Source organism: Moraxella sp. CTOTU47579 (assembly GCF_032004885.1).
GTDB classification, from domain to species: Bacteria; Pseudomonadota; Gammaproteobacteria; order Pseudomonadales; family Moraxellaceae; genus Faucicola; species Faucicola tetraodonis.
In genome coordinates, this window is record NZ_DALZOJ010000002.1 from 114,940 (window position 1) to 172,610 (window position 57,671).

The window sequence follows — 57,671 nt, forward strand, 5'->3', positions numbered from 1 at the left end:
ACATAACGGCATTTGAAAACAGCCCATTAGTCCACCATTAAACGGGTATCGACTGATGGGTTTTTTTATGGCATTACTGTTAAAAGCTAAGGTTGAAAAACTAAGGCAGGGAAAGGAAGGTATGAGAATGTCGAGGGTGATTAAACTAGGGGTTGCTGCGACAGCTTTATTGTTGATACCTAGACGCAGTAGTCCACAGGCTGATAAAGTTACCAAGTCCCCTAAAAGTCTATCCGCTACAAATAAACTTGAGCCGCCTATCAATAAAAATACTGAGCAGGATAACCATAACTAAAACAATGGCTAAAGTTTTTATGTAAAGCTATGGGCAGATAACAAATAAAGGATAAATAGATGACGTGCGTGGGCTGCACCGCAATTGACGGTGCCTTACAGCGAGCTAAACGGCAATGTCAAACCACAGTATTTGAAATGATATGACTATGATAAATGATCCGACTTGCTCGTTTGATTTGCCATTACCATTACCATTAATTGATACGCATACCCATTTTGATGTGGATAGCTTCGATCATGACCGCGAGATCCAATCACAATTGGCATGGGATAATGGCGTTCATCATCTGGTTTTGATAGGCTTTTTAGCAAAGTATTTTGCACAAATGGTGGCGTGCCAACAGCAAATGCAAGGTTATGGGCAGCAAGGCAAAGCCACACCTTTGGCGCATTTAGCTTTTGGGTTGCATCCTTTTTATATCACGGAGCATAAAGACAACGATTTGCAGCGGCTAGAGCAGTTTATCCAGCAATATTCACCCATTGCGATTGGCGAAATCGGGCTTGATACTTTTACTGCACCGATGAAAACTGCGGAAAATTACGCTAGGCAGCAAGATTTTTTTGGTCAGCAACTTGAATTGGCAAAACACTACCAACTGCCTGCGCTGCTACATATTCGCCGCGCGCATGGCGATGTGATTAAGATGTTAAAAGCACAAAAATTCACCCAGGGCGGGATTGCCCATAGCTTTAGTGGCGGCATCCAAGAAGCCAAAGCGCTGGTCAATTTGGGCTTTAAAATCGGCATCACCGGGCAAGTGACCAATCCGAATGCCAAAAAACTGCGCCACACTCTTACAGAGCTTGTGAAAACCATTGGGCTCGATGCTATTGTGATTGAGACGGACTGCCCAGACTTTACACCGCTGCCCTGTCATGAGACGCACGGTAGGCGCAATGTACCTGCCAATCTGCCGTACGTGTTGACAGCGTTATCAGACTTATTGAAAAAAGATCAATCACGGCTCGCCGAGCAGCTGTGGCAAAATAGCTGCGCTGCACTACAAGTCACTTGGGATTATCCTATCCCAAACAAATTGAATATAAACCCTGACCAAGATTAAGATAAACCATGACAATGACAGCCGAAATGACGCCTGATATGACATTAACTGATGCCCAATACCAACGCCGTTTTGCGGGCACCCAAAAACTGTATGGTGCCGCGCAATTTAGTAAGTTTGAGAATCTGCATGCGTATATAGTGGGCGTGGGCGGGGTGGGCTCATGGGCAGCTGAGGGACTGGCTCGTACAGGTGTGGGCGAGATGACATTAATTGACATGGATGTGCTAGTAGCTTCCAATGTCAATCGACAATTACCCGCTACCGATAGCAATTTTGGTAAAAGCAAAATTGAAGCCATGGCAGCACGTATCAAAGAAATCAATCCCCATATCAAATTACATTTGATTGACGATTTTTTGAGCAAAGATAACGTACAATTGTTAATACCTAATCGTGCCTTGCAATCACAGCTTAAACAGTCAGGTAAACAGCTTGTGGTGTTAGACTGTGTCGACGATATGAATGCCAAGCTTGCGCTTGCGCTACATTGCCGATTCAATAAATTAAAGTTAATTATGGCGGGTGGGGCAGGTGGTAAGACGGACCCGACCCAAATTCAGGTGGCAGATCTTAAGGATACTTACCAAGATCCGTTACTGGCTAAAGTCAGACAGCGACTTCGTCAAGATTATGGTATCAATCGTACGATGAAAGAAAAATTCGGTATCCGTTGTGTGTTTTCATCACAGCCGCCGATTGTTGATAAGTCTTGTCAAGCAGGTGGTTTGCATTGTGGTGGTTATGGATCGGCCGTTGCCGTGACCTCAGTGGTGGGGATGATGTTGGTTGCTGAAGCGTTAAAATAACCTCAGCGTTTAAATTTTATCACGTAGTAGGACGGTGTTAACGAGATGATATCATATCCTATAGCAAGCAATGAAAAACAGCGTCTAGCGGTATTGGATGAGTACCATATCATCAAGACGAACAAAGAAGCCGAATTTGAGCGTATTAGCGCTTTGGCTAAGGCATTTTTTGGTACTAAGATTGTCGCCATTACTTTTTTGGATGCTGATATACAATTTTTTAAATCAAGAATTGGTCTAAAAGAACCTTCAACCAGCCGTGATGTTGCTTTTTGCAATTACACCATTACACAAAACGACACCTTTGTCACGCTCGATACTCACCAAGATACCCGATTTAAAAACAATCCTTTGGTTACCGGTTACCCTTATATTCGGTTTTATGCTGGTGCACCCATCCTGGTTCACGACAGTCAAGGTAGGGAATTTGCTTTGGGTGCGCTGTGTGTGATTGACGACCAGCCGCATCAAGATTTTGATGCCAATCAACAACACGTGCTAGCAGATTTGGCGGCGATGGTCAGTGATACCTTAAAATTACGTCAGCAGCGTTACAAAGCTGAGCGCGCCGATGAGGTAAAGACCGCATTTTTGGCCAATATGAGCCATGAAATTCGCACGCCGATGAATGGTATCATGGGCATACTTGAATTGCTTGAGCAGACACCGCTTGATACGCAGCAGCAACACTATATCAAATCGATTAAAACATCCAATGAGCATCTGCTTACCATCGTCAACGATATTTTAGATTTATCCAAAGTAGAATCAGGTAAGATACGTTTTGAGAGTATCCCCGTTGATTTAGCACAGCTATGCCAAGACGTGTATCAATGCTTTTTAGCCCCTGCAAAAGACAACAGCGTGGAACTAACCTTCGATTACCCTGATAACTTGCCCAAATATGTCAACACCGATCCGGTGCGCCTGCGACAGATTTTAATGAATCTAGTCAATAACGCCATCAAATTTACCGCAAAACAGGGTAAAGTGACCATTCAAGCCATGAATGACTGTGATAAGCACCAAATCAAATTTAATGTGATTGATACGGGCGTTGGCATCAAGCCTGAATCATTGGCAGTGATTTTTGATGCGTATAATCAAGCTGATAAGTTTACCCATCGTTTATATGGGGGTACAGGGCTAGGGCTATCTGTGTGCAAAGCGTTGGCAGAAGGGATGGGCGGCACGATTAAGGTAACCAGTGAAAAAAATAAAGGCTCGACCTTTACCCTATCTCTACCAATGATAGCAACTGATGAAATCAGCTATCAGCAGTGGCACCAAAGTCATGATGAAACCAAAATACAACCGCTAGAACGTCTGCCTGCCCATGTTCTGCTAGCAGAAGACAATGAGCTAAATGCCATGGTCGCGGTCAAAAGCCTAAAAAAATATGGCTATGAAGTCACCCGAGCCAAAGATGGGTTAGAAGCCGTCAATTTTTATAAAGCTGACCCTAGCAAATATCACATTATTTTGATGGATCATCAAATGCCCATCATGGATGGGGTGGAAGCCACCAAAATACTCAAACAGTCGTTCAATCAGTTGCCGCCCATCATTGCAGTGACGGCACACGCCATGCATGGGGACAAAGAAGTATATCTTAACGCGGGTATGCAAGATTACTGTACCAAGCCCTATAAGCCTGAAGCGCTTGATGTGATGATTCAGCGCTGGCTGCATCATGTCGCCAACACGGTTTAAGAGATATTAATCACAAAAATTGCTTGCATTTGCGCCAACAATTGCTTACGGTAAAACCCTACCACAGTTTGTGGTAGGGTTTTATTTTTGTTGAAGTATTTTTGCTTTGTCACGGCTAAAAATGGCTTTGGTGACAGTGTTTTATAGAATTAAGAGCTAAAAAAACGCCTATGGGAAATTTTATTTTTTTACAAATTTTTGCAGCCGTTTGTGCCTTGTCCATCATTACCACGCTATTTAACAAGCGGATTTTGGACTTTCCACAAGCCATTGGGGTGCCCATTGTGTCGGCGCTACTGGTTTTTATTTTGCAGTGGAGCGCAAGCCTGCTCAATGGCAACGAGTTTATTACCATCAATATCACCAGTATCCAAAATGCGGTGCGTGATATCGATCTTTACGATTTTTTAATCAATGGGGTGATTTGTTTTATTTTGACGTCATCGGCGCTGACGTTTAAGGTGTCCGATCTCAAAAACTATTGGAAACCGATTGGGATTTTGGCAAGTATCGCATTGGCACTGTGTGCGCTGTTTTTTGCAAGCCTTATGTTTGGCTTTCAGTGGCTCACAGGGGCAAATATCCCGTTTGCAGTATTGCTGTTATTGGGCGCGGCACTGGGTGCGACTGACCCGATTGGCATTAAAGGCGTGCTTAGCTCTATCAAAGCGCCGCGCCATTTGATGATTAAGCTAGAAGGTGAGTCGCTGTTCAATGATGCGGTGTGTATTGCGCTGTTTATGACTATTTTGCATGGTCTGCAAGGCAATGGCTTTAGCATCGTGACCACAGTAGAAGTGTTATTGTATGAAATCGTGGTCGCAGGGATTATTGGTTGGTTTTTTGGGCAAATGACGCTGCGTATCTTAAGCGGTAAACACGAGATGGAGTCACTGATTTTGACCACGGCATTTTTGGCGTGTGGGTCGTATTTGGTGGCATTATATGCCCATGCTTCCGCGCCGATTGCTTGTGTGGTCGGTGGCTTGATTGTCGGTAACCGTTGGCACCAGATTTTAGAAGAAGGTGAAATCACCTATGTGAATCACTTTTGGCACGCCATTGAGGGGATTATCAATTCATTTTTATTTACCCTTATCGGTCTGGAGCTGTTTATTTTAGAGCTAAATACCTCGTTGATTTTGGGCGGTGTGGTGGCATTTATTTGTCTGCATTTATCCCGTTTTTTGGCAAATTTTGCGTCATTTAGCCTGTTGTCTGATGTCCGAAAAACCAGTTATAACGGCAGTTTGACGATTTTATCGTGGGGTGGGGTACGCGGGGCGATTTCTTTGGCGTTGATTTTATCGGTTTCTAACGTCCCAGAATTGCAGCCTTATAGCAGCTTTTTGGTGGGTTATACCTTTATCGTGGTATTGATGTCCGGCGTGGTATGTGGTCTTGGGCTACCTGCAGTGATGAATGCGTTTTATCATAACCCTAACGAACCCACGACAGGTTTTGCAGGGTGGTATCAAAGGCTAGTTAAACGCTTTAATCGCAAAGGCTACCAGTATGTGCTCAGCGAAGATGAGCAGGGCAATGAAGTGATTACCCGTTACCAGCCGCCGCCTGTGGTGATTCAAGAGACGCCTAGTAGTGTCGGTATGGCATTGCCACTGCCAAAAGTGATTGATAAAGATGGGCATGATGAATTGGCAAATCCCAACGGGTTTTAACTGTTGCTACCACAAAAAAAGACCTAGCAAATGGCTAGGTCTTTTTTTATACCATTTTTTATATCATCAAATCGCTGCGCGCAAAATCCGCTCAGACACTGCCAAATCATTGCTACGATGTTCACCAAGTTTGACCATATTATGTTCTTCTAATTGGCTTAAAATTGGCGCAATTGCAGACGCATCAAGGTCGGCATCTGACAATCTCACCGGTAAGCCAAGCTCGCGGAAAAAGTTTTCGGTGTTGACAATCGCTTGTTCGATTTTATCCTCATCGCTACCTTCAGTGATATGCCAAACGTTTTTGGCGTACTGTAGCAGCTTGTCTTTTTTGCTATCTTTGAGCTCACGCATCACCCCAGGCAATACAATGGTCAAGGTGCGGGCGTGGTCAACACCGTGTAGGGACGTGAGTTCATGCCCAATCATATGGGTGGTCCAGTCTTGTGGTACGCCAGTGCCAATGAGACCATTGAGTGCCATTGTCGCTGTCCACATGATGTTCTTACGCGTTTCCATGTCGTTAGGGTTGGCTTTGACGGCACGGCCTTCTTCAATCAAGATTTTGAGCAGACTTTCAGAGAAACTATCTTGGACTTTGGCATTGACTGGGTAAGTTAGATACTGCTCCATCACATGCACAAACGCATCGCCCACGCCATTCATCACTTGACGCTCAGGTAGCGTTAAGGTTTTGGCAGGGTCAAGAATCGAAAACTGCGGGAATACTAGCGGGTTACCAAAAGGCAATTTGGCATGACGCTCGCTATGGTTGATAACGCCGCCTGAATTCATCTCTGAGCCTGTTGCAGGAATGGTGAGTACAGTGCCGAGCGGTAGCGCATTTTGAATATCACGGGTATATCCTTTTAATGCTTCCCACGCTTTTTCATGGTCTTTGTCGTCATCTAAGGTGGCAGTCAATGCAACAAATTTGGTGCCATCAAGTACTGAGCCACCACCGACAGCGAGCAAAAAGTCAATGTTATTGGCATGTACCATATCGACGGCTTTCATCAAGGTATTAAATTCTGGATTTGGCTCAATACCGCCAAATTCAAAGATTTCACGTTGTTTACCTTGTAGCGCGGTTTTGACCTCATCGAGTGTGCCGGTTTTTTTGGCAGAGCTGCCGCCATAGGTGATAAGTACACGGGCATTGTCAGGGACAAGATTGGCGAGTTCTTTGATTTGACCTTCGCCAAATACGATACGCACAGGGTTGTAATATTGGAAATTATTCATGCCGATCCTTAAGAATTTGTTATTGTTAATACATTGCCACTTGTAAAAATGCACCATGGCACTTATTAAGTAAACGTTACGCTCAAACACAGCGCTATCATAGAATAAAATAGTGAAAGCAATTGCAATAATTTGTCTAAAACTCGCAAAAGCTTTTTAAAAACAAATGATTTGTAAAACAAATGCTTGCTAAAACGTAGTCTTTGCTCAAGCTTCTAACAGCAGATTAACCTGTGAAAATTATGCTGTGACGACGTTTGCTAGCAACGTATATAAGTCTAAAATCCTTATAAACAAGGATGCTGCAGCAATTTTTTTATCAAGTTCGTTATAACTTGAAGCTAGCAGCGTCCAATAACTCAACGAAAGATGAATCAACAATCACGAGGAATGTATGTCTTACTCCGCTCTTCTATCACCGATTAACGTGGGCGCGATGCGCTTGCCAAACCGCGTCTTTATGGCGCCATTGACCCGTCTGCGTAGTGCTGATTTGCCAAATGGAACAAAAAATATTGGTGGCTTGCCAACGCCACTCATGGCAACCTATTATACCCAGCGCGCTAGCAGTGGTTTGATTATCACAGAAGCCACTGATATCTCAGCCGATGCCAAAGGCTACGCAGGTGCGCCCGGTGTTTTTAGTGACGCACAAATTGCAGGCTGGAAAATGATTGCTGATAGCGTACACCAAGCAGGCGGTCATATCGCTATGCAGCTATGGCACACGGGGCTAGTATCGCATTATAGCTTACGCCCACAAGGTCAGCCGCCTGTATCAGCATCGACCGTGGATTTGGGTGATGCGGTACGCACCTCGTTAAAAGATGACGAAGGCAAAGTATACCGTGTGACTGCCACGCCAGCGCGTGAGATGACCACCGCAGAAATCAAACAAACCGTCGATGATTTTGCCAGCGCCGCGCGTAATGCGATTGAAGCGGGCATGGATGTTATTGAAATCCACGGTGCACATGGGTATTTGATTCATCAATTCTTGTATGAGAGCGTCAACCAACGTAGCGATGAATACGGTGGTAGCTTAGAGAACCGTATGCGCTTTTTGAAAGAAATTTTGACCGCAGTCACTAACGCCATTGACAGTGACAAAGTAGGTATCCGTATCTCGCCACTGGGTCAATTTAATGGTGTGGATGCCGGTAGCGAAGACGATGCATTAGCAATCATCAAACTGATTGATAGCTTTAACCTAGCCTATTTACATATTTCTGAGCCAGACTGGGCAGGTGGAAAACCCTTTACCGCAGAATTCCGTCGCCAAATTCGTGATGCTTATCACGGCGTGCTTATCGGTGCAGGTGGCTATACGGCAGAAAAAGCAGACGCGCTAATTCGTGATGGCTTAATTGATGCGGTCGCTTTTGGTCGTAGTTATATTGCAAATCCAGATTTGGTTGAGCGTTTTCAGCAAAATGCGCCGCTTAATCAACCAAACCCAGCCACTTTTTATGGTGGCGATCAAGAGGGCTATACGGATTATCCTGCGTTAGCCCAATAATTGTACTAGCAAAAATAATCGTATTAGCGAATATGAAAACCCCGATTGTGTGACGACATGAGCGGGGTTTTTTATTGGGCTAATAACACAAACAAATGTTTTTTACTAAACTTATCTATCATGAAAGGTCTGCATTATGTGACCGTACGCAGCCCGTATGGCGACCAACAAGTTGAGTTTTGCGCGTATTGATTGTGTGATTAGCCAAAACTTGAAAATACCACCATTAACACCGGTGAGATGATATTGACCAAAAATCCAAAGCTCATGGCAAGCGGAACTACTTCATTCCCCCCTGAGCTTTGGATGACCGGCAAAGTAAAATCCATGGTGGTTACCCCGCCTAAACCCACCGCCGTGGTGGGGTATTTGCCAATCAGCATAGGGATAAACAGTAGCGCCGTGAACTCACGTAACAAATCATTGAGCAATGCCACACTTCCCCAAACTGCGCCATACGCATCAGTCATGATAATTCCCGACAACGAATACCAGCCATAGCCAGAGGATAGCGCTAAGCCTTGGGTGAAGGTCACATCAGGCATTATCAGTGCATACACTAAACCACCGACTGCCACACTGAGACAAAAAATCACACAGGCTTGTACGCCGCGTTTGTTGACCAATACCTGCCGCAACGTCATCCCCGAATGCGACAACTGAAAACCCACCAACAAAATCAGCAAAATCAACAAGCCCTTGATGATGCCATCAATCGGCAAATCCGTTATTGGCAATAATTTGCCTAGTACAAAACCCAATACCACACAGCCCAACTGAACGAGACTTCCGGTGATGCTAAAACCTGCTTGGCTATGCTCATGGGGGAGGGCACGTTGCCAAGGATGCAGCCTGTCAAATATCAGCAAACTGATAAAACCTGCCCCTAGGGTACAAATCGCCAATATCGCCACATTGGTGCCAATAAACCCAATCTGCGCCCATAAGTCAGGAATCTGCGACAACGAAAGACCAATAAAGGTTAAAATCACAAACACCAAGTTGGTCAGTAGCTTGTCTACCAGCGGCATGAATCGTTGCGGTAATGGCAGCAAAAACCCGACCACCAAGGGGGTAAGAATCAGAACAAGGGTGATAAAGTTTTCTAACATACCGCGACGCTTCCAAACAGGGTTTAAACACAGGCTAATCGCAATATTTTGCAGTTAGCACTTGGTTTAAAAAATTAAAAGTGGCTATTGTACCCATAAATGCATCAAGTTGGCGAATATTTGCCATAATGCGTGGTTTAAGCGTGCAATCAATTGTTTGGTAACACATTTGTAGTATGATTGAACAAATAGTTGTGTAAGATAGGCACATCCAATCATCTTACGCGTTAGATGACTTTATTAGCCGTTAATTTTTTCAATTTGTAGGATTGTTATGAGACATTTTTATTTTGATATTGTCTTTACCACGATTGCATTGGCAATTGCAGCGTGGTGGGGTTTTTCACATGGTGGTGTCAGTGCCATGCTTTCAGCGTTATTTATCACCTTGATTCTGGCAGTGATGGAAATCTCGCTGTCGTTTGACAATGCCGTGATTAACGCCTCGGTACTCAAAACCTGGGATAAGTTTTGGAAAATGATTTTCTTGACTGTGGGTATCCTTATCGCGGTATTTGGTATGCGTCTGGTATTCCCGATTGTCATCGTCGCGGTGACTGCCGATATGGGCATGATGGATGTCATCAACATGGCGCTCAACAACCCGAAAGAATACTCTGCCAAACTGATGGAGCATCATGCAGAGATTGCCGCATTTGGTGGGATGTTCTTGTTGCTCGTCTTTTTAAACTTCATCTTTGATGAAAAAGAAGTGATGTGGTTTGAATGGTTAGAGCGTAAATTGGCACGATTTGGCAAAGTCGATGCCATGAGCGTGTTTGTCGCCTTGGTACTACTAATGACCGCCTTATATTGGGTGGAAGACGCCAAAAAAGCAGTGGTGTTAACCGCAGGGGTATTTGGTATTTTGATTTATCTAGCCACCAATGTGTTATCAAGCCTTTTAGAAGGGGCGGGTCATGATGATGAATCAACCCCCGATGTGATTGAAGGCAAAGAAGTCGCGGGCGCGATTGCCAAAGGCGGTATCGCAGGTTTCTTGTATCTAGAAGTACTCGATGCGTCGTTTAGTTTTGATGGGGTGATTGGTGCGTTTGCCATTACCAATGACGTGATTATCATCATGCTCGGTTTGGCAATTGGTGCGATGTTTGTGCGATCCATGACCATTTTCTTGGTAGAAAAAGGCACGCTTGATGAGTTTGTTTATCTAGAGCATGGCGCGCATTATGCGATTGGCGCGTTGGCGGTCATCATGCTATTGGCAACTGTGCATATCGAAGTGCCAGAAATCGTGACGGGTTTGATTGGGATTGCCTTTATCGTATGGGCAGTGATTAACTCTATCAGTTACCGTAAACGCGAAGCAGCCTTGGCGAAACACTGAAAGACGCTAAAAGGCGCTAAACAGACTGAGGCTCATGCCTAAGAGTAGCGGTATTTAGGATGCTGGCTTGAGCTTAATATCCCTTAAGCTTTTGACACATAAATATAACAGCTTAATGTAGCCGAATGGTGGACAAATTCTACCACCAAAGGTATAGTTAAAACGTGAGTTTCGGCTCACGTTTTGTTTTTTTAGGCGATTTTTTACGGTGTTTGAGTCTTTTATTCTGGGCGCGCTTTTGTTCTAGGCACTTGTAGTCTGAGCGTGAAAGGCGCAGCGCATGACAACGGACATCGATTTTCTTATTTGATTTCAAAAATTTATTACAAAGGATAAAACAATGGCAATTAGCTTAACCAAAGGTGGTAATGTTAATTTATCAAAGGAAGCACCGAATTTAACCAACATGGCCGTTGGTCTTGGCTGGAACCCACGTGCCACTGACGGGCAAGCCTTTGACTTAGACGCGGTCGCGTTTTTGGTCAATGAATCGGGTAAAGTACGAACAGATGCAGATTTTATTTTCTTTAACAACCTAAAATCATCCGATGGCTCAGTAGAGCATACGGGTGATAACCGCACCGGTGAAGGCGATGGCGATGATGAAGTCATCAAAGTAGATTTGTCTAAAGTCCCAGCTGATGTAAGCAAAGTGGTATTTTGTGCGGTGATTTATGAGGGTCAAGCGCGTAACCAAAACTTTGGTCAAGTAGCAAACGCTTATATTCGCATCGTGAATACCCAAGGCGGCGCCGAAGTGGCTCGTTATGATTTGTCAGAAGACAGCAGCACCGAGACGGCGATGATTTTTGGTGAGCTTTATAAAAACAATGGCGAGTGGAAATTCCGCGCGGTTGGACAAGGTTTTGCTGGCGGTTTAGGGCCATTGGCTGCGTCATATGGCGTTGCTGTTTAGTTTTTTGGCTAAAAATTTTTAACATTTTTTTAACAATGGGGTGGCATCGGCTTGCCCCTTTTTTTCAGCATAACCATTTTTCTAGCCTGAGCGCTTTTTAAGCTTGAGCACTTTTTAAGCCTAAGTGCTTTTTTAAGTTCAGCTACTTTTATTATCATTTTTGCCACCTAGTCTATAAGGATACATTAACCTATGGCAGCGACGTTTAGTATGATTGGGACGATTGAGCCATTTTTGCATTGTAATCTCAAAAAAGGCGATTCGATTTATTGCGAATCCAATGCCATGGTTATGATGGAGTCAAATCTTGAGCTTAAAGGTCAAATGCGTGGCGGCATCATGCAAGCTTTGATGCGCCGATTTGCCAATGACGAGTCGATTTTTCAACAGCAAATTGAAGCGGTCAATGGTGAGGGTGACTGCTTACTCGCGCCCACACTTGATGGCGATATGCAAATCTTAGACGTCGGTGCCAATCAGTATACGCTTAGTGACGGTGCCTTTGTGGCAGCGACTAATGGCGTTGATTTGCGTGCCAATATACAGCGCAATTTAGGCGGCGCTGTATTTGGCGATACGGGGGGCTTTATGGTCATGCAAACGCAAGGTCAAGGTCAGCTCGTGGTATCGGGGTTTGGCTCTTTGTTTGAGATTGATGTCACGACTGATAAAGATGTGATTATTGATAATGGTCACGTGGTATGCTGGGATAGCCGACTGCAATATAGCCTATCAATGGCAACCAGCCAGAAAAAAGGCTTTTTGGGCAATATCATCAATTCAGTCACGAGCGGCGAAGGCATGGTACTAAAGTTCTCAGGTCAGGGCAAAGTAGTGATTTGCTCGCGCAACCGTGATACTTACCAAGGCTGGATTCAAAGTTTACTGGGGTCAAACTCAGGCGGACGCGGTGGCAATGAAGGTATTTTGGGCGGTTTGTTATAATCAATTTGTGCTAAACCGTTATTAACCTCTTAAAACATAGCTTAAAACATAGCTAGATAGAATAGTAAAAAAATAAAATAAGGAAACCAACATGGCAGTGAATTTATCGAAAGGTCAAAAAATCTCGTTAGAAAAAGAAGCAGGTGGCGCACTCAGTCAAATCAAAATGGGTCTGGGTTGGGATGTCGGTGCTGCGCCGCAAAAATCAGGTGGATTTTTGGGTGGCTTGTTCGGTGGTGGTGGCAGCGCAGGCGGCAGCATTGACTTGGATGCGTCGTGTATCATGCTTGATGCCAACAAACAAATGGTGGATGCGATTTGGTTTGGACAATTGCAGTCAAAAGACAGTAGCATACAACACACAGGCGATAATCGCACTGGTGCTGGTGATGGCGATGACGAAGTGATTAATGTTAATTTATCTCGTATCCCTGACCATGTGCAAGCCTTGGTTTTTACTGTCAATAGCTTTACGGGTCAAACTTTTGCCACGGTCAATAATGCGTTTTGTCGTTTGGTGAATGCTAGTAATAACAGTGAAGTTGCCCGTTATGATTTGTCAGCCCAAGGCAGTCATACAGCGCTGATTTTGGCAAAAATTTATCGTCATAACGGTGAGTGGAAAATGCATGCCATTGGTGAAACCGCGTCAGGTCGTACCTTTCATGATTTAATGCCTGCGATTTTACCGCACGTGTAACCGCGCTTTTTAATATGAAGCAATAATGTGAAGCCATAAAGTAAGCCCTGTGACAAGCAGGGTTTTTTATTTTGACCACTATTTTTGATAAGTTTGTGTGGATTTTGCGTTGGTGGGTTTTGCATACGGTGTGGGTTTGCTAAAATAGCGGCGATTTAGTTTTGCACTGTTAAATTTTACAGTCATTTTTTTAAAATCACTTTCTTAAAATCACTTTAGCGAAGCGAATCAAATAATTTTGTGACAATAAACCACCGCTACAAAGGAATCCAACACCATGCCATTTAATCGTTTACAGCCGATTTTGATAGCAAGCTTGCTGCCGCTGCTGGTTTTTACTTGGTTTAGCCGTGACTACATTGGGCAGATTGATTTTTGGTTGTTGTGGCTGGTGGCGATGACCTTGGTCGGGTTGCCATTGGTGTTTGCAGAAATTGGTTTGGCGCATCGTAGTGGTACGTCGCCGCTGGTCGGTTTGCCCATGCTGACCCGTGAAGCTGACGTGTCAACGGTTTGGCGCGGGTTTGGTTGGTTGACTATTGTGCTGTTGCTGGCGGTTGTGGGGCATTTACTGGCGAGTAGTGGCGAGATTATCCATCCGCTGGTGAGCAATATTGCTCTGCCTGCCTTGTTAGCCATCATGGTGCTGATAGTGATTGGTTTGAGTTTTATCAAGCATTTGGCAGGTTGGTTGGCGGTCGGTTTTGCCGTTGCCGCGTTGGTTGTCAATGTCATGCAGGGTGGGTTTGTGGCGTGGCAGGTGACAGCGACGTCCTTGACGGAGTGGGCAGGGGCGGTAGTGTTAGCGCTAGTCTGTGTGGGCGCAGGTACGGGATTATACTGGCATGCGCGCACCCACCAAATGCTCACGATGAGCAATACGGCTGCCGATGACGCACGCGAATCCGCGAGTCGTTATGTGTTACCTGTGTGGAGTTTTCAGTTATTAGTGGGTGCGCTGATTGCCATGACTTTATCGCCAAACAGCACGATGGCGGCAGTGCTGAATGCATTGGCAATGCTGGCAGGGGCGGCTTATTTACTGCATATCTTGACCCATCAAGTGTCATTACGTTGGCAACAACAGCAATTTAATTTTTTGGCATTGGTGGTATTGGCAGTGCTTAGTCTTGCGCTAGCCATGGTACCAACTGCTTGGCTCAATCAGCTGATTATCGTGATAAGTTTAGTCACGGCGGTATGGCTAGCCGTATTTGCAGGCTGGCAAATGAAAATCAGCCATTTGCGCAAATCATTGAATTTTAGCTCAGAAGGCTTATATAACCTTTGGCGCATTGCGGTGCGTATTATTGTGCCATTGGCGGTGATTTTGGCGATGGTGGGGTGGGTGCTAGGATTGGCAAAATGATTACTGTTGATATAGCCTTTGCGCCTGATAGCCAAACACAGTTGCGGTTAACCCTGCAACTTGCTGATGATAGCCGCGTGATTGATGCAGTCAATGCAACAGGCTGGCAACAGCAGTATCCGCAGATTTTTAGCTATAGTGTCGGTGTGTTTTCCCATAAACTAGACTGGCAAAGTGCGATCAACACAGGCGATAGAATCGAAATCTATCGCCCTTTAACCATCGACCCGCAAAACAAACGCAAATTACTGTCCAAAAAATCCAACCGATGAGGGTGTGAGCCGGTATTATTGTGTAGCGCACAAAAAAAGCCAATCACAGCATCACGGCAATGATTGGCTTTTTTTAGTCAGAAAAACTTACTGAGTCACCGCTGGGCGCTCGATACGGGTGACAATACCATTTTGGTCAAAATAAATTTTGGCGTATTGTTGGGCGTTATGAATCGCTGGCTTGTTGGCGCGTTTGGCGTTAGTACCTGGGGTAAAATCATACAGGTAATCCCAACGTACTGGATTTAGGGTGTCTCTAAAGGTTGGGCTACCTAGTATATACAGCACTTGATTGGCATTCATACCCACTTGCACTTGGCTTAATTTGTCTTCATGAATCGGCTTGCCTTGTGGGATATCGATTTTGTACACGCTAAACCATGAGCAACCTGGTAATACGCTGACGCTGCTAATTACGGCAACCAAAGGCAGGACTGCCAGTTTTTTTGATAGTGTTGTGATAGATGTCATTTGTCAAACCGCTTTGAGATGGTGAACGATAAAATTTACGACTTATCATACGTGATTTGGGTTTTTTTGCCTACCTATTGACCCCAAAATTTAAATTATTTTACATACAGTTAATGTTTGGGTGTAAAACGCCGCGGTGTTTTGGTATTTGGCGTTCTGGTGGTTGGCATACTTTGTCTATAGTCTGCATTCGCCCGTTATCTTTCAACGGGCGCTTTTGCCAGTGATGTCACGTTTTTTTACTGTGGGATTTTATCGAATTTGTTATTATAGTTATAATTTTCAGTTTATAAGCGACACCTGATAGGTGCGAGGATTTATATGTCGTCTTTTACCAACCAAGATTTGCGTCGTGCCGGTTTGAAAGTCACGTTACCGCGTTTGAAAATTTTAGAATTGCTAGAAAAAGCCGAATCCCATCACATGAGCGCGGAAGATGTGTATAAAGCCTTGATGGAGCACGGTGAAGACGTGGGGCTTGCGACTGTTTACCGCGTGTTAACCCAGTTTGAACAAGCGGGGATTGTCGAGCGTCACAATTTTGAAAACAACTTGTCGGTATTTGAAATCGCCAAAGATGAGCACCATGACCACTTGGTATGTGACCAATGCGGCAAAATCATTGAATTTCACAATGAAGAAATCGAAGCGCTGCAAGAAAAAGTCGCCAAAGACTTTGGCTTTACCCTATCAGGGCACTCGCTGGTACTATATGGAATTTGTGATAATAAAGACTGCCAAAATTCGATAAAGCGCTAATGTCTTGGTGGGTTGATGCCTGAATCGGTTAAAAAATTTACGTGCAAAGATCAGTCACAAAACTCAATTAAAAACTTCAGTTAAAAAAAGCGGCTAGATAAATTTTATTTAGCCGTTTTTTTGTCTGTTTTCCGTTGTCTATTGTTTATTGAACGCTATGATGCGGTCTTAGTTCTGATAGCCTAAAGCCAGCGATTAATAGCGCTGCGCCATACACCATAGCGCCCACCACACACAGCGCCAATAGTGCAACAATACGAATACCTTGATGCGCGGTAATCGGGAAAAAATGAATACCAGCGGCAAGTGCCAACCCCATCGCCCCATTTGCCATGGCAAAGATAACCGCTAATCGTCGCCAAGCCGCACCAAACCGATAAATACCTTGGGTATGTAAATAAAAATATAACAGCGCCGCATTGATAAAAGACGCCAGCGTATTGGCAAGCCCTAGCCCGGCATGGGGTGCGATTTGCCACTTTTTAAATAACCCAGCCAGTATTAGGCTTAACACGACATTGGCAATCACGCTAATCACACCGACTTTGACAGGGATGCGACTGTCATGACGGGCAAAAAAAGCCGGGGCAAATATTTTAATTAGCATAAATGCCAAAATCCCACCCGATAAGCACTGTAGCGCAAGCCCACTCATCATGGCATCTTGCCGTACAAATTCCCCATGTTCAAACAGGGATATCATAAGCACATTACTAATCATGCCAAGCGCGATGGATGCAGGCACGCCGACCAACACCGTCAGCCGCGTCGCCCAATCTAGGGTGTGTCTAAATTGTTGATGGTCATCGCTTGCGATACTTTTGGATAGACTGGGCAGAATCACCGTACCAATCGCCACCCCAATCAGCCCTAGCGGCAGCTCACTCATCCGCTCTGCGGTATAAAGCCAAGAGACCGAGCCATCAACCATGGTTGAAGCCAGTACCGTGTTGACCAGCATATTGATTTGGGTGACTGATACCCCAAACAGCGCAGGAAGCATGAGTTTTAAAATCCGTCGCACGCCAGGATGACGAAAGCTAACCTTTGGCATCACCAGCAGCTGATGGCTATGCAATTGCGGCAATTGAATCAATAGCTGCAGCACACCTGCCACCGCAACGGCATAACCGACTGCCAAAATTGGCTTGGCAAGCAGCGGCGCTACCCAAATCGCGCCCACAATCATACACACATTTAAAATCACCGGTGCAAAGGCAGGCAAGGCAAACCGCCCCACGCTTTGCAAAATACTACTAGCAAACGCGGTCATGGCGATAAATAACAAATAAGGAAAGGTGATACGAAGTAGCTCAACTGCGGTTGTAAATTTGCTAGGCTCATGCAGATACCCCACCGCAAACACAGCAATCACGGCGGGCGCGAAAATGACTATCACGGCGGTTAAGCCTGATAAAATCAACAATAACGTACCTGCCACCCGACTGATAAGAATTTGAATGCCGAGCAAGGCTTTTTTGCTATCGGCCATGTCGTTATCTTGGGCTTGGTGTTGATAATCGGATAGTACAGGGACAAAAGCTTGGGCAAAAGCGCCTTCAGCGAACAGCCGCCGCAAAAAATTGGGCAATTTGAAGGCCACCAAAAACGCATCCATCATGCCACCCGTACCAAACACGCTCATCAATACCATGTCGCGAATCATACCCAAGATACGTGAAAATAACGTAAAGAAACTAATAATAGCGGTGGATTTGATAAGTTTTGACATGAAAGAATCGCTGCAAGTTTTGCCGAGAAGTGGGTGTGATAATTGAATTTTGTAGTTTGATTTGGGCACTATTATCTTGCCAAATCGTTATCTTGCAAAAATGTTATCTTTCAAAATCGTTATCCTACAAAATTGCCATAGGATAAATTTTTGAAAGTCACCTAATGGAATCTAATGGCTGATTTCACTTTTATTGACCATTTTTCTTAGTTTCACCCAATCAAAATACAGCCCCGGGTCGGACTTGCGGCCGCGCGCGATATCGCTGTGACCGGCTAGATGATTGATGGTTTTGGGATAAGCTTGATAAATCGCGGCAATCACGCCACTTAAAGCTTGGTATTGCCTGTCATCAAACTCGCTATAATCATCACCCTCCAGCTCAATCCCAATCGAATAGTCATTGCAGTTTGGTACGCCCAAATAACTAGATTTGCCAGCATGCCAAGCACGCTCATCAAAGCTCACAAACTGTGTGACCCTACCATCGCGCTCAATAAACAAATGCGCGGAGACCTGCTGCTGATAAATGGTTGCAAAATACGGATGGGCATTGGGGTCTAACTGATTTTGAAAAAATGCACGAACAAAATGCTCGCCTTGGTCATTTTTTAGACCAAATTCACTGGGCGGCAAGCTGATGTTATGAATCACAATGAGGTGAATATCGTTAGGGTCGGGGCGTTGTCCAAAATTGGGTGACGCCACAAACTCGCATGGGCTTAACAAACCCTGCTCAATGCTAAATCTCGACATAACCATACCCCGCCCAATCATCAAAATGGTGTTTCAAATAGTTGGTAAAACGCTACTTAATCATGTGGCTAATTTAGCATAAAATGGGCTTATCATCACCTTAACCGAAAGACACAGTTAAAAAAAAGCAATTTTGCAAAAAAATGGTATGCTATCGCTAAGCTGATAACAAGGGTAGAGCATTTGATGGATACGATTATAGCGGCGTTGATACTGGCAGTCGTGGGGGCGCTTTATAAAATTTTTGCCCAACAAAAAGCAATTACCCGGCTTGAATCCAAGCTCGACAATCTGCAAAAACAACTCGCTGACGTCATGGCAACCGTGTATATCCTAAGCAGCGAGGCAAAGCCATCATCTAGCCAGCAATCGGCAAGCGATAGCCGCCAAAATCAGCCTGTCACTGACCCTATTACTGACCCCATTACGCAGCCCATCAGTCAAGCCACCGTCCCAACGCCCTCCCCAGCGCCCCTCTCAATAGTTGCCTCTTTGCCAATGGCGAACACGCTTGACGCTTCGGTTAGTTCAACTGCGCCAACGGCAACGCAGCCGTCCGTGAATGACGCAGCCCCACCGCATAAACCCACTTTGCCACAGTCATCATCTCCTTCTTCTCATTCTTTAAGAGATGATGAAAGCGCTACCAATATTGTGACATCGCTTTGGGCAAGTGCCACCCAATGGTTCTTTGGGGAAAACTTGGTGGTGCGTGTCGGTGCACTGGTGTTGCTAGTGGGCGTGGTGCTATTACTCAAACTTGCCAGCCAATATATTGAGGTATCGATGCCCGTGCGCATGGCGCTGGTAGCGTTAGGTGGCTTTGTGATAACAGTAGTCGGCTATCGCACCACTGCCAAAAAACGCAGTTACGGTTTAACCTTGCAAGGCGTCGGCTTTGCGGTGATTTATTTGACGGTGTTTGCGAGTTTTAAATTGTATGGACTACTACCATCAACCTTAACCTTCGGCGTGCTTGCATTACTGGCAGGGTTAACAGTGATGTTTTCGGTGTGGCAAAATGCGCTGCCGCTTGCGGTCTTGGCATTCGGTGGGGCGTTTTTTGCGCCGATACTGGTCAGCCGACCTGACGGTAGTGTGGTGATGTTATTTAGTTATTATTTATTACTCAATATAGCGGTTGCGGTGATTGCCCATTATCGCACTTGGAAATTGCTCAATGCGCTCAGCCTAGCAGTGACCTTTGGGCTTGCGTATGTGTGGGGATTTCGTGCATTTAGTGGCAATAGTGCAGGTGCAGGCTGGCTGTCATTACGCTGGCAACTGCTGGGGTTATTGGTTGGGCACATGGCGCTGTATTTGTTTATTGCAGTTAGATACTCTCAGCAGGTCGTGAGCTATAACCAAACGCTGCTACAAATGAACAGGGGGTTAGCCAAACGCCCGATTCTATCGATAGATTCAGGCTTGTTGTTTGGTACAGCGTTACTAGGGTTTGGGCTGATGGCAAGCTTGCTCAATGATTTGCCTTATCATCTGGCCTTTGCGAGCAGTGCGTTATCGGCTATTTATTTGAATTTAGGACTGTGGCTGCTCAAACATCATCGCCGTAGCATCGCAGGCGACCCACAAGCCAACAACCAATTTGATAACAGCTTTGAGCTACTTATTGAAGCCAGCCTTGCACTCGGCTGTGGGTTTTTGGCTTTGGTGATACCACTGGCGCTATCAGCCAAATGGATTAGTATCGGTTGGGCAGTGCAAGGTGCTGCATTGGTGTGGCTCGGTGCGCGTACCCAAAGACGCTGGACGGTATATTTTGGGTTGGCATTGCAAGCCTTTAGTATCGTGTTATTGGTGGGCTTTGATACCCTCATGCGGCATTGGTATGGGCTACTGGATCAATTATCTATTCCGCACCAAACATCTATAGTAGCGGCTTCATCCACTTTGCCACTGACCGTATTGACAGCGTGTGTGCTGCTGTCTGCTTTTATTTTGCGTCACGGTAGAGCCAATATCGCGGCAGCCACATCCCAAGCTAAAGGTCAGCCTCAAACTCAACCTGCGACAGTCAAAACGACGCATAAACGGGTTCAACAAATCGCTGATAATGCCAGTCACAGCTTTGTTGCCACCGCGCTTGTGGTTGTCGGGTTTGTGCTGTATCTGTCGGCAATTTTATCCGCTGACCCCTTTTGGAACAACGGTGGCAAAACCACCAGCATCAAACTTGCTATGGGTATGGCGGTATTTTTAATTGTGGGACAGCTGATGCATCAGCGTTTTGTTTGGCGCAGTATGCGTAAGGTGAGCCGCTTGATTTTACCGTTTGCGATGATGAGCTGGGTGCTAGTTTGTCTCACCCATGTTAAGGTCGAGACGGTTGTAGACTTAAACGATTATCACATCAAAGCATTTAGTGGGTTGGGGCGTTATTTGCTCGCTATGCTCGGCTGTTTAGCCATCGCAAAATTGCTAGGCGCGTGGCTGCTTAGTCGCTGGCACCGCGACCGACTCGATACAAGCGTTGACGCGCTCGTTTGGTTTTTGGTACTGATTGCTATGCTAACTTGGATGCTGCAACAAGTGCCATTTAACTATTGGCAGCATGCCCAAGAGCTTCGAGCCATTATCACTATTTTACCGACCGTGCTGGCTGTGCTGGGGCTGATGAGTTTGTTGTTGCTGCCAAAACTTCAGGCGATTGGTGGTCGTTTGCTTGGTTGGTTAGAGGTTGATTGGCTACTTAAACACAGTGCTTATATTTTGCTACCGATGACCTTTATTTGGAGTTTATCTGCCAATTTCTCGTTAGACGGTCAGCTATTGGGCATTTATCTGCCACTGCTCAATCCGCTGGATTTGACCTTAATCAGTATTTTACTGTACCAATCTTATGTGGCACTCAAAGTTGATAGCAACTATCGTACTATCGTTTTGGTGGCTTGCGGTTTAGGGGCATTTGTGACGGTCAGTAGTATGTTGGTGCGTGGGTTTGCCAGCGTTTGGGGCACGCCAACGTGGGAACGTGGCGCTTGGTCAGTCAGTATGGTACAGACGGGGCTGACTATCTTATGGACCATCATTGCGATGGTATTGATGTTCTTGGCAAACAAAAAAGTCATTCGCTTGGTATGGTTTGCCGGTATCGCATTATTGACCATGGTGGTTGCCAAGTTGCTATTGATTGATATGTCGAATACCAGTGCAGTACTGCGTGTGGTGTCTTTTATCGGGGCAGGCTTGTTGATGCTAGTCATTGGTTATCTTGCACCCTTACCCCCCAAAGTAGGTAAACCCAAATCAGATAAACTCAAATCAGACAAAAAGAATGCAGCCAAAAAAAGCTAAGTAAACCCCTGCTAAAGCTCGTGAATAACGTGGGTTATTTTGCGTATTTACGGCAGGCGGGATTAGCTAAATGCACAAAGACTTGCTGCCTAATTGTCTTTAAATTGTAACATCTGGCTAGTATTTATCCAAAATATGGGCTCTCTTGTTAGTGGTTTGTAGCACGGTATAGAAGTTTTGAGTGGGTATTGTTAATATCCTTATAGGGCAAAGTTTTATGTTAACCAAATTATAAATCTAATTACTATCAACAAGTTAGAATGCTATTTATTATTTTCTAACATAAAAATTTAAGGTTGATACTGTCTAATGATGCTAACCATGTGATGTTAGGATTTCCAAATTTTTAGATTAGTTATGACTGACGGCTTTATGTCGATAACCCAAAGACGGGCTACGCTGTTTTTTTGGTTAAGTTTAATTGGTCTGAGTTCTTGTCAATGTCCATCGCAATGGGTGAGCTTGTAAAGCCATATCAGTTATATAGGAGCTATAAATTCTATAGTAACTATAAATTAACAATGAAGTAAAAATGAAAAAAAATAAGCATTGTCACGTGAGATTAGCCAAACACCGCGCCTGTATTTTATCGGCAACTTTAGTTTCGCCGCTATTGTTAGTAGCTATCATTTACACGCAAGCAGATGCCCAAAACCCCACGCAAACGGCATCCATCACTGTTGCCTCGCAAAAGACCACCACGACCACGGTAGCGCCTGCCATCGTTGACAAGTCAGAGCAAGCGCATGACACTGACAATATCAGCTATGGCTTTGAGGCATTGCAAAATAGCTTTGTAATCGACATTGAGTTACCGGGAGAAAATCAAGCGGACAATCCCAACAGCGCCCAACTGGTAAAATTTTCGTCGTTAACGCCCAGTTTGTTAGCTTTAATCATGCAGCAAAATGGGGTGGATATTAATGATAAACAAAATTATCGCTTGATTGATGCCAAAGGTCATATTATGCCGATGGCGATTCGCCCTGTCAGCAAACAATCATCCGTCAATCAAGTATTGCAAGTAGTTAGCGTAGAGACCGATAACCCCAATGCGGTGGAAAAATTACGCCATGCGTTGACCGTACAGCTTGATAACCCAGACAACCAACAATCAATTAATATTGACCTTAGCAATTTACCTTCAAACCCAGTTGCCGCTGTTACCAATAACCCGGTCAGAACTTGGTGGTTAACCAATCCCAACTTTGCCAAAAACCAATCTAATTTATCAACCGAGCAAGCAGTCAATCTTTGGCTAAAATTTTTACCCGTGAATTCAGCCCAGCCCAGCAAGCGCCCACTGCAACTGCAAATTTATGGCAGTGATGACTTACAAAGCTGGCAGATGGTCAGCCAAACGGTGGTCAGCCCCTTTAGCCCTAGCCAACGTGGTCAACCTAGCCAGCCTGCCCAACATAGCCAAATGGTAGCGCCGCAAGCTGACGGTACTAATCAGCCGATAGCGACAGGCAATGCTATTGCCATCGAGCCGCAGCAAGCCAATTATCGGTATTGGCAAGTGGTGGCAAATCAGCCTATCAATCTTGAGGCAGCCAGTTTAAATCGCATGGTGAGTGAGGCAAGTTTCTTCTTGACCCGCGCCAGTTTTTCAAAAGTCAAAGATGACACCAACCAATGGCGGCTTAGCCTTGCTCAGCCTATGTTGACCACAGGGGTGAGTTTTTTTGTCCCCGAAAATCAGCTGTGGCAAGTGAGCATCAAGGTACCTGAGCAAGAAGCCAATCAATTGGCTAAAATCAACAAAACCGCTAATGTAAGTAATGATAAAATTTTAGCCAATTCACAAATTGATAAAAACCATACCACGGTCAGTTGGCAACCGACGTTGACCAAATCGCTGCAATTGGGCGGTCAAATGCAGCAAGATGATTTGCCGGTCAATCTGTTAACGCCCATGTATGAGATGTATTTTTTAGCACAAGGCACAGCGCCTTATCGACTGGTGATTAACGAGCCACGCGTATTACAACAACCCAATATCACGCTATCCAACCAACAACTTACCAGCCTCGGCAACACCGTTGAAGGACAAATGCAAAATATCGAGGCATTGAACAACCCCAACGCGTCGTTTGAACGCTACAAAACATGGGCACTATGGGGTGTACTCGCCGCAATTATAGCGGCTTTGGCGTTGATTGCCCTGCGTTTATATCAACAAACTACTACCCAAGCCCCCAAAGAATAGGCGATAATACAATCTAACATACTTCATCGAAAATGCCCCATCGACAATAAGGGATTATTTGCATGTCTGCTGCTAGCCCAACCATTAGTGACACCTCGGTCACCACCCCGCACATCAGCTCACTACTACGTATTGAAATCGCCAAACAAGTCGCACTTGCGCTGCAAGAAGACATCGCCACTGGGGATATTAATGCCCAATTAATACCCGAAACACAGCGCGATACGGCAACCATTATTTGTCGTGAACCGATGGTGGTCGCGGGTAAGGCATGGGTGGATGAAGTATTTCGCCAGCTTGACCCCAATATGCAGCTTGATTGGGCAGTCAAAGACGGTGACGCTGTGACAGCTAATCAAGTTTTGGTGACGCTCATCGGTAACACCCGGGCACTGCTGACGGGTGAACGTACCGCGCTCAATTTTTTACAGACTTTATCATCTACTGCCACTGTGGTTGCCAACCATGTGGCGGTCATCGCAGAACTACCGACCAAATTGTTAGACACCCGTAAAACCTTGCCAATGCTACGCCATGCGCAAAAATACGCCATGCTATGTGGCGGCGGTAATAATCACCGTATCGGGCTATACGATGCCTTTTTGATAAAAGAAAACCATATCATGGCGTGTGGCGGTATCGCCCAAGCAGTCAGTCAGGCGCGTCAGATTGCCAATAAGCCAGTGGAAGTTGAAGTAGAAAATTTTGATGAGTTGCATCAAGCCATCGCTGCCAATGCCGATATCGTGATGCTCGATAATTTTACCATTGAAGATACCCAAAAAGCGGTCGAGCTAGTTGCTAGTCTTGGCAAGCCTTGCCAGCTTGAAGCTTCAGGCGATATTAGTCTTACCCATCTACGCCAAGTGGCAGAAACCGGGGTGGATTTTATCTCAATGGGTGCATTGACGAAGCATATCAAAGCCATTGATTTATCGATGCGTTTTCAACAATAAATCGGTTAAAAATACATCAATTAAAAATAGTCAGCTTTTTTAATGCCATTCACGATAGGTCATAGCATGATGCAAACCATTTTAATGATTGGACTGGGCAAAATTGGTTTACCAGTTGCTAAGCAATTAGCGGCGCAGGGGCATTGCGTGATTGGTGTCAGCCGCTCCACGCCGACAGATTTGGCTTTCTGTGACGCCATGACAGCCAAGCTGCCACCCGATAATGATAATTTATATCAGGAAAATCTACATTTTGTTGCTGGTGATGCGAGCACGTTAGCCATTGCTCAGCTAAGTCAATGGACAAGCCAAATTAGCCAAATCTGCATTATTGTCAGTCCAGATACCCTGTCGCTAGAAGGTTACCGTGACAGTTATTATGCGATTGCCGAGCATGTGGTGCGATTGGGTGACCATCTGCCAAACCTCAAGCGTGTGATATTTATTTCTTCGACAGGCGTTTATGGCCAAAATGCAGGCGAAGTCATTGATATCAATACCCCTGTGTCAGCACCAACAAGCGCCACTTCTCAAGTGATTTTGCAGACTGAGCAGTTGTTGCAGCGGCATTTTGAAGATAAGAGCGTTATCATTCGTCCAAGTGGGATTTATGGGCAGTCACGACTGCGTCTACTGACTATGGCAAAACAGTTAGCAGCGCAGTCGGCAAATATGGCGAGCGATTATCCGAGTAATACATGGACTAATCGTATTATGGATACAGATTTAGTCAGCATCATTGTCACCGTCATCAATGCGGGTCAAACCGTGCCAGTTTACTTGGCGACAGATAACGCGCCAGTCCCGCTCTATACTGTGCTAAACTATTTGGCGACTGCACAGGGCTTGAGCTTATCGCTGCCCTGTATAGAGCCAACAACGGGCAAACGCATTATCACTAATTTGCCTGCTACTCGGTTCAACTACCCAGATTGGCAGTCAGGCTATCAGCATATTTTGTCGAGTTTAGGCGATTAGTTTAGTGATGGGTGGTAAGCTTCAACAAAAATTTTTCATCATTTACCTATCTGTGATTTTATAGCCGTGTATACCATGACGTATTCCAATACTGAGCGCCAAGCCGCAAAAAGCCAAGTGGTTAAAGACAGAGACCAGCTACGCCATCCCAATGTGATGACTGAGGCAGAAAGATTGGCTTTGCCCGATCCTTGTCGCCCGATTGATAAGCGCGTCATACCGGCGCGTCATACCATTGACGTCTATATGCAAAAACCGCTTTCATTGCCAGTGGCGGATACCAACAACCTCACCGCTAGTGTAAAAGAGGTTGCCAAGCCCTACCCAATGAAGGACAACACAACAAAAACCCTTAAAAAAAGTCCGCAAAGTCATCAATCTGACATGCTAGAGCAGTTACTATCTGAGCAAACCATTGAGATGCGGCACTTTATCCAGCAACAGCAACAGCACGCCAATAGCAGCCAAAGCAAACACCCGTCATTGCATTTACCGCTGTCTTTGTTGCCACAGCTCGTCAATGACAGCAGTGTTTCACTGATGAAAGAGGTGATGGGTCGATACCCACATTTAGCGATCATGAATACGCTTACAACATCCTTGTCACAGCAGACAGTGCAAAATCTCTGCGCACATCAAGCCAACGATGCCCCCAGCACACAGTCTGACGCCACCTATAACCAAGCGTTACTCAATATCGAAACCAAACTGTATCTGATGGGACAAATGTACCATCTTGTGCTTTGTGTATTTTTGCTATGCCAATGCAAATCACGCAAATCACTCAACCCACAAATCACCTTGCAAGACTTGGCTGATGCTATCAATCAATACATCGAGGCGCATCGCACCCAATTGCATTTTTTGACCCGGCATAACGATTTATATATCGAGCCGACGCATGTTGAGCTCGCTGCCCTTGCCATGGATTGGCAAGTGGGTAAGCAAACAGCCATCAGCAAACGTACTATCACCATTAGCTCGCAAAACCCCATAACAGGCGGCTAATAGTATTTTTTAACTTGTTCTTTTTTGGAGTCGCGTATGTCGCAATCATCTCAAGCCCAAGCATCTCAAACCCAATCAGCTCAAACCCAAACCGCTCACGCACCGCAGTTTATTCCCCAGCATTTTATTGAAGTGGCACTCAAAAACAATGTACTAAAATTTGGCGAATTTACCCTAAAATCAGGTCGTATAAGCCCGTATTTTTTTAATGCAGGTTTGTTATCAACAGGTGAGCTATTGTCGGTGTTGGCAAATGGGTATGCTGATGCGCTTGCCAAGCAGCTACAATCTACCGAAAGTAGCGATTTGGTGATTTTTGGGGCAGCATATAAAGGTATTCCGTTTGTGGCGGCGACCGCGCAAGCACTGTGGAACAATCACCAAATCAATGCCGATTGGGGCTACAACCGCAAAGAAGCCAAAGACCACGGGGAAGGCGGTATGCTGGTTGGCGCCGATCTCAAAGGCAAATCAGTTTGGGTGATTGATGATGTGATGACCGCGGGTACAGCGATGCGCGAAGTCGTTGCGCTATTAGAAAAATCAGAGGCCAAAGTCGCGGGGATTATCGTTGCGCTGGATCGCAAAGAAAAAGGTCAAAGCGAACAATCTGCTATTCAAGAATTGGCGCAAAGCCTCAATGTACCGGTACTTGCCTTGGTCACGATGGATGACATTACCGAGTATGTCGCCAAAAATGGCACGCAGGAGGAACTTGCCAAAATGCAAGCCTACCGCGAGCAATACGGCGTTTAATCAGCGGTTGCCATCATCCTGGGTGATGATGATTTCACAGATAGTTTTTTACATCATGTTATATAGAATCCATCACCCAACCCCGCTAACGATAGATTGTTTTTAAATTAACCATTGAAGAGGACGGCTATGTTGACAAAAGCCTTGCCCACCACACTAACAACGGCACACCTTTTGCGTGTTGGCACTGCACTTACCTTATCGGCAATATTATTTGCGCTTACCGGTTGCAGTAGTATCAATGAACTGATGGCAGAGGGTAGCAAACCGCCTGCGATTGTCAATGTGGCAACTGACCAACAGCCGTTTTATGATGCGTTAAATAGCCTTATCTTGCCGCCAAAATCACCGCAAGCTGCGCCACAAGGCATTGCCGATGGTCCTTATAATGGCGTAATGCCAGAAGGCGAGCAATTTACCACCTTTGTGAAGAACGGTTATTTTGATGAATTTTTGGTGGTGTACTACCCAAACTTTGTGACCCAGCTTCGCACTGATTTGGTTAACGGTTTATATCATGGTTGGGTGACGTATCGATTGTCCGATAGCCGTATCAAACAAAAAGTGCTGTTCCGTCAAGGTATGGTACAAGAAGCGATTGTTTACAGCCAAGCGGGAAACCCTGAATATCATTTTTGGTTTACCAATGAACAACCGACCAGCGGTATGCGCTATGATAATAATGGCAATGCGGTCGAATCGATGTTTTAATAGCAAAACGAATAATTGATAAAAATTGAACAAGGATCATAAATGAAACCACTGAATTTTCTGATCGTCATGGACGATATCCACATCATCAACTACAAAAAAGACACCACGCTCGCGATGCTGTGGGCGATTGCAGATCGTGGTCACACGGCGCATTATTGCCAAATTCACGATTTGTGGCTCGATAATGGCGCATTGCAAATTGATAGCCAATCGCTCAAAACGTTTAAAGACCCTGCACATTTTTATGAGCTGGGGGAAAAAACCACGCAGTCTGCTCGCGCATTTGACGTCATCTTGATGCGTAAAGACCCGCCGTTTGACATGCAGTTTTTGTATAGCCTGTACTTGCTAGAATATGCTCAGCGAGCAGGTGTATTGGTAGTCAATAACCCAGAAAGCGTACGTGACTGTAACGAAAAACTGTTTGCGACGCAATTCCCTGAGCTGATGACACCGACGATTGTGACCAACAAACAAACGCATATCCGTGATTTTATCAAAACCCATCAAGATGTCATCGTCAAACCGCTTGATGGCATGGGGGGAATGGGCATTTTTCGTCTGACCGCCGATAGCCCTAATATTGGCTCAACCCTTGAAATGCTAACCCAGCTTGAAAGCTTGCCTGTGATGGCGCAAAAATACTTGCCCGAAATCAAGGACGGCGATAAACGCATTTTAATTGTCGGTGGTAAGCCCGTGGATTATTGCTTGGCGCGTATCCCAAGCCAAGGCGAAACGCGCGGTAATCTAGCCGCAGGTGGTCGTGGTGTCGCCATGCCATTGTCAGCGCAAGAGCGCCAAGTTGCTGAGCAAGTGGCGCCTGTGCTAATGCAAAAAGGCTTGTACTTTGTGGGCTTGGATGTGATTGGTGGCAAAGTAACAGAGATTAACGTGACTAGCCCCACCTGCGTGCGTGAGATTGACGACCAATGCGGCACGCATATCGCAGAGGATTTTATTGCGTTTATTGAATCGCATATTGAAACCCATATTAAAACGCAAATTCACTAGCTGTCATTGTCAAAGCAAAATAAAAAACCCAGTCATAGACTGGGTTTTTTATATCATCGCTTGGCAGGGTATTAAGCTTTAAATGCCAAATAACCCACTGCAGCACTGTAGCCATCTTTGAAGTTTTGGTTAATGAGCGGGCGAACCACTGTCTCAACGGCGGGGACAAATGTCATATCACCTGGGTGTTGGAAGTTTGACATGATATAAGTATAGCCATTGACTTCATCGACCGCGTGTAGGCCGGTAGATTCAGCTCCTGCTGGTGTTGACAGGATACGCGCTAATTTTTTGGTATCAACATTGTATGCCCAAAGATAGTTGTTAACATGGTAGCCAGAGTCTTCACCGATAAATAAGGTACGCATTTTTTCAGAGAATTTTAGGTTATCGGGGCAAGAGATTTTATCAATGTTAGAGGTATTACCGAGCGCGTCTTTGGCAATGTCTTCCCCTGCTAAGCCTTCAGGTACATACATACGGGTAGAGACCCACTCAGAGTTAATCGCTTTACCATTGTTATCAACCTGACCACCTTTAAGCTCATGGGCATAGACTGCGCCTGATTTTAGCTGAGCCACTTTGACATCGTACTCGTCTGTGGTCATCGATTTTTCAATGCGCGACATGGCAGAGTAGGCGATTTTATCTTTGATATTGACCGTGGTGCCTTCCATTTTGGTGAATGCCATTGACGCACCTTGCAGCGCTGCATAGCGGTGGGTCTCTAAAAATGCCGCCGCTTGGGTGAGTTTGTCTGCCGGTAATTTGCTATTTGGCGCAAGTTTTACCCAGTTATTTGCCCCGTCATAGCCGATTTTTTTGTAAGAGGCATCATTCGGGTCAGTGTATTTGACATCCATGATATCGGTTGGTACTACTGTATTGGCTAAGGCTTCGATTTCAGCGCTGGTCGCATGTCCTAGATGAATCCATTTGATGCTAAAATCACTGGCAGCCGCAGGGCCACCTTTGGCTGACGTTTGGCTGATTTTGGCAACATAGAGGTTACCTGCAGATAGGTCAGCTGCTTTATCGGCAACAAACATAAATAAACCACTGTTAGTGAAGTCATCGCCCATCAACGCAGTACGTTGGTCAGGCATCACTTGAATCAGTTCGTGAGAGATACGACCTAGATTGAAATGTTTTTTCGCGATACCAGACCCATCAGCGTTGACTACGATTTCTGGTAAATGACCATAATGGTATGGGTTTGCTTTGGTTTCATCACCGTATAAGTTTTTACTAAATGCTTTAAATTGGTCGCTACTTTTAGCCATGAAAGCGTCTGGTTCATACTCTTCTGATGATAAATGCGTATTCCATGGTGAGAGGGATGCACCACAAGTAATCCATAACCCATACACTTTTGACATATCCACATTGTGGTATTTGACGACTTTGAGTTCGCCTGTTTGTGGGTTTTGGTCAAGTGTCACTACCGCAATGGGTGAAGGTAGTGTACCGTAAGTATTGCTGCCGGCTTGGTCTTTACTTGTATATTCAAATTGCACCACCGCAAATACGGTATTACCTGTTACACCCGCAACACGTGCGCCTTTAACTGTCAATAATGAAGAACCATCGGGACAATCAGAGAAAAACTGGCGCGTAGAGGCTAGCACTGAGCTATCCATGATAGGCTTGTTATAGATATCAAAATAGCCGCCTGCAATGATGTCATTACCCTTTAAGTCTTTTAATTTATCGCCTGTTTTAAAAAACGGTTGATACTGTAGCTTATAGTCAGTCGTGGTATTGTCATCAAAGGTTGCTTTTAGCTTTGAATCGACATACACCGTTGCCATATTGGCGGGATTTGATAAATTTGGTGCAGCCATACCAACAAACTCAGTGGATTTGATGGTTTTTCGTGTATTATTCAGTATGCCTGCTGTGCTATTACTATCACTATCACTCCCACAACCTGTCAATAAGGTGGCAACAGAGCCTGTGGCAAGTGGCAACGCAGGCACCCCTGCCAAAAAACGAATGACATTACGGCGGCTAATGGTTTGGTTTAATTGGTTAACTTCAGTCATGAGTGAATTCCTTGCTGATAGCAGTTAGCAGTTGGCTACGAAATAAATTTTTTTGAAATAATGCAGAAACAATTATGCTGAGTATGGTAAAGGGGATATGTGACAGTGGCTTGACTGATTCATGACAGAACGGTTACAACTAATCAGCCGCTTTGAATATAAAGCGATACGATGGTTGCAAAATCTTGGCGCTACTTAGCAATTCAAGTGATTTACTTTATTATTGGGTGAAATAATGCTATGATTTTGCCATTTTTATGGTGATTGTTTTTCCCGATAAACGGTCAGTCATACGGGGTTTTTTAATCCCCACCTCACCTAGATTGGATTGGTCAAGGATAATAAGATGAGTGAGCCAACGATGCAAAAACCGCGCGTGCTGATGATGGCAGCAGGCACGGGTGGGCATGTGTTTCCAGCGATTGCAGTGGCTCAAGCGTTACAACAATCAGGTGCCCAAGTGCATTGGCTCGGCACCCTAGTCGGTATGGAAAATGAGTTGCTACAACATTACGACTTTACCTACCATGCCATCAATATGCAGGGGTTACGCGGGAACGGTATCAAACGCTTATTTAAAGCCCCGTCAACCTTACTCAAAGCAACATTAGCCGCTATCAAAATCATCAAAACCAATAAAATCGGCATCGTGGTAGGGTTTGGTGGTTATGTGACCGCACCCGGCGGATTGGCTGCCAAATTTTGTAAAATACCCATTTTGATTCATGAACAAAATGCCATCGCAGGCATGAGTAATAACTATCTATCTAAGCTTGCTAATCAAGTGTTAGAAGCCTTCCCAAATACCTTCACCGAACTACCTTCTAATAAAGTGATGACAGTTGGCAACCCCGTACGTGAGGCTATCGTACAAGTACCGCCACCAAAAGCCCGTATCGATGTCAATGATACCAGCCCTTTAAAGCTATTGGTCATTGGCGGTTCTCTGGGTGCTCAGGCACTAAATAATCATATCGCGCCCACGCTAAAAAAATTAGAAAGTCTGCCAGACGCCAAGCCATGGCAAGTGCGGCATCAATGTGGTAAAAACAACCAAGAGGCTACCCAAGCGGTATATAGCGAAGCACAACTCCAATCAACCCAGTATGAGATTTTGCCATTTGTCAAAGATATGGCAGCAGCATACAGCTGGGCAGATGTGATTGTCTGCCGTGCTGGGGCGCTGACGGTCACAGAAGTTGCCACGGTTGGATTGCCTGCGGTGTTTGTGCCGCTGCCCCATGCAGTCGATGATCACCAAACGGCCAATGCCAAAACCCTATCAGAACATGGCGCCGCGTTTTTAATGCCGCAAAAAGAATTAACGGCAGAGAGTTTAAGTGCCATTTTAGCCAAGCTCGACCGTCATCAAATCTTAGCGATGGCAGAAAAAGCACGTGAATTTGCCAAACCCAATGCCACACAGCTGGCTGCCGATGCCATTTTATCCCAGTTAAAACCTTAATTATTTTTACAACTTATAAGTCATTTATCATTGAGCCTGTCTATGTCAAAATCAGCCAAAACTGCCACTGCCCAATCTACTGAAAAACCTGAAAAACCTGAAAAAACCAACCGTGTCACCAAAAAAATTGCCAAGCGCGTGGTCGAAATCCCAGAGATGCGCCGTATACGCCACGTGCATTTTGTCGGTATTGGTGGGGCAGGGATGTGCGGTATTGCCGAAGTCGTCCATAATCATGGCTATATGGTTAGCGGTTCAGACATCAAACAAAGCCCAGTGACCGACCGTTTGACCCAAATGGGCATTCAAGTGTTTATCGGGCATGATTCCAAAAACATCAGTGAAGCCGATGTGGTCGTGGTGTCATCAGCGATTGATCGTACCAACCCAGAAATCCAAGCTGCCTTGTCAGGACGTATTCCTGTGGTACGCCGCGCCGATATGTTAGGTGAGCTGATGCGTTACCGTCATGGTATTGCGGTAGCGGGTGCGCATGGCAAAACTACCACCACTAGCCTGCTTACCATGATTTTAACCGAAGCGGGTTTGGATCCTACTTATGTGATTGGTGGTAAACTTAACGCGTCAGGCAAAAACGCGTCATTGGGTCAAAGCCGTTATTTGGTGGCGGAAGCGGATGAGTCCGATGCGTCGTTTTTATCGCTGCGCCCGATGGCAGCGATTGTCACCAATATTGACCAAGACCATATGGAAACCTATGGCGGCAGTTTTGACAAACTAAAAGCGGCGTATGTGCAGTTTTTACAAAATATGCCGTTTTATGGGTTAGCAGTATTGTGCGGTGATGACAAAGAGTTGTACGGACTGATTGATAAAATCGCGCGCCCTGTGTTGACTTATGGGTTAGAAAAACATAACGATGTGCAAGCGATTGACGTGGTGGCAGACGGCACCAAAACCCATTTTACCGTACTGCGTAAAGACCGTGAGCCCCTGCCGATTACTTTGAACATTCCTGGTATTCATAATGTCTATAACGCCTTAGCGGCTATTACCATCTCCACCGATGAAGGTGTCAGTGATGAAGCCATTTGCCAAGCGGTCAAAAAATTTGCTGGCGTGGGCAGACGTTTTGAAAACAATGGTAACTACCCTGTAAAAGATGGCGCAGGCGATGTGCTATTGATTGACGACTATGGTCACCACCCAACCGAAGTGGCAATGACTATCAAAGCGGCTCGCCAAAGCTATCCCGATCGCCGCTTGGTGATGATTTTCCAGCCTCACCGTTTTACCCGTACCCGTGATTGCTTCGATGATTTTGTGGACGTATTGTCACAAGTCGATGTGTTGATGCTACTCGATGTGTATAGCGCAGGTGAAGCGGTGATTGAAGGCGCAGATAGTCGCAGCCTTGCCCGTACCATCCGCACCCGCGGACAAGTTGAGCCAATTATGCTAAACATCAATGACATGGATCAAATCCGTCAGGTGCTAGGTAGTATGTTAAAAGGCAATGATTTGCTGATTACCCAAGGGGCGGGTAACGTGGGTCAACTCTGTCTAGATTTGGCAAAAAACAATTTATTTTTAACTGAAAAATAACGGCTTGATTGAACAACCGCTTGATTGAAAAACCACGCGGCAAGCGGTTATGAAACTTAAGGTATTGAAAAGCTGTTGTAGCTTGCCCATACTGCCAGCAGGCGATTATTTTATGAGTGAGCTAAAATTGCAAGCCATACCTAAACCATAGCTAAGTCATAGCCAAGCGATAGTTTAAAAATTTGTGTGAAATAATTATAGCAATGAATTCGGTTAACAAAAAATTAGGAATCAATATGTCAGAGCTTATCGATGTCAAACAATTTGGTAAAGTGGCGGTTGTCTGTGGGGGCTGGAGTGCCGAGCGTGAAGTGTCACTCACGAGTGGTCAAGCTGTGCTTGATGCGCTACTCGCTAAAGGCGTGGATGCCCATCACTTTGACCCCAAAGAAACAGATATCTCAAAACTGCGCGACTATGACCGCGTATTTAATGTGCTGCATGGCACTTTTGGCGAAGATGGCAGCCTGCAAGGGGTGCTAGACGGTTTTAATATTCCGTATACCGGTTGTGGCGTGTTAGCCTCTGCGATTGCCATGGATAAGTTTCGCAACCGCTTAGTTTGGCAAGCGTTAGATTTACCAAACGTACCCTATGTCGTGCTTGACGACAATACTGATTTTACTGCTATCGAACAGCAGCTAGGTTTGCCGCTGTTTGTCAAACCCGCCGCTGAAGGCAGTAGTGTTGGCGTCTTTAAAATTAAAGAAGCGGGCGAGCTTGCCAAGACCTACCCACAGCTCAAACAATACCACGGCGCTATTTTGGCAGAAAAAGCCATTACAGGCGGTGAGTATGCTTGCTCAATCCTCGGTGATGAGGTGTTGCCCAGTATTCGCATCATCCCAACGACTGAGTTTTATGACTACGAAGCCAAATACAATCGTGATGATACCGTCTACCAATGCCCATCAGATTTGAGCGAGGCGCAAGAACAAACCATGCAACAAATCGCAAGAAAAGCGTTTGCCGCCATTGGGGGTAAAGGTTGGTCGCGTGTGGATTTTTTACGAGATGACGAAGGCACGCTATATCTACTTGAACTCAATACGGTGCCAGGTATGACCAGTCATAGTCTGGTGCCGATGGCAGCAAAAGCGCGTGGCATGGATTTTGCGACGCTATGTGTGCGTATCTTAGAACAAACGTTGAGCGAATAAGTCATTTTCGTTTATATTTGTTTACAAAAAAAGTACTTGAATTGTCTAGAAGCGTATTATCTATTTACCATTCATTTCATTGAATTTGCTATGATATGCTTCTAAGCATAAATCCTTGTAATATTTTTAGTTATTTTGATTTTTGTTGTTGAGATTTTAGTAATTAATAATTTTAGACCGAGTTATGATTGGTCAATATGGCAAATTCATTTGTGGCAACTGCTTCTCTAGATACTACGCTCCCCAATCGCTTTCATCAGCTGCTGCCAAAGTTGTTAATGCTTGGCGTTGTGTTATTGTTGCTGATATTAGCGGCTTTGGCGATTAATGTGTTCAATAAATTACCCAATGCAGCCATCAGTTTGCAGCATAAAGGGTTAAATACCCAGCAAACCCTGCAGCTTCAGCAATTATTGGGCGAAAAAGCAGACACAAATTTACTCAAGGCTGATTTGCAAAGCTATGTGGCAAAACTTGAGACAGTAGATTGGGTAGGGCAAGCCGATGTGCGCCGCGATTGGCAACAAGGTATTGTGGTCAATGTCGTACCGCGCCAAGCCGTTGCCAAGTTTGGTAGTGAGCGTTTAGTCGATGCCAATGGCATGGTATTTAAACCTGCCGATAGCAATGACCTAAATAATACCAGCCTAATGCAGCTACAAGGCGATAGCCAAAATGCCATTGTCATGATGCAGCAAATCAAGCAAGTCAGTGATTGGTTTATGCCACTGGGTATAAAAATTGAAGAAGTCATTGTAACGCCCAGAATGGCATGGCTATTTCGTTTTGATAACGGACTTCGGGTACTGGTTGATAATGACAATACCTCAGAAAAACTGTATCGACTGAGCATCATGTTACAAAATCAGCTTAAACCACAGCTTAAAACGCTGCAAACGGTGGATTTACGCTATAAAAATGGCATGGCAATTACCAAACGACCTATGATACAGCAAGCCAGTGATACAACTGTCGTTAATAAATCGGATGATACTAAACCGGTGACCGATGCCAACTCAACAACCGATTCAAAAACTGAAGCCTTAAAAACGCCAGCCTACCCCAGCCATTAGGTGAAATATAATTTTGTAGTGTTCTATGAAAAAGCCAGATCTGATCGTCGTCGTCCACCTAAGTGCTACTGCTATTCATACTGTGATTGGGCAAATCCACAGTGCGCAAGATATTCGTATTATCGGTTTATCTACTGTCAAAAATCATGATTTCTCGCAAGGTACCATTCGCCACCGCGAACGCCTAAAATCTGCCATCAAACAATCTATTCAAAACGCTGAAGACATGGCAAATTGCCGTGTCAACAGTGTTTGGCTTAGTTTTTCTACCCCAGATTTGCAAAGCGTCAATAGTGTGGGCGAAGTCAAAATCAAACACGATATCGTACAAGCCAAAGACGTGGTTGCCGCGCTAACCCAAGCCAAAACCAAACATCTCCAAGATGATTTGTATTTGATGCATTATGCCCAGCAAGGTATTGCCCTAGATGGCAATGCTGAGATGATTGATGATGCGATTGGGATGCAAGCGAGTGACTTGATGGTGCTCTATCATCTGATGATGATGCCGGTCAAAGGTCGCCAAAATTTGCAGCAACTGCTGCAAGAATGTGATGTTAGTATTGACCAAATGCTATTTGATGCGGTATCTACCGCCGAATACGGCTTATTACCCGAAGAAAAATACCATGGCGTATGTCTGATTGATATTGGGGCATCGACGACCAGTATCTGCGTTTACCGTGAAGATAAGCTGATTTATACCCATTGTTTTGCCGAAGGCGGACATCACGCGACACTGGATATCTCTATGCTGCTAGACGTCACCATTGCTGAAGCAGAGAATATGAAAAAATCCCAAGCCAATGTCGATCGTCATGGGATTGATTCAAGCCAATTTTTTACCATCAAGCGTTCACAGCATGACGATGAAAAAACCATTAATATGCTTGAGCTCCTTGAAGTCACGGAAGCCCGCTATATCAGTATTTTAGGTCATATTAAAAAAGAGCTGGATAAAGAAGGGCTAAGTGAGTTTTTACAACAAGGCTATGTGATCACGGGCGGTGGTGCTGAAATGCGTGGATTATTGCCATTAGCCAAAAAAATCTTTGCCAATAAAGTAAACAAGGTCAATCAACACTCAGCGATTTCTGCTTATACCCAATATGGTGATGATGACAAGCTTCGCACCATTGCGGCAATGATTGGTGAGCGTAAATACCAAACCGCGTTTGGCACACTGTTATATAGTCAAAGTGAGGCGTTTCATCATAGCGAGAAAAGCTCACCTGACTCTTTGCAAGTTAAGCCCATGCGAGAAAAACTCAAAACTGTGAATAAATTTTTTGGTAAATTTTTCTAAAAAAGAGATATTTAGTATTTTAAGAGTGCTCATGTTATGATTAACTCTAAAATCCACTAATTGTGTAATGATTTAATTGATATTTAATTTAATATGTTTGCTATTTATGCTGCTCAAGCCTACTTGACAGTATACGGAGATTTTCAATTATGGAAGCGAAGTTTAGTATTGTACAAGATCACACTGATACATTTGCCGATTCAGCCCGTTTAACCGTCATCGGTGTCGGTGGCGGCGGTGGCAATGCCGTTGAAACCATGGTACAAAATGGTGTAAAAGGCATTACCTTCGTCTGTGCCAATACCGATAGACAAGCGCTTGACCGCCTGTCAGCGCCCAATAAAATCCAGCTCGGTATCAAAAATAACAACCGCGGCTTGGGCGCAGGTGCCAACCCAGAAGTAGGGCGTGAAGCAGCCGAGAGCGATGAAGAACAAATTCGCCAATTGTTAGAAAATTCTGACATGGTATTTATTACCGCGGGTATGGGCGGTGGTACGGGTACAGGCGCTGCCCCAGTCATCGCCAGACTTGCCAAAGAGCTGGGCGTTTTGACCGTTGCGGTAGTGACCATGCCATTTACCTTTGAAGGTGGCAGACGTAATAAAGTGGCTAGAGAAGGTATTGAGCAGCTTTCTAACTTTGTCGACTCCATCATCACTATCCCCAACGATAAATTGATGACAGTGTATGGCAAAATCTCTATGAAAGACGCCTTCAAAAAAGCCGATGAAGTGTTACTTCAAGCGGTGCAAGGTATCTCTAATATGATTTCAAAAGATGGTTTTATTAATATCGACTTTAACGATATTCGCACGGCAATGACCTCACGGGGTCATGCGATGATGGGTATCGGTAAAGGCAGTGGGGAAGACCGCGCTGAGATCGCTGCTGAAAAAGCCATCAAAAGCCCATTGCTTGACAATTTATTACTTAAAAATGCCAAAGGTCTATTGGTCAACGTGGTGGCTAGCTCAGATTTCAATTTTGAAGAGCAAGAACGCATCACCCAAAAAGTGCATAGCTTGGTGGATATTGACGAAGCCAACATCTTCTACGGTGTGGTATTTGATGAAGACATGGGCGATGAAATCCAAGTGACCGTGGTGGCAACCGGTCTTACGCTAGATAATACCCCAAAGCACCCAGCTAGAGATTTTGTCTCAGATGCCTCTAGCACCCACAAAGTGGAAGCAGGCACGCATGAACCTGCGTATGCGGCACGCCGTGATATACCACAATCCATCCCTGCACCTCAGCCACCTGTACAGCAAGCTATCGAGCCTGCGCCAGCACAACCGCAATCCTCGCAGCCACAACGCACAGGCAACAGTATTCAAGACTATCTACGTCGCCAGCAAAATCGCTAAGATACCGTATAATTTTTCAAAAGCCTCACAGCTTAATTGTTGTGAGGTTTTTTTATCAATGGAGTCAATCATAAAGGTCGATAAAATCAATCAAGCATCACTATGATGTAGAAAGGGACAATGGTAGAATAGCCAAATGTAACAAATTATATCAACCTAGCTTTGGCTAAGGATGAATGCAATCTACTAGGGGGCATTATGCAGCAGCGTACTATTCAACAACCCATCAATCTTGAAGGCATCGGCTTACATAGTGGTAACCCTGTACACCTGCGCTTTTCTCCTGCACCCGTTGACTATGGGATTCAATTTTTACGTAGTGATGTGGCACAGGCAAAGCCCATTCCCGCTATCTATCATGCGGTAACCGATACCATGATGTCCTCAAATCTCACCAATGAGCTAGGTCAGCGCATTGGGACAGTCGAGCATTTGATGAGTGCAATTGCTGCGCTTCAAATTGATAATTTACAAATCGAAGTGTCCGCCCCTGAGATTCCAATCATGGATGGTAGTGCCATCGAATTTGTACAAGTATTGCAGCAAGCGGGTATTGCCGAGCAAACGTCTGCCAAACGCTATATTCAAGTGTTACAACCGATTGAGGTTCGCGTGGAGGATAAAGTCGCAGGATTTCGTCCCTACAATGGATTTGTGTTAGATTTCCAAATTGACTTTAATCACCCTGCGTTTAATGGCTCACATCAAAAGTTTAAATTGGATTTTAATGAAGGCAATTTTATCGAGCATATTGCCAAAGCGCGCACATTCGGCTTTTTAAAAGATATTGAGTACCTAAAAAGCAATAACCTAGGGCTGGGGGGCAGTATGCAGAACGCCATTGTTTTAGATGATAGCGGCGTACTTAATCCTGAAGGGTTACGCTTTGACGATGAATTTGTACGCCATAAAGTACTAGATGCGATTGGTGACTTATACCTTGCCGGGCACCAAATTTTGGGTGAATTTTACGCTTATAAATCAGGTCATGCGCTCAATAATAAATTGTTACAGGCTTTATTTAGCGATGAAAATAACTATAAAGTTGTAACAAATAATGACAATGTTAACTAGATTTATTTAAATTTATTAATTTTATTGTGCATTTTTACTAATCAAAAAATTTTGCCTATTGTTTGATTAGTAACATTTTTTCATCAAGAAGTTATCATTTTATTACACTAATTAAACCCAACCCCCCAATTCTATCATTTAATTTTTTGGATATCTTTTTTTAGCCACTAGCTACTATAAGCGCACTAAAAATAAAAAAAAAGATATCTTTATCTACGAGGATGATTGTAAATTTATTCCTATATCTTTACTTTCACTTGCATAAGCCATTAATCTATTGATAAATCTTGCGATATCAGCAACATAATTTACATAAAGTTACATTGTAACTTGGCTATTTTAGTCTTTTATCAGTTTTTGTAACGCCGTTCTAAGTGGCTCGTTATCCGTGACAAGGTCACATAGCTGTGTTATATTTCGCTTCGTAAATTCGCTTAGCTCACAATTCTTTACATTGCTAACATTATGATTACACTGTAAACCTGGCATTTGCGAGCCATGAATAGCTTTGACAATCACCACCCGAAAACGTAACTGATTAAATTGATGAAAATTGTTGTCGAACGCTTGCAGGGTTGATAGTAGGTGCTGCTGGTTGTAATTGAGGTGATTGGCAAGGGTATGACTGTTCGTACTCACCACAAGTCTAAACGATTCACAAGCAATCACTTGTAAGCTTGCTAAGACCTCTTGAGGCAACACGTTTTGCCAAGCGCTGCGAACATCGTTCGTCAATTGCTGTAACTGCTGCAGCTTTTTTTGAAACGGTAATTGATAGTTGGCAAGACGCTCAGTGCGGGAAGCAAGATGGTTGGTTGGTTTTTTCATAGTCAATGAGCAGTGTGGTGGGTAGTTAAGCGACAAAAATTTTGATTTAGTCTTAGTATTGGGTCTTAGTGTTAGTGTAGGTGATTTTAAGACCAAGTTATAGTGAATTAAATCTTGCCAATGCGTTCAAATGACATTGGCACAGGGTTTAATAGCATAAGGTTTAACAAAGGATAAAAGATGAAATTAGCTCTAATCGCATTGCCAGTTGTTGCTTTAACCACAATGAGTGTTGCACAAGCTCAAATTCTATCGATTACCAATGCCGGTAAAACCAGTCAAGTTATTGTTCGTGAAGATGATGGTGAAGATTATTATCTGCCTTCAGATGCCGTTAATGCCGCCATCAAAAATCTAAGCCAGCAAACCCAGCAAAAAGAAGACCGCCTCGCAAGTTTAGCACAAAAACTATCGACCCAGCCAACCACCATTATCAACATGCCTGCAATGGGCAGCTATGCGGGTAATGGCATGTTGGCGTTGCGCCCAATTACGTCATCTGCGCGCATGAGTTCAGGTTTCGGCTATCGTATCCACCCTGTCACTGGTAAATCACAGTTTCATAAAGGCATGGACTTTGCTGCTCCCATCGGCACCCCTATTTATGCCACAGGTAATGGTGTGGTGACTTTCTCAGGTTGGGGTACAGGGTATGGTCGTCATGTTGAAGTAGATCATGGCAACGGTACTGTCACGCGTTACGCACATACCTCTGCAAACTATGTTAACGTTGGCGATACGGTGTATGCAAACCAGCAAATCGCGGCGGTAGGCAACACGGGTCGTTCAACAGGCGCCCATCTACATTATGAAGTGCGCCAAAATGGTCAAGCTGTCAATCCGCAAACTTACTTAGCAATGGCGCCAGCGCGTTAATCGTGACAATATCTCGATATATAAAAAAACTGGCTTTAAGCCAGTTTTTTATTTTTCGCTGTGCTATGGTTTAAAACGGTTTAAAACCATCATAATTTAGGTGTTTATCCAGTGTGCCTTGTTATGAAAGTCCGCTGGGTGTGCATGCTGTATGGCCCAATAACTCATTTCATCGACTGTTGGAGCTAAGCTATTTGCTAATCCATTGTATGACGGTTGCTGAATCACACGCGTTGGATTTAGCGCATAATTACCATTTGCATCAACCAACTTGTCCAATGCTGATTTGGCAAATGTCATACCGACACGAAAAGTACTAACGCTAAACGCATATTGCTGTTCTACCGCTCGTACATGGGTGAGGAGTAATGAACTTGCAGAACACCAAAAAACAAGCGGAAGCTCGCTATCTTGTGTAACGGCTTGGCTAAAAAAATTGATATCCTCGCCATAAGTCAGCGCTGTGATAGGCAAGCGCCGAGGAGGTAATGCATTCGGTGTCCGATAGCTGTCAAAATAATAAAGATTAAACTCACCATTGGTCGCCAAATTGACCTCAAGATACGGGCTATCCGCTTGGCTATCTTTGGCAATAAAACACTCAAAGCAATCTGCTTGCCATAAATAATCTTGGCGCATCACGCGTTCAAGTACCAATGGGCTAAATGTCGGAAAATTTGCCCATAGACCAGCTTGTAGAGCGGTTTGACTATCATCAATCTTGGGATGGGTAGCATCAAATAAGAGCGTTAAAAATTTACTATCGGCGACCACATGTACTGAGAGCCGGTAGTCCAGTGTTGCCGATACGGTGAGTGGTTCAGCCGCGCTCGTCAGTGCGAATGTCACACCCTGTAATGCGTCCATTGTAGCCTTAGCCAAAACGTGCCAAGTTTGATAACTTAGGATTGGCGTCCAGATTGCGACGTAGTAATAACACCATACGACCGATACTGGTGACCAAAATCGCATCAGTGGCTTCAACAATCGCATTTGCCACAGCGTCACGATCTGCTTTGCTACCGGCTGGGATTTTTACTTTAATCAGCTCATGATCGGTCAGTGCGCGCCCAATTTCTTCAATAACGGTTGGGGTAACGCCTTGACCCCCAATCATTACCACAGGGTTCAGCTGGTGACCGATGCCTTTTAAATGTTTGATATCCGCATTTGATAAGCTTGAATTTGCCATAACTGTCAATTGACCTATAAAAAAATTAGCTAGCATTATACCATATTAATCATTTTGCCTAATAAATTATGGGCAATACATAGGCAAAAACACATAGGCAAAACGCTGCCATGACTTATCAATCTACAAAAATCACTGGATTAAAAAAAATCAATAGCCAATCCATGAGTTAACACAAGCTAACTGGGTGAAATATGCTAAAATAACAGCCTTAACCCTTGAGATTGTCAAAATTTACCAATGGTCATTCTAGGATGGCTTTGGGTTTTTTAGCCAAATCCCAAGTGAAGAATTTTTAAACTATATATAAAGGGTAGTTTGTAGAGAATTATGGCAACGCGTATTACCAACAAAAAATTGTCTAAAAGTAGCCGTGCGTGGATGAAAGAGCACATTGACGACCACTATGTCAAACTCGCCCAGCGCGATGGCTATCGGGCAAGAGCAGCTTACAAATTGCTAGAAATCAACGAAAAACTGCAGCTGATCAAAAAAGGCATGACGGTGGTCGATTTGGGTTCTGCTCCAGGCAGCTGGTCGCAAGTTGCTGGCAAACTAGTCGGTGACAATGGCAAGCTCATTGCCTCAGACATCTTGCCGATGGATACGCTAGAGAATGTGACCTTTATCCAAGGTGATTTTCGTGAGCAAGAAGTCTTTGACAAAATTATGGCAGAAGTCGCCGATAAAAAAGTGGAAGTGGTGCTATCTGATATGGCGCCCAATACCTCTGGTTTTACCGCAGTCGATCAGCCACGCATGATTTATTTGTGTGAGCTTGCCATGGACTTTGCCGAGCAAGTGCTCCCTGAAGGTGGTACCTTAGTGATTAAGGTATTCCAGGGCGAAGGCTCTGACGCCTTACGAAAAAATATGCAGCAGCGTTTTAGTAAAGTGCGTAGTATCAAGCCTGCAGCGTCACGCGCGCGCTCAAAAGAAATGTATTGGATTGCCACCAAATAAGCTAATTTGCTTTAGTCTATCCGTGAAGTTAACTGGATAAAAATTGGTAATATGTTTTTACTAGAAAATAACAGAGAATTCGCTTGATAATGTTAAGGTAAATCCATATATCATGCTATATTGAAAGATTAATGTAACGTCTATTTTTGGTGAAACATCTACCTATCTTTGGTAAACATTTTGATTTAACCCCACTTTTTTAATCAACCCCCTAACGCGAAGGATGAAAAACAACGTGAGCGACATGGTAAAAAATACCTTATTGTGGTTAGTTGTGATAGGGGTATTAGTGCTAGTCTTTAGCAATTTTGATACCCGCAATGAACCTGATAAGCTCAATTACTCCCAATTTGTTACTGCGGTGGCAACTGACCAGGTCAAAAGTGTCAAAATTGACGGTGAGCAAATTTCTGGCGAAAAGAAAAATGGCTCAACTTTTGAGACAGTGCGTCCTGCCGTCACTGACACTGAGCTAATGCCAAAGCTTATCAAGCATAATGTTGAAGTTCAAGGCGCCACCCCTGAACGTCAAGGCGTGATGATGCAATTACTGATTGCAAGCTTCCCAGTGCTATTGATTATTGGTTTATTATTGTTCATCATGCGTAACATGAGCGGTGGTGGTGCAGGTGGTGGTCGCGGTATGGGTCCGATGAGTTTTGGTAAATCTAAAGCCAAAATGTTATCAGAAGACCAAATCAAAGTGACATTTGCAGATGTGGCAGGGTGTGATGAAGCCAAGCAAGAGGTGACGGAAATTGTCGACTTCTTACGTGACCCAGAAAAATTTACTAAACTTGGCGCGACTATTCCACGTGGTGTGTTGATGGTAGGCCCGCCAGGGACAGGTAAAACCTTGCTTGCTAAAGCGATTGCAGGCGAAGCCAAAGTACCCTTCTTCTCAATTTCAGGTTCTGACTTTGTTGAGATGTTTGTGGGTGTCGGTGCAAGCCGTGTGCGTGATATGTTTGAGCAAGCCAAGAAAAATGCCCCTTGTATCATCTTTATTGACGAGATTGATGCTGTCGGTCGTCATCGTGGCGCAGGCATGGGCGGTGGTCATGACGAACGTGAACAGACTTTAAACCAGTTATTGGTTGAAATGGATGGTTTTGAAGGCAATGACGGGGTAATCGTGATTGCTGCAACCAACCGCGTCGATGTACTTGATAAAGCATTGTTACGCCCAGGTCGTTTTGATCGTCAAGTACAAGTTGGCTTGCCTGATATCAAAGGTCGTGAGCAAATTCTTCGTGTACACATGAAAAAATTGCCCTCAACAATTGGCGTCGATATTCGTTCATTGGCACGTGGTACCCCAGGCTTTAGTGGTGCGCAATTAGCGAATTTGGTGAATGAGGCAGCGTTATTTGCTGCACGTAACAACAAAGCGTCAGTCGATATGAACGACTTTGAAGAAGCCAAAGACAAGCTGTATATGGGTCCAGAACGTAAATCGATGGTACTGCGTGAAGAAGAGCGTCGTGCAACGGCATATCATGAAGCAGGGCATGCCTTAGTGGCTGAAATGCTACCGGGTACCGATCCTGTCCATAAGGTCACTATTATGCCGCGTGGTTGGGCATTAGGTGTTACTTGGCAATTGCCAGAGCATGATCAGACTAGCGTCTATAAATCAAAAATGCTAAATGATATTGCGATTTTGTTTGGTGGTCGTATCGCCGAAGAAGTGTTTATCAATCAGCAATCGACTGGCGCGTCAAATGATTTTGAACGTGCTACTAAAATGGCACGTGCCATGGTTACCAAATACGGTATGTCAGATGCCATGGGTGTGATGGTGTATGAAGAAGATGAAAACCAAGGTTACTTTGGTGCCTCATCTCGCACTATTGCAGAAGCGACCCAGCAGAAAGTGGACGACGAAGTTCGTCGTATCCTAGAAGCGCAGTATGATATCGCACGTGCATTAATTGAAGGTAATGCGGACAAAATGCATGCCATGGTCGACGCGTTAATGAAATGGGAAACTATCGACCGTGACCAATTGCAAGACATTATGGCAGGTATTCCACCACGCGAGCCTAAAGTTTATCAAGAGCCTGTTAGAGTAAATTTCGATAAACCAAGCAACCCACCGTCAAGTGGGTCGGGCTTAACCCCGCCGCCGTTACCTGCAATGTAAATTATCCATGATATGAGTTACTCAAAAACCGCTACCAACTTGATAGCGGTTTTTTTGTTTTTCACTTAAAATAGTAAAAAATTTTAGCCATCATTGCGGACATCATGCAGTTACAGCCCATTCCCAACTTTGCCATTCATTATCATAATCAAACGCTCGATTTATCTAATCCCCATATCATGGGTATTTTAAATGTCACCCCAGATTCATTTTCTGATGGTGGTCGATATAATCATATCGACCAAGGCTTGCGTCATACCGAGCAGATGATCAAAGACGGGGCGACGATTATCGATGTGGGTGGTGAATCTACTCGCCCAAATGCCAGCCCTGTGAGTGAGCAAGAAGAAGTTGACCGCGTCATCAAAGTGGTTGAAGCGATTAATCATAACTTTGGTGAGCAAGTGTGGGTGTCGGTCGATACCAGTAGCCCGACCGTGATGACACTCGCCAGTCAAGTCGGCGCCAAAATTTGGAATGATGTACGAGCCTTGACGCGCCCCGATGCCATTGCTACCGCTGCCAAACTCGATATCCCTGTCATGCTCATGCACATGCGCGGTGAGCCAACGACCATGAATCAGCTAGATAATTATCAAGATTTATATACCGATGTTATTAGCGAGTTACAGCAGCGCATTGATGAGGTTATGGCGGGTGGGGTCAGACGTGACAATCTTATCATTGACCCAGGGTTTGGCTTTGCCAAAAACGCCCAGCAAAATCTGGCATGGCTGAATGAATTTTATCGGTTGCATACGTTTAACTTACCTGTCATGGTGGCATTATCCCGTAAACGCTTTGTTGGGGAAGTCCTCAAGTCAGCCAATCTACCCCATGACCCTACCGATAGAGATGTTGCTAGTATGGTTGCAGGGCTATTTGCTGTGCAGCAAGGGGCGTGTATCTTGCGCACCCATAATGTAGCAGCGACTAAAGCAGGGCTTGCGATGTGGCAAGCGACGCAACAGGCAAAAGCTTAATAACAGGTAAAAAAATACATGAATTTAACGCGCAACGACAAGGATTTATCATGAGTGACAATCAGCCAGAACCTACATTAGAGCAGCGCAAAGTCATCTATCGTGCCAGACGCGGTCTAAAAGAACTCGATTATTATTTTGACCCGTATGTGAGAGCGCACTATCTAAAAGCCGACTCACGAGAGCAGCAAATTTTTGCAGAATTGGTGAAAGAAGAAGATCCTGATTTGCTGGATTGGTTTTTACACAATCATCCGACCAAGCCAGAATTTGCTGATTTGATAGCCAAGCTCAAATCATTAAAAGCTTCTTCTTAATTGACTTAGATGAACGAGCGCTACTTACCGCGTCATAACACCTCATTTATTGATATTGATGCCAGGCTCATACCCAGTGTGAATAAAAAACTGCTTTGGGGGGCTTGTTTATGGGTGGTTATTGGCATTTTAACCCTGGTGCCTTTGGCGCTTGCCTACAAACTTTTGCTAGGTATGGTCGCTATAGCCAGTCTTTGGTTAGGGCAAATATCCAGTTGTCACTTATTGGCTATTTCATCGTTACACGCCAAACCGCAAACTAACAATCAAACCTCACCCTATGACAATTGTGATTTTTTAACCTGGCAAATCCAGTGGGTACGTGGGGTTGTCAAAGTGCCTAGACAGAGTAAACAAGCGGTGTGGCAGGCAAATTTGCTGGGCATCGCTGATATGGGGTGCTTGGTGATTTTAACATTTGGCTTGATAGAATCAGCGCCAGCTAAAATCAGCGTAACCATTTGGCAAGACCAAGTGGACCGCGATACATGGCGGCAATTTAAGGTGCTAGCGAACACGCTGGAGCGATAACAAAAATGGTATATAAGTTATATTCAATATTGCTACAATTAAATCAACCAAGTGTTGAGGCGACTGCGCATTTTAGCTTGAACTTAAGTGCAGTTGGCAATGGGCGTGCATCAGTGCATTATTATTGGTGATATACGACAATCATTGAAAAAGATAAAAGGGAATGACCATGGGTCTATTAACAAGTCTAGTAACACAAGTGGCGCAAAATGCCATTCAAAGCAAAATGGGCGGTCAAAGCCAAGCAGATATGGGCGGCCTAGGGAATATTTTTGGTAATGTATTAGGCGGCGGGACGCAGCAGCCACAAATGCAGTCAAATGGTTTTGGGTTGGATGATATCATCGGTATGGCAATGAACCAAAATCAAGGTATGTCCCAAGGTGGCGTGCTAGGACAAGTGCTAGGTAGCGTGCTAGGGGGTGGCATGGGCGGCGGTCTAGGTAGTGGTATGGGCAATAACGTGGGTATGAACCAATTTCCACAAAGCCAAAGTGGCTTTGGTGGTAAAGGTATGTTAATGGCGGCTTTGTTGCCAATCGCGCTGATGTTTATTCAGCGTAATGGGGGTCTATCAGGCGCTTTTAATAAAATCCAAAATATGGGATTTGGGCATCAAGCCAACTCTTGGATGAGTGCAGACCAATCAAACCAACCATTGGATGCCAATGATATCAATCAGCTATTTGATAATAATGAGTTGGCGCAAGTTGCGGCACAAACTGGTGTCGACCAAAGCGAAGTCCGTCAAAGTATGGCGGAGCTTTTACCACAGTTATTTGATAGCTTGACGCCAAATGGCGACACCCAAACTGAGAGTCAGGCCAATAATGAAATCAGTGATATTTTGGCGCAATTAGGCAATGCGAATCGCTAAATTAGCATGACTAAAAAAGCCAGTGACAAAACTGGCTTTTTTATTGGGTTTTATTTCGCTCTCTTGGTCAAATTTTGGTTTTGTCTATTTTATCTAAAGCGTAGGCGAGTGTTGACTGCTTTTTTATAAAACAGCTAAAAGTGAAAATTCGTCAAATCGACTTGTTTACCCGTCCAAAGCGCAAAACTTAATGCCCCTTGATTGACCAGCATTCCCAAGCCATCTGAGGTTTTGGTATTTTTCGCCTTAAAAAAGTCCAAAAACGCCGAGGGTTTACCATACATCATGTCATACGCAAAATCGACCGTCATATCCTTGGCGAACGGCAATGTGTCACCGCTCAGACCTATCGACGTTGCATTGATAATCACCTCAATATCGGTGGGCAAATCCGTCAAACTTGAAAAGGTGAGCTTATCGGTATCAAATAATCGGGTTAAATTCTCTGCTTTTTCTACTGTGCGATTGGCAATATGCAGCGATTTTACTTGCGCATCTAGCAACGGCAAAATCGCGCCACGAGTCGCCCCACCTGCCCCCAAAATAGCAACGTTCGCGTCTTTTAAATTGACGCCTTGCGACAATAAATCCGCCACCAAACCGCGACCATCGGTATTGTCGCCATACAGTTTCCCCGCTTTGATGGCAAGGGTGTTGACTGCACCCGCCAAGCGCGCGTATTCAGATAGTTCACCGCGCTGCTGACAAAGCGCAAATGCCATCTCTTTAAAAGGTACGGTCACATTTGCCCCTGTGCCACCGCCTGCAAAAAATGCTTCGATGACAGCGGTAAAGCTGTCGACATCGTTGGGACAATATTGGCGTTGGTAAGACAAGGTGATGCCCGTTTGTTTGGCAAACGCTTGGTGCAAATCAGGCGATTTGCTATGGGCAATCGGATTGCCGATTACCATGCAGTGATAACGGACGTTTGAATCAGGAATTGATGACATGGGAAAACCTATAATACGATGAGTAAAATTACCAATTGCCACCACTTTACAATAACTGTGGCTGCTATATCAATGCTGGGTTTTGATTGGGTGGGTTTTAATTGGCTAGGTTATGATTGGGTGGGTGTAAAGCTTAGCATTTCATCAACGTGGCTAAAAATAACAACAAAAGCGTACTGTTAACTGCTGTCAATGCCTTGTTACAATGCGCTATCCACACCAACCCGTTATACATTACACAATGAAGCTAATTGCCCGCAAACCGCTTTTTTTACCGCGTCAAAACCGCTTAGAACATCCGATAGACGCTACCCAAAAAGGCGCTACCCAAAAAGGCGTTACTCAAAATAAACCCACTTGGCTAAAAAATCTTGGCTGGGGCTGCATTATCTTAGCATTCACCTTAACTGGCTGTGATAAGGTCAAACAAATCGCCTCACAACGCAATGCCAGTGTCACCGCTAGCACTACCGTATCGACCACAGCCGCCAATCCGTCTATCAACCCTACCTCGCAGCCAACGCCTGTGGTCTATCCCATTAATGAATGGCAGCAACAAACGCTGGCAAAAAAAGTCAGTATCCACGATACCGAAGCTGTGACGTTACTGTTAGGTCAACCTATCACCATTGATACGCAAACTTTGGACTACCGAAGCAATGTGGCGAGCAAATATAGTTTTGCCAAAACCGGTGAGCCGTATTTTGATTTGCTTGATTCGCCTATGTATATCGAGTTACAGTGGTATCATGCCAGTGCCTATGACAATGCCAGCGTTAAAAACATCAGTATCCAGCATGCCAAAACAGCGTTTCATCTGACCCAACATTGGTTTGGGCAAGATGGCTCAGACATTGTTGCCCACATGGTACAAGGACAGCCGATTAAAAATGCGAGCTACCACGGAATTTTGGTAGAATTAGCACGCTGTGACAATTATCATTGTGATTTGGTGGTCAGAAAACCCACTGTCACCGCCAAAACTGCTAAAAAAAGCGGCTAATTGATGCGGCTTTCACTGTCATACAGTCCAACTATTAATTTAATCAAGTAGCCAAATAACCATGTGGTATTCATTATCTGATGCTCAGTATGCCAAGCAAACGCCAATCACCGCTATCGATATTGACTCACGTGTCATAGCGTATGGCGATGGGTTCTTTACCACCATGGCGGTGGTGGCAGGACAAATCAATTGGCTGAGTTTCCACTTAGATAGAATTGACGAGAGTGCCCAGGCGTTACAACTCAATTTAACCAACGCTGATTTAGAGGCAGCCAATTTAGAATCCCCCAATCATACTATCCGCGCATACTTTAATAGCCAGTTAGCCAATTTTGCTAAAACCCTCAATCACGGTATGCTCAAGCTGATAGTCTGCCGAAAAAACCAACCTATCAAAGGCTATGGATTTTGCAACTCTGAATTTGACGCTTTTATTAAGCTCATGCCCACCGATAAGCCATTAGCACAGCAAGCCAATCAAGTCATCATCCAACCTGCCGCTACCGCCATCTGTCTTACGCAGCAAATTGCGTGTTTACCCAAACCCTTGGTAGGGCTTAAGCTACTAAACGCCCAAGATAAAGTGATGGCAAGTCACGAGCTGTGGCAGAACCAAACCCAAAATGCACAAATGATTGATGGGTTGGTACAAGATGTGATGGGGCATTGGGTAGAAGGCACCTTTTGCAATGTGTTTTATCAGCTTAATCATGAAAACGTGTGGTACACACCGCCCATCAACCGCTCAGGGGTAAAAGGGGTGATGCGGCAGGTGTTATTGGCTAAGTTTGCCGAGTCCGATAGGGCGCATAAGGAGCGGTATTTAGCCAGCGAGGAGTTATCCAATATCACAAGCTTGTTCTTTTGCAATGCTGTACGGGGGATTTTGCCCATTCAAGCATTGATGCTACCCAATGGGCAGTCAACCGTACTTGATTTGACCCCAATCCATACGCAAAAATTAACTTAAATCGTGTTGCTGGTAACTAAAAAAAATTGCTATTTTTGTCATTAATTGTTAAATTCTCGCTTATTGAGTCAATATAAGCTTTCTCTATGAACGACCAATCTGATAATAATATGTCTAGTAACTCAGACGGTTCTGAGCATCATCCTACTCAGCACAGTGACACCCCTCACACCGCGGATATTCCAGATTCTCAATTGCAGGACAATCATAGCAAAGATAAGGGTACCGATGACAAGGATATCACGGATAAGGATGACGAAGACTCGCATAGCAAAAACGTCAATGGCAATGATGCTTGTCTGATTAATCGTTCAACGCGAGAATTCAATGACCACATCACCGGTAGAAACAAAAAAAATAAATACCGTCTACTGGGACTGCTTGGGTTTATTGTATTGGTGCTGGGCTGGTTGTTATTTGCTTGGTACAACACCCTATATGGCACTATCACCCAACCAAAGCAGATGGTGACCATCAATAAAGGTCAAACCTACTATGCACTGGTAGACGACTGGGATAAAAAGAAAAAGCTGTTCGTTGCGCCACTTGCCAAACTATATATCAAAATGACGGTGGATAAACCGCTTCATTCAGGGGTATATCAACTGCCTGAAAATCCAAGTTTTGCCAATTATTTAGCCATGCTACAACAAGGTGAGAAAGTCGCTTTTATCAAAGTGCAAATCATTGAAGGTAAAACAGCCAAAGATTTATATCAGCATTTGACGGACAATAAAGGGATTAAAAACGAAGTTATCCATGGTAGCAAAGTTGACGTTGATAAACTTGGGCTCAATATCCCTGCTGACTATCACCCGAATGGCAACCTTGAAGGTTGGTTTTCACCCGATACCTATTATTTTAATGAAGGCAGTAGTGATAAAAAAGTGCTAACGGATTTATTTACCCGTCAACACACGGCGCTGATGGAAAACTGGAACAATCGCCAAGCCAATCTGCCGTACAAGACACCGTATGAAGCGCTGATTATGGCATCGATTATTGAAAAAGAAACCAGTGTCGAAAGTGAGCGTGGTGAAGTGGCAGGCGTGTTCGTCAACCGTCTGAAGAAAAACATGCGCCTACAAACCGACCCCACCGTGATTTATGGCATGGGCGATCGTTACGATGGTAATATTCGCAAATCTGACCTTGAAGAAAAAACCGCTTACAACACCTACCAAATTGACGGCTTACCACCGACACCGATTGCCTTGCCAAGTATTGCATCCATTAAAGCGGCACTCCACCCAAATCAAACCGATTCGCTATATTTTGTGGCAACGGGCAATGGCGGTCATAAATTTACCAGTAATTTAGAAGACCATAACCAAGCGGTGCAAGATTATCTGCGGGTGATGCGTGAAAAACGCGCCAGCCAAAACAGCCAATCAAGTCAGTAAAAAACGATACCCATGCAAACAGCTGCGAAAGCCCCCATTAGCGAAAAATTTATCTCATTTGAAGGTACCGAAGGGGTGGGTAAGTCCACCTTGATTGCCAATGTGGCAGCGCATTTGACCGCGCAAGGCATCGACTTTATCCAGACCCGTGAACCGGGCGGCAGTCCGTTTGCTGAGCAGTTACGCACCATGTTACTTGACCCTGCAACCACCATGACAGAGGACAGTGAACTGCTATTGATGTTTGCGGCACGTGCCGATCATGTGGCGCAAGTGATTTTGCCCGCGCTCGCTCAGGGTAAATGGGTGCTGTGCGACCGCTTTACCGATTCCACCATTGCCTATCAAGGGTTTGGGCGCAAACTGGGCGATAGGGCAGAACTTAGCAAAATTGAATTACTGATTAGGCATTTTGTGGCAAAAATCCCAGATATGACCATTTGGTTAGATTTACCGGTCCCAGAGGGGATGAGCCGTGCCAAAAATCGTGGCAAACTAGACCGCTTTGAGCAAAATCAGCTAGCGTTTTTTGAGCGGGTACATCAAGGATTTGCTTATCAAGCAGCGCAGCAACCGCAGCGCGTCAAACGCATTGATGCGCAGGGTACAGCCGATGAAGTGTTGGCAAAAGTGCTAACGCAGCTGGGTATTTAATGTCGTTATTTAGTGCTATCAAGCTTTTAGAATTATTATAAAAAAAGGGGATGATAAACTTCCCCTTTTTTATTTAACCCATACTATGGCATAGATGGCGTTAGAATCACATCTGCCGCCACTGGCAAAGTTTGTGGAAAGTCTTTGTTGTAATGCAGTCCGCGCGATTCGTGGCGACGTAGCGCCGAGCGGACAATCAGCTCAGAGACTAGCAGCAAATTACGCAATTCAATCAGATTTTTACTGACTACGAAGTTGGCGTAGTAATCATTTACTTCTTGTTTTAACAACAAAATGCGGTTGAGTGCGCGATGCAGGCGTTTATCCGAGCGCACAATACCAACGTAGTGCCACATGCTTTGGCGCAGCTCATCCCAGTTTTGCAGCACGATGACTTCTTCGTCAGGGTCGGTCACATCTTGGCTGTCCCAGTCAGGGATAGCAGGAATGGGGGGAACGCGATTTTCTGCAAATGCGGCGGCAATATGCCGCGCTGCACTCATCCCATACACAAAACATTCTAACAGCGAGTTACTCGCCATGCGATTGGCACCATGCAGACCCGTAAAGGACGTTTCGCCCATGGCATATAGATTGAACACGTCGGTTTGGGCGTTTTCATTGACCATCACCCCACCACAGGTGTAGTGAGCGGCGGGTACTACAGGGATTTTATCTTGGGTCATGTCAATGCCTAGCTCTAATAGCCGCTCATATAGCATAGGGAAATGACCTTTAATAAAGGCTGGTTCTTGATGCGTAATATCTAACCAAACATGACGTATTCCCAAACGCTTCATCTCAAAGTCGATGGCGCGAGCCACGATATCACGCGGCGCCAGCTCACCCCGTTCATCGAAACGAAGCATAAAGCGCTCACCTTCTGGGTGTTCTTTGGTTGCTGGCAGGCGCAGGTAGGCACCTTCACCGCGCATGGCTTCGGTGATTAAAAACGAGCGCGCTTCTGGATGATAGAGACAAGTAGGATGAAACTGATTAAATTCCAAATTCGCAACGCGGCAACCAGCGCGCCATGCCATCGCGATACCATCCCCCGTGGCAATATCGGGGTTGGATGTATACAAATACGCTTTTGATGCCCCGCCGCAGGCTAAGGCGATAAAGGGCGCGGTAAAGGTCAGCACTTGATTGGTGTTCAAATCAAGGGCATATAGCCCCACGGCACGATTAGGCTCGGTAATTGGACTGTAGTTGTGTTTGCTAAGTTTATGGGTAGTGATAACATCAATGGCAGCGACATATTCAAACAGTTTGACATTCGGGCATTGTTTGACACGTTTGGCTAACGAGGTAGAAATAGCCACCCCAGTGGCATCTGCCGCATGGATAATACGACGTTTGCTATGACCGCCTTCACGGGTCAGGTGCAAGGTTTCGTTTTCATCCAAGGTAAATTTGACACCTTGTTTGAGCAAAAACTCCACCGCTTCTCGGCTATGCTCCACTGTAAAACGTACCGCATCTTCATGACAAAGACCTGCCCCTGCAATCAAGGTATCATCGACATGCTCATCAACCGAGTCATCATCCGATAGTACTGCTGCCACGCCGCCTTGGGCATAAAAAGTGCTGGCTTCAGTGAGCTTGTCTTTTGCCAAAACCGCAATCGATAGATGGCTTGGCAAGGATAAAGCTAACGATAAACCTGCACCGCCACTGCCGACAATCACCACATCAAACGCGTGGCGATGGTTAGCCTGTGCTTGCGGCTGGAGAGTTTCTTTGATAGGGGAGTTTGACACATTAACGCTTGCTGTCATAACGCTGACGTCCTTCAAATTAATGAGTTAAAGAGCCAAAAAATCTAAGCAAGCGCTGAGCAAATTGGGTCACCGTGCTACATTTAAAAGGCTATTTTTAAAAGCTATGGTTAAAAAGCTAGGTTTAAAAAGTTATGTGAAAATAAAACTATGATATCAGCTTTTATAAATGATGGCGGATTTTTTGTACGGTTTGTTGTTTAAGTAGCAATCCCATTCAAATCGCCAATGTTGAGGATTAAACAGGGTACGAGATACGCAAATGCGCTCGTCTTTGTTTTGCCGTCGCTACCAGACAACAGGGTCAAAATGCAAAATCAGGCATTTTTGGATGAGTTAAATACAAAGAATTCGCCTAGCTGTTCAGCCATTTTTTGCGATATGATGACAGTTTAAATTGTCATATTCATGATTGCCATTTATAATGGGCGCTTTTTTTTATACGTATTTGTCATGCAAATTATTGATTATTCAGTAAATTTAGGTAACGCTTGATATGGGTGGTAGCATGATTGGCAGTTGGCTAGGTCATCTTGGAGCGCTCATTGCCGTTTTGGTAATCCTATGGTCGTGCCTAAAAACCGTGCAACTCAAAGCGCGAACAGATAATCTGCAGATTCTATTACAACTGGTCAGTTTCTACGCGCGCTATTGGTTTGTTTGGGTGTTAGTGTGGGCAAACGTGCAACTTCTGTATGACAACCAAGCCATCTACTGGCTGCTGATCGCGTTATCCTTGTTGTATATCTATATGAGCTGGGTTGAGCCCAATCGGCTGCGCGTTTCACGCTTTTCAATTAATTTGACCGTACCTGCGACTTATCAAGCTGCGACCTATCAGCCCGCGACCGATATTTCACTGGCTGCAGCAGCATCACAACCTATCAAACGACAACCTATCAAAAGACAAGCTGCAAAAATTGCGGTGCTGAGTGATATCCATGTGGGTATATTTTCTAACCCCCATCAGTTAGCGCGTTTGGTAAAATGCCTTAATCGCTTAGAGGTTGATGCGGTGCTGATTTTGGGTGATTGGTTATATCAAGCGACAACTTTGGATGCCCAACTAAGCCCATTTAAAACGCTGAACAAGCCTTGCTATACCGTCCTTAGCGATGCCGATACCCAGCAGGTTATCGATGATGCGCAAAATAGCGAACCTGCTAGCAATATGCAGTTAAAGCACATCTTACCAACCTTCGGTATTCAATTATTGCCTGAGCAAGGCTTGTATATTGCAGGGATAAAAATCATAGGCATTCATAATGGCAGTACAATGGATTTACCGCGCGTGATTGAACAGCAGCGCAGCGTGGGGCAGCCATTAGTCATTGCCACCCATGATATCAAGCAGTTAGAAGCCAATCCGCGAACGTTAAGTGACGCCAACAACGATACTTTGGTGATTGCGGGACAAACCCATGGGGGTCAGGTCAATATACCTATACTGACACCGCTGATGGTCAGAGC

General features: G+C 44.7%; 51 protein-coding genes (1 of these 51 running past the window's edge). 40 read left to right on the forward strand and 11 right to left on the reverse strand.

The window, feature by feature from the left end:
• Nucleotides 1-67: 67 nt before the first annotated feature.
• The 5 genes from RTP55_RS01840 (at nucleotide 68) to RTP55_RS01860 (ending at nucleotide 5,565) form a co-directional block, all read left to right on the forward strand.
• Nucleotides 68-295, forward strand: a complete 228-nt coding sequence (locus RTP55_RS01840) for a hypothetical protein (RefSeq protein ID WP_312383767.1) — start codon at nucleotides 68-70, stop codon at nucleotides 293-295.
• A 148-nt stretch (nucleotides 296-443) separates the two neighbouring features.
• Nucleotides 444-1,364: a TatD family hydrolase gene (locus RTP55_RS01845; RefSeq protein WP_312383768.1), complete on the forward strand. Its 921-nt coding sequence runs from the start codon at nucleotides 444-446 to the stop codon at nucleotides 1,362-1,364.
• Between the two features lie 8 nt (nucleotides 1,365-1,372).
• Entirely contained in the window at nucleotides 1,373-2,173 is an 801-nt protein-coding gene (locus tag RTP55_RS01850; RefSeq protein WP_472796108.1) for a tRNA threonylcarbamoyladenosine dehydratase, read from the forward strand.
• A gap of 45 nt (nucleotides 2,174-2,218) precedes the next feature.
• Nucleotides 2,219-3,886 (forward strand): GAF domain-containing hybrid sensor histidine kinase/response regulator, encoded by a 1,668-nt coding sequence (locus tag RTP55_RS01855; protein WP_312383770.1) that lies wholly within the window; start codon nucleotides 2,219-2,221, stop codon nucleotides 3,884-3,886.
• 170 nt (nucleotides 3,887-4,056) lie between these two features.
• On the forward strand, nucleotides 4,057-5,565 hold the full coding sequence (locus RTP55_RS01860) for a cation:proton antiporter (protein WP_312383771.1): 1,509 nt from the start codon (nucleotides 4,057-4,059) through the stop codon (nucleotides 5,563-5,565).
• A gap of 66 nt (nucleotides 5,566-5,631) precedes the next feature.
• On the opposite strand, the gene RTP55_RS01865 is transcribed toward RTP55_RS01860, so the two are convergent.
• Complete coding sequence (locus tag RTP55_RS01865; protein WP_312383772.1) at nucleotides 5,632-6,810, reverse strand: iron-containing alcohol dehydrogenase; 1,179 nt, start codon at nucleotides 6,808-6,810, stop codon at nucleotides 5,632-5,634.
• A 394-nt stretch (nucleotides 6,811-7,204) separates the two neighbouring features.
• Here RTP55_RS01865 and nemA point away from each other — a divergent pair, with 394 nt between their 5' ends.
• Nucleotides 7,205-8,329, forward strand: coding sequence for an N-ethylmaleimide reductase (nemA, locus tag RTP55_RS01870; RefSeq protein ID WP_076775105.1), 1,125 nt, complete (start codon nucleotides 7,205-7,207; stop codon nucleotides 8,327-8,329).
• Between the two features lie 200 nt (nucleotides 8,330-8,529).
• Here nemA and RTP55_RS01875 read toward each other — a convergent pair whose 3' ends face one another.
• Nucleotides 8,530-9,441, reverse strand: coding sequence for a LysO family transporter (locus tag RTP55_RS01875; protein ID WP_050325433.1), 912 nt, complete (start codon nucleotides 9,439-9,441; stop codon nucleotides 8,530-8,532).
• A 274-nt stretch (nucleotides 9,442-9,715) separates the two neighbouring features.
• On the opposite strand from RTP55_RS01875, the gene RTP55_RS01880 reads away from it, so the two are divergent.
• The 6 genes from RTP55_RS01880 to RTP55_RS01905 all read left to right on the forward strand — a co-directional run bounded on the left by RTP55_RS01880 (nucleotide 9,716) and on the right by RTP55_RS01905 (nucleotide 14,991).
• Nucleotides 9,716-10,789, forward strand: a complete 1,074-nt coding sequence (locus RTP55_RS01880) for a DUF475 domain-containing protein (protein WP_312383774.1) — start codon at nucleotides 9,716-9,718, stop codon at nucleotides 10,787-10,789.
• A gap of 340 nt (nucleotides 10,790-11,129) precedes the next feature.
• Nucleotides 11,130-11,705: a TerD family protein gene (locus RTP55_RS01885; RefSeq protein ID WP_312383776.1), complete on the forward strand. Its 576-nt coding sequence runs from the start codon at nucleotides 11,130-11,132 to the stop codon at nucleotides 11,703-11,705.
• A gap of 192 nt (nucleotides 11,706-11,897) precedes the next feature.
• A complete protein-coding gene (locus RTP55_RS01890; RefSeq protein WP_282841822.1) occupies nucleotides 11,898-12,650 on the forward strand; it encodes a TIGR00266 family protein in 753 nt (250 codons plus the stop codon).
• A 91-nt stretch (nucleotides 12,651-12,741) separates the two neighbouring features.
• Nucleotides 12,742-13,350 (forward strand): TerD family protein, encoded by a 609-nt coding sequence (locus RTP55_RS01895; RefSeq protein WP_007115781.1) that lies wholly within the window; start codon nucleotides 12,742-12,744, stop codon nucleotides 13,348-13,350.
• 277 nt (nucleotides 13,351-13,627) lie between these two features.
• A complete protein-coding gene (locus tag RTP55_RS01900) occupies nucleotides 13,628-14,719 on the forward strand; it encodes a hypothetical protein (protein ID WP_312383779.1) in 1,092 nt (363 codons plus the stop codon).
• Nucleotides 14,716-14,991, forward strand: a complete 276-nt coding sequence (locus RTP55_RS01905; RefSeq protein ID WP_065262955.1) for an RnfH family protein — start codon at nucleotides 14,716-14,718, stop codon at nucleotides 14,989-14,991. Before RTP55_RS01900 ends, RTP55_RS01905 begins: the two co-directional genes overlap by 4 nt.
• An 87-nt stretch (nucleotides 14,992-15,078) precedes the next feature.
• Here the strand turns inward: RTP55_RS01905 and RTP55_RS01910 are convergent, their stop codons facing one another.
• A complete protein-coding gene (locus RTP55_RS01910; RefSeq protein WP_227522670.1) occupies nucleotides 15,079-15,462 on the reverse strand; it encodes an outer membrane protein assembly factor BamE in 384 nt (127 codons plus the stop codon).
• Nucleotides 15,463-15,783: 321 nt separating this feature from the next.
• On the opposite strand from RTP55_RS01910, the gene fur reads away from it, so the two are divergent.
• On the forward strand, nucleotides 15,784-16,221 hold the full coding sequence (gene fur, locus RTP55_RS01915) for a ferric iron uptake transcriptional regulator (RefSeq protein WP_201664863.1): 438 nt from the start codon (nucleotides 15,784-15,786) through the stop codon (nucleotides 16,219-16,221).
• 145 nt (nucleotides 16,222-16,366) lie between these two features.
• Here fur and murJ read toward each other — a convergent pair whose 3' ends face one another.
• Nucleotides 16,367-17,953 carry a murein biosynthesis integral membrane protein MurJ gene (gene murJ / locus RTP55_RS01920; protein WP_312383782.1) on the reverse strand — a complete coding sequence of 529 codons (1,587 nt, stop codon included), beginning with the start codon at nucleotides 17,951-17,953 and terminating at the stop codon, nucleotides 16,367-16,369.
• Nucleotides 17,954-18,124: 171 nt separating this feature from the next.
• A complete protein-coding gene (gene ampD / locus RTP55_RS01925) occupies nucleotides 18,125-18,709 on the reverse strand; it encodes a 1,6-anhydro-N-acetylmuramyl-L-alanine amidase AmpD (protein WP_138018726.1) in 585 nt (194 codons plus the stop codon).
• A 186-nt stretch (nucleotides 18,710-18,895) separates the two neighbouring features.
• Here ampD and RTP55_RS01930 point away from each other — a divergent pair, with 186 nt between their 5' ends.
• From RTP55_RS01930 to gshB, 8 genes are all read left to right on the forward strand, one after another.
• Nucleotides 18,896-22,024 carry a DUF2339 domain-containing protein gene (locus RTP55_RS01930; protein WP_312383785.1) on the forward strand — a complete coding sequence of 1,043 codons (3,129 nt, stop codon included), beginning with the start codon at nucleotides 18,896-18,898 and terminating at the stop codon, nucleotides 22,022-22,024.
• Nucleotides 22,025-22,556: 532 nt separating this feature from the next.
• Entirely contained in the window at nucleotides 22,557-24,236 is a 1,680-nt protein-coding gene (locus RTP55_RS01935) for a DUF3999 family protein (protein ID WP_312383787.1), read from the forward strand.
• Between the two features lie 62 nt (nucleotides 24,237-24,298).
• A complete protein-coding gene (nadC, locus tag RTP55_RS01940) occupies nucleotides 24,299-25,192 on the forward strand; it encodes a carboxylating nicotinate-nucleotide diphosphorylase (protein ID WP_312383788.1) in 894 nt (297 codons plus the stop codon).
• Between the two features lie 66 nt (nucleotides 25,193-25,258).
• Entirely contained in the window at nucleotides 25,259-26,170 is a 912-nt protein-coding gene (locus tag RTP55_RS01945) for an NAD-dependent epimerase/dehydratase family protein (RefSeq protein ID WP_312383790.1), read from the forward strand.
• A gap of 75 nt (nucleotides 26,171-26,245) precedes the next feature.
• A complete protein-coding gene (locus tag RTP55_RS01950) occupies nucleotides 26,246-27,178 on the forward strand; it encodes a hypothetical protein (protein WP_312383792.1) in 933 nt (310 codons plus the stop codon).
• A 36-nt stretch (nucleotides 27,179-27,214) separates the two neighbouring features.
• Nucleotides 27,215-27,934: an orotate phosphoribosyltransferase gene (pyrE, locus tag RTP55_RS01955; protein WP_312383794.1), complete on the forward strand. Its 720-nt coding sequence runs from the start codon at nucleotides 27,215-27,217 to the stop codon at nucleotides 27,932-27,934.
• Nucleotides 27,935-28,063: 129 nt separating this feature from the next.
• Nucleotides 28,064-28,645: a toxin-antitoxin system YwqK family antitoxin gene (locus RTP55_RS01960; RefSeq protein WP_312383796.1), complete on the forward strand. Its 582-nt coding sequence runs from the start codon at nucleotides 28,064-28,066 to the stop codon at nucleotides 28,643-28,645.
• A gap of 42 nt (nucleotides 28,646-28,687) precedes the next feature.
• Nucleotides 28,688-29,662: a glutathione synthase gene (gene gshB / locus RTP55_RS01965; protein ID WP_312383799.1), complete on the forward strand. Its 975-nt coding sequence runs from the start codon at nucleotides 28,688-28,690 to the stop codon at nucleotides 29,660-29,662.
• Between the two features lie 71 nt (nucleotides 29,663-29,733).
• Here the strand turns inward: gshB and RTP55_RS01970 are convergent, their stop codons facing one another.
• Nucleotides 29,734-31,707 carry a PhoX family protein gene (locus RTP55_RS01970; RefSeq protein WP_312383801.1) on the reverse strand — a complete coding sequence of 658 codons (1,974 nt, stop codon included), beginning with the start codon at nucleotides 31,705-31,707 and terminating at the stop codon, nucleotides 29,734-29,736.
• Between the two features lie 346 nt (nucleotides 31,708-32,053).
• Between RTP55_RS01970 and murG the strand changes: the two genes are divergently transcribed.
• The 7 genes from murG (at nucleotide 32,054) to lpxC (ending at nucleotide 40,721) form a co-directional block, all read left to right on the forward strand.
• Nucleotides 32,054-33,172, forward strand: a complete 1,119-nt coding sequence (murG, locus tag RTP55_RS01975; RefSeq protein ID WP_312383804.1) for an undecaprenyldiphospho-muramoylpentapeptide beta-N-acetylglucosaminyltransferase — start codon at nucleotides 32,054-32,056, stop codon at nucleotides 33,170-33,172.
• A 156-nt stretch (nucleotides 33,173-33,328) separates the two neighbouring features.
• On the forward strand, nucleotides 33,329-34,738 hold the full coding sequence (murC, locus tag RTP55_RS01980) for a UDP-N-acetylmuramate--L-alanine ligase (protein WP_312383975.1): 1,410 nt from the start codon (nucleotides 33,329-33,331) through the stop codon (nucleotides 34,736-34,738).
• A 236-nt stretch (nucleotides 34,739-34,974) separates the two neighbouring features.
• Nucleotides 34,975-35,898 carry a D-alanine--D-alanine ligase gene (locus RTP55_RS01985; protein ID WP_095356141.1) on the forward strand — a complete coding sequence of 308 codons (924 nt, stop codon included), beginning with the start codon at nucleotides 34,975-34,977 and terminating at the stop codon, nucleotides 35,896-35,898.
• A 197-nt stretch (nucleotides 35,899-36,095) separates the two neighbouring features.
• A complete protein-coding gene (locus RTP55_RS01990; protein WP_312383808.1) occupies nucleotides 36,096-36,971 on the forward strand; it encodes a cell division protein FtsQ/DivIB in 876 nt (291 codons plus the stop codon).
• A 25-nt stretch (nucleotides 36,972-36,996) separates the two neighbouring features.
• Entirely contained in the window at nucleotides 36,997-38,277 is a 1,281-nt protein-coding gene (ftsA, locus tag RTP55_RS01995) for a cell division protein FtsA (RefSeq protein WP_312383809.1), read from the forward strand.
• Nucleotides 38,278-38,426: 149 nt separating this feature from the next.
• Nucleotides 38,427-39,647 (forward strand): cell division protein FtsZ, encoded by a 1,221-nt coding sequence (gene ftsZ, locus RTP55_RS02000; protein WP_007116178.1) that lies wholly within the window; start codon nucleotides 38,427-38,429, stop codon nucleotides 39,645-39,647.
• A 195-nt stretch (nucleotides 39,648-39,842) separates the two neighbouring features.
• Nucleotides 39,843-40,721 carry a UDP-3-O-acyl-N-acetylglucosamine deacetylase gene (gene lpxC / locus RTP55_RS02005; RefSeq protein ID WP_312383978.1) on the forward strand — a complete coding sequence of 293 codons (879 nt, stop codon included), beginning with the start codon at nucleotides 39,843-39,845 and terminating at the stop codon, nucleotides 40,719-40,721.
• 339 nt (nucleotides 40,722-41,060) lie between these two features.
• Here lpxC and RTP55_RS02010 read toward each other — a convergent pair whose 3' ends face one another.
• Nucleotides 41,061-41,549, reverse strand: a complete 489-nt coding sequence (locus RTP55_RS02010; protein ID WP_312383810.1) for a DciA family protein — start codon at nucleotides 41,547-41,549, stop codon at nucleotides 41,061-41,063.
• Nucleotides 41,550-41,729: 180 nt separating this feature from the next.
• Here RTP55_RS02010 and RTP55_RS02015 point away from each other — a divergent pair, with 180 nt between their 5' ends.
• Nucleotides 41,730-42,425, forward strand: coding sequence for a M23 family metallopeptidase (locus RTP55_RS02015; protein WP_050325458.1), 696 nt, complete (start codon nucleotides 41,730-41,732; stop codon nucleotides 42,423-42,425).
• 96 nt (nucleotides 42,426-42,521) lie between these two features.
• Here RTP55_RS02015 and RTP55_RS02020 read toward each other — a convergent pair whose 3' ends face one another.
• Both RTP55_RS02020 and RTP55_RS02025 read right to left on the reverse strand, forming a co-directional pair.
• Nucleotides 42,522-43,292 carry a DOMON domain-containing protein gene (locus tag RTP55_RS02020; protein WP_312383817.1) on the reverse strand — a complete coding sequence of 257 codons (771 nt, stop codon included), beginning with the start codon at nucleotides 43,290-43,292 and terminating at the stop codon, nucleotides 42,522-42,524.
• A 7-nt stretch (nucleotides 43,293-43,299) separates the two neighbouring features.
• Complete coding sequence (locus RTP55_RS02025) at nucleotides 43,300-43,617, reverse strand: YhbY family RNA-binding protein (RefSeq protein WP_159768718.1); 318 nt, start codon at nucleotides 43,615-43,617, stop codon at nucleotides 43,300-43,302.
• A 330-nt stretch (nucleotides 43,618-43,947) separates the two neighbouring features.
• On the opposite strand from RTP55_RS02025, the gene rlmE reads away from it, so the two are divergent.
• The 6 genes from rlmE (at nucleotide 43,948) to RTP55_RS02055 (ending at nucleotide 49,434) form a co-directional block, all read left to right on the forward strand.
• Nucleotides 43,948-44,580, forward strand: a complete 633-nt coding sequence (gene rlmE / locus RTP55_RS02030) for a 23S rRNA (uridine(2552)-2'-O)-methyltransferase RlmE (protein ID WP_096488461.1) — start codon at nucleotides 43,948-43,950, stop codon at nucleotides 44,578-44,580.
• A 244-nt stretch (nucleotides 44,581-44,824) separates the two neighbouring features.
• Nucleotides 44,825-46,726 (forward strand): ATP-dependent zinc metalloprotease FtsH, encoded by a 1,902-nt coding sequence (gene ftsH, locus RTP55_RS02035; protein ID WP_312383823.1) that lies wholly within the window; start codon nucleotides 44,825-44,827, stop codon nucleotides 46,724-46,726.
• Nucleotides 46,727-46,830: 104 nt separating this feature from the next.
• Nucleotides 46,831-47,709 (forward strand): dihydropteroate synthase, encoded by an 879-nt coding sequence (gene folP, locus RTP55_RS02040; protein ID WP_312383825.1) that lies wholly within the window; start codon nucleotides 46,831-46,833, stop codon nucleotides 47,707-47,709.
• 50 nt (nucleotides 47,710-47,759) lie between these two features.
• Nucleotides 47,760-48,026 carry an FAD assembly factor SdhE gene (locus tag RTP55_RS02045; protein WP_065253600.1) on the forward strand — a complete coding sequence of 89 codons (267 nt, stop codon included), beginning with the start codon at nucleotides 47,760-47,762 and terminating at the stop codon, nucleotides 48,024-48,026.
• 9 nt (nucleotides 48,027-48,035) lie between these two features.
• The gene (locus RTP55_RS02050; RefSeq protein ID WP_312383826.1) at nucleotides 48,036-48,557 is read left to right on the forward strand and encodes a hypothetical protein; all 522 of its coding nucleotides are present in this window, start codon (nucleotides 48,036-48,038) and stop codon (nucleotides 48,555-48,557) included.
• 169 nt (nucleotides 48,558-48,726) lie between these two features.
• On the forward strand, nucleotides 48,727-49,434 hold the full coding sequence (locus tag RTP55_RS02055) for a YidB family protein (protein ID WP_312383827.1): 708 nt from the start codon (nucleotides 48,727-48,729) through the stop codon (nucleotides 49,432-49,434).
• Nucleotides 49,435-49,568: 134 nt separating this feature from the next.
• Here the strand turns inward: RTP55_RS02055 and aroE are convergent, their stop codons facing one another.
• Nucleotides 49,569-50,387 (reverse strand): shikimate dehydrogenase, encoded by an 819-nt coding sequence (gene aroE, locus RTP55_RS02060; RefSeq protein WP_309575119.1) that lies wholly within the window; start codon nucleotides 50,385-50,387, stop codon nucleotides 49,569-49,571.
• Nucleotides 50,388-50,628: 241 nt separating this feature from the next.
• Here aroE and RTP55_RS02065 point away from each other — a divergent pair, with 241 nt between their 5' ends.
• From RTP55_RS02065 to tmk, 4 genes are all read left to right on the forward strand, one after another.
• On the forward strand, nucleotides 50,629-51,390 hold the full coding sequence (locus RTP55_RS02065; protein ID WP_312383830.1) for a hypothetical protein: 762 nt from the start codon (nucleotides 50,629-50,631) through the stop codon (nucleotides 51,388-51,390).
• Between the two features lie 61 nt (nucleotides 51,391-51,451).
• Nucleotides 51,452-52,363: an aminotransferase class IV gene (locus tag RTP55_RS02070; RefSeq protein WP_312383831.1), complete on the forward strand. Its 912-nt coding sequence runs from the start codon at nucleotides 51,452-51,454 to the stop codon at nucleotides 52,361-52,363.
• An 86-nt stretch (nucleotides 52,364-52,449) separates the two neighbouring features.
• On the forward strand, nucleotides 52,450-53,766 hold the full coding sequence (gene mltG, locus RTP55_RS02075; RefSeq protein ID WP_312383834.1) for an endolytic transglycosylase MltG: 1,317 nt from the start codon (nucleotides 52,450-52,452) through the stop codon (nucleotides 53,764-53,766).
• A gap of 12 nt (nucleotides 53,767-53,778) precedes the next feature.
• The gene (gene tmk / locus RTP55_RS02080; protein ID WP_312383835.1) at nucleotides 53,779-54,420 is read left to right on the forward strand and encodes a dTMP kinase; all 642 of its coding nucleotides are present in this window, start codon (nucleotides 53,779-53,781) and stop codon (nucleotides 54,418-54,420) included.
• 83 nt (nucleotides 54,421-54,503) lie between these two features.
• On the opposite strand, the gene nadB is transcribed toward tmk, so the two are convergent.
• Nucleotides 54,504-56,201: an L-aspartate oxidase gene (gene nadB / locus RTP55_RS02085; RefSeq protein WP_312383836.1), complete on the reverse strand. Its 1,698-nt coding sequence runs from the start codon at nucleotides 56,199-56,201 to the stop codon at nucleotides 54,504-54,506.
• A 508-nt stretch (nucleotides 56,202-56,709) separates the two neighbouring features.
• Between nadB and RTP55_RS02090 the strand changes: the two genes are divergently transcribed.
• Nucleotides 56,710-57,671, forward strand: partial view of a metallophosphoesterase gene (locus RTP55_RS02090; protein ID WP_312383837.1) — the 5' portion only. 217 nt of this gene lie beyond the right edge of the window; only the first 962 of its 1,179 coding nucleotides appear in the window; it begins with the start codon at nucleotides 56,710-56,712; its stop codon lies beyond the right edge, outside the window.

Bases quoted from the DNA above. Each gene is read 5' to 3' on its own strand.
- RTP55_RS02065 (WP_312383830.1), top strand. From the start codon at position 50,629: ATGAAGCTAATTGCCCGCAAACCGCTTTTTTTACCGCGTCAAAACCGC.
- RTP55_RS01890 (WP_282841822.1), top strand. From the start codon at position 11,898: ATGGCAGCGACGTTTAGTATGATTGGGACGATTGAGCCATTTTTGCAT.
- RTP55_RS02050 (WP_312383826.1), top strand. From the start codon at position 48,036: ATGAACGAGCGCTACTTACCGCGTCATAACACCTCATTTATTGATATT.
- RTP55_RS01895 (WP_007115781.1), top strand. From the start codon at position 12,742: ATGGCAGTGAATTTATCGAAAGGTCAAAAAATCTCGTTAGAAAAAGAA.
- nadC (WP_312383788.1), top strand. From the start codon at position 24,299: ATGTCTGCTGCTAGCCCAACCATTAGTGACACCTCGGTCACCACCCCG.
- ftsA (WP_312383809.1), top strand. From the start codon at position 36,997: ATGAAAAAGCCAGATCTGATCGTCGTCGTCCACCTAAGTGCTACTGCT.
- RTP55_RS01885 (WP_312383776.1), top strand. From the start codon at position 11,130: ATGGCAATTAGCTTAACCAAAGGTGGTAATGTTAATTTATCAAAGGAA.
- RTP55_RS01930 (WP_312383785.1), top strand. From the start codon at position 18,896: ATGGATACGATTATAGCGGCGTTGATACTGGCAGTCGTGGGGGCGCTT.
- RTP55_RS01855 (WP_312383770.1), top strand. From the start codon at position 2,219: ATGATATCATATCCTATAGCAAGCAATGAAAAACAGCGTCTAGCGGTA.
- RTP55_RS01985 (WP_095356141.1), top strand. From the start codon at position 34,975: ATGTCAGAGCTTATCGATGTCAAACAATTTGGTAAAGTGGCGGTTGTC.
- murC (WP_312383975.1), top strand. From the start codon at position 33,329: ATGCGCCGTATACGCCACGTGCATTTTGTCGGTATTGGTGGGGCAGGG.
- RTP55_RS01935 (WP_312383787.1), top strand. From the start codon at position 22,557: ATGAAAAAAAATAAGCATTGTCACGTGAGATTAGCCAAACACCGCGCC.
- RTP55_RS01850 (WP_472796108.1), top strand. From the start codon at position 1,373: ATGACAATGACAGCCGAAATGACGCCTGATATGACATTAACTGATGCC.
- nemA (WP_076775105.1), top strand. From the start codon at position 7,205: ATGTCTTACTCCGCTCTTCTATCACCGATTAACGTGGGCGCGATGCGC.
- gshB (WP_312383799.1), top strand. From the start codon at position 28,688: ATGAAACCACTGAATTTTCTGATCGTCATGGACGATATCCACATCATC.
- nadB (WP_312383836.1), bottom strand. From the start codon at position 56,201: ATGACAGCAAGCGTTAATGTGTCAAACTCCCCTATCAAAGAAACTCTC.
- RTP55_RS01905 (WP_065262955.1), top strand. From the start codon at position 14,716: ATGATTACTGTTGATATAGCCTTTGCGCCTGATAGCCAAACACAGTTG.
- tmk (WP_312383835.1), top strand. From the start codon at position 53,779: ATGCAAACAGCTGCGAAAGCCCCCATTAGCGAAAAATTTATCTCATTT.
- aroE (WP_309575119.1), bottom strand. From the start codon at position 50,387: ATGTCATCAATTCCTGATTCAAACGTCCGTTATCACTGCATGGTAATC.
- fur (WP_201664863.1), top strand. From the start codon at position 15,784: ATGTCGTCTTTTACCAACCAAGATTTGCGTCGTGCCGGTTTGAAAGTC.
- RTP55_RS01945 (WP_312383790.1), top strand. From the start codon at position 25,259: ATGATGCAAACCATTTTAATGATTGGACTGGGCAAAATTGGTTTACCA.
- RTP55_RS02020 (WP_312383817.1), bottom strand. From the start codon at position 43,292: ATGGACGCATTACAGGGTGTGACATTCGCACTGACGAGCGCGGCTGAA.
- murJ (WP_312383782.1), bottom strand. From the start codon at position 17,953: ATGTCAAAACTTATCAAATCCACCGCTATTATTAGTTTCTTTACGTTA.
- RTP55_RS01865 (WP_312383772.1), bottom strand. From the start codon at position 6,810: ATGAATAATTTCCAATATTACAACCCTGTGCGTATCGTATTTGGCGAA.
- murG (WP_312383804.1), top strand. From the start codon at position 32,054: ATGAGTGAGCCAACGATGCAAAAACCGCGCGTGCTGATGATGGCAGCA.
- RTP55_RS02015 (WP_050325458.1), top strand. From the start codon at position 41,730: ATGAAATTAGCTCTAATCGCATTGCCAGTTGTTGCTTTAACCACAATG.
- RTP55_RS01845 (WP_312383768.1), top strand. From the start codon at position 444: ATGATAAATGATCCGACTTGCTCGTTTGATTTGCCATTACCATTACCA.
- ftsZ (WP_007116178.1), top strand. From the start codon at position 38,427: ATGGAAGCGAAGTTTAGTATTGTACAAGATCACACTGATACATTTGCC.
- pyrE (WP_312383794.1), top strand. From the start codon at position 27,215: ATGTCGCAATCATCTCAAGCCCAAGCATCTCAAACCCAATCAGCTCAA.
- RTP55_RS01860 (WP_312383771.1), top strand. From the start codon at position 4,057: ATGGGAAATTTTATTTTTTTACAAATTTTTGCAGCCGTTTGTGCCTTG.
- RTP55_RS01900 (WP_312383779.1), top strand. From the start codon at position 13,628: ATGCCATTTAATCGTTTACAGCCGATTTTGATAGCAAGCTTGCTGCCG.
- ampD (WP_138018726.1), bottom strand. From the start codon at position 18,709: ATGTCGAGATTTAGCATTGAGCAGGGTTTGTTAAGCCCATGCGAGTTT.
- RTP55_RS01970 (WP_312383801.1), bottom strand. From the start codon at position 31,707: ATGACTGAAGTTAACCAATTAAACCAAACCATTAGCCGCCGTAATGTC.
- RTP55_RS02010 (WP_312383810.1), bottom strand. From the start codon at position 41,549: ATGAAAAAACCAACCAACCATCTTGCTTCCCGCACTGAGCGTCTTGCC.
- RTP55_RS01960 (WP_312383796.1), top strand. From the start codon at position 28,064: ATGTTGACAAAAGCCTTGCCCACCACACTAACAACGGCACACCTTTTG.
- RTP55_RS01880 (WP_312383774.1), top strand. From the start codon at position 9,716: ATGAGACATTTTTATTTTGATATTGTCTTTACCACGATTGCATTGGCA.
- RTP55_RS01910 (WP_227522670.1), bottom strand. From the start codon at position 15,462: ATGACATCTATCACAACACTATCAAAAAAACTGGCAGTCCTGCCTTTG.
- RTP55_RS02055 (WP_312383827.1), top strand. From the start codon at position 48,727: ATGGGTCTATTAACAAGTCTAGTAACACAAGTGGCGCAAAATGCCATT.
- RTP55_RS01840 (WP_312383767.1), top strand. From the start codon at position 68: ATGGCATTACTGTTAAAAGCTAAGGTTGAAAAACTAAGGCAGGGAAAG.
- folP (WP_312383825.1), top strand. From the start codon at position 46,831: ATGCAGTTACAGCCCATTCCCAACTTTGCCATTCATTATCATAATCAA.
- RTP55_RS01950 (WP_312383792.1), top strand. From the start codon at position 26,246: ATGACGTATTCCAATACTGAGCGCCAAGCCGCAAAAAGCCAAGTGGTT.
- RTP55_RS01875 (WP_050325433.1), bottom strand. From the start codon at position 9,441: ATGTTAGAAAACTTTATCACCCTTGTTCTGATTCTTACCCCCTTGGTG.
- mltG (WP_312383834.1), top strand. From the start codon at position 52,450: ATGAACGACCAATCTGATAATAATATGTCTAGTAACTCAGACGGTTCT.
- RTP55_RS02070 (WP_312383831.1), top strand. From the start codon at position 51,452: ATGTGGTATTCATTATCTGATGCTCAGTATGCCAAGCAAACGCCAATC.
- RTP55_RS01990 (WP_312383808.1), top strand. From the start codon at position 36,096: ATGGCAAATTCATTTGTGGCAACTGCTTCTCTAGATACTACGCTCCCC.
- rlmE (WP_096488461.1), top strand. From the start codon at position 43,948: ATGGCAACGCGTATTACCAACAAAAAATTGTCTAAAAGTAGCCGTGCG.
- ftsH (WP_312383823.1), top strand. From the start codon at position 44,825: ATGGTAAAAAATACCTTATTGTGGTTAGTTGTGATAGGGGTATTAGTG.
- RTP55_RS02045 (WP_065253600.1), top strand. From the start codon at position 47,760: ATGAGTGACAATCAGCCAGAACCTACATTAGAGCAGCGCAAAGTCATC.
- RTP55_RS02025 (WP_159768718.1), bottom strand. From the start codon at position 43,617: ATGGCAAATTCAAGCTTATCAAATGCGGATATCAAACATTTAAAAGGC.